Here is a 57671-nt window from a genome sequence, read left to right on the forward strand (position 1 = left end):
TGGTGAAACTGTTGGAGCCGCTGCCGGACGCGGCCGAGGTGCTGGCTCAAGGACTGACCCATGAGCACGTGGATGTGCAGCGGGCGGTGGTTGCGTCCCTGAAGCGCCTGGGGCGTGAGGACCTGGCCGATGCCGGCGGGCTGTCCCCGGTCGTCGCTGCAGAGATCGGCGTGGAAATGAACCCGACCGAAACCCGGCAGGCCACTGCGGTGGTGGACCGTCCGGCCCGGCCCGTGGTGCCCTTCACCGATGAGGACGCCCTGGAGCGGGTAGCCGCCCTGGTGGAGGACGGAGGCGACCCCGTCGAACTGGAGCTGGCGCTGGCATGGTTCGCCGGGACCGAGAGTCCCGGGGAGAGGCTCGCCCCGCTCAGGAAGCGAGTCAAGGGCGCGCTGACGCCGCTCCTGCAGGCGGCCTTCAACCTGCCGCCTGAGGTGGGCGCTGAACCGTGGCCCTTCGGGGAGGTCCCGGCCGTGCCGTCCTCGGTGGCACAGGCACTGTGGCACCAGCGAATTGCGGAGGTCGCGGCGGTCGTCGCCGGGAAGGAACCCCGACGGCCGTTGCTGGCGACTCCTTCGGATTCCCACGGCTTCGTCGAGGGCAGCGCCTTCCTCGACCGACTGTCGCAGGCTCGGGCCAGCCTCGGTGACGGTGTGGACCTGCGGCTCCGATGCCCGGGCGATCTGGTGCAGGCGGGGTTCAGGCTGACCGAGCCGGATCGCCTCCGGGCAGAACAGGTCCTCGGATTCTCGTTGCCCGGCCCCTCGTCACGGCTCAACGTGGTGTGGGTCGGGAAGGAGAGTGACGAGAGGAAGCCGAACGGGGAACCCGAGGTCACCTGGTGGCGGGCACGAATGAGCTGCGAGCCGGAGCCGACCGAACCCCATCCCGTCGAAGGGTGGAATCACCTCAACGGGGACGTGCTGCCCTTCGCCCTCGTCGATCCGAGCAGCACCGCCTATCTCGTCGCCGCGACGATCGAGACCGCCATGTTCGGTGTGACGGACTTCCCGTCGCAGGTTCCCCGAGCGTTGAGGTTCCTCCGGGAGCAGAACGGTCGCTGGGCACCCGAGACCGCACAACTGCTCGCCCTTGCCATGTCCGCCCAGCGGGCGGAGACCCGCACGCTGGCCGCGGAACTGCTCGCAGAGAGCATCCCCGGGCGCCTCGGTGCGGCTGAGACCGCCGAGGGGATGGCAGCGACGGTGATGTTGTGCAAGGTCAACCGTTGGGCCTCATCCCTGTCGGATGCGGCCAGCATCAACGCGGGATCGGTGATCGACCTGCTGACCGCCCTGCTGCCCAGGTTGGATCCGGGACTGCGTGGCATCGGCGGGCTCATGCAGCTGTTGCTGGACGAGCAGCTGCGTGTGGGGCGTCTCACCGAGGATGAGACCCTGCGGGAGTGGCTGGCGGGGTTCACGGGTTCCTCGGCTGCCGCACGCTGTGCCAAGGCCCTGCTGGCCGCCGTCCCCTGACCCGGGTCAGTAGGGCTCGGTGAACAGTCGATCAGCTCCCCGCTGGTGGAGCAGCCTCGTGGCGTCCTCGATCATGCCCGGCGACCCGCACAGGTACACGTCCGTCGTCTCCCAGTCGAGGTCCAGCTTCGTCAACTCCGTGGTCACCCTGCCGTGCCTGGCCCCGGGCACGGCCTCGCGGCTGATGCAGCGGATGGTGGAGGGAAGGGGATCGACGAGCATCGTCGTGAGATCCTCCTGGGCCGTCCGGCACCCGAACAGCAGCAGGTCCTCGTCCCTCATGCCATCGGCGAACATCGGCAGGAACGGGGCCAGCCCCGTCCCCGTCGCCACGAACAGTCGGCGTCTCCGTGACCGCGCCGCGACGAACCGGCCCAGCGGTAGCTCCACCCGCGTCGTCGTCCCCGGCGTCGCGGCACGGACGAAACGCGACCCGGCGCCGCCCGAGGCGGTGCTGATGAGCAGCCTCAGCCTTCCCTCCCGGAGTGAGACGATCGAGTAGTCGCGCCACTCGTGGTCCCCGACCAGCAGTCGCGCGAACTGCCCGGCCTGCCATGGCCCCACCTCGCCCTCCAGCGCCAGGGTGAGTTCCCTCACGGTCGGGGTCAGGTCCAGGACCTCGACGACGGTGGCGACGTACCTGTCCTCGGGCAGGGGGGTGTCCCTCAGGTTCGCGACGCGTCCCTCCCGCACCGCCTTCATGATCGTGGGGTAGCCGCGGGGCCCCAGCACCTGGCCCGCCGCGGCGGCGCCGCCCATGAGGGCGCCGACCACGCCGAGGCTCATCGTGTCCTGGCCCGACAGGAACAGACCGCGGATCGGGGTGGCCGGCCCCAGACGCCGGGCCCGCAGCCGAGCGGGCGTTGCGGGAATCCCGAAGAAGGCGCCCCGCGGGTGGGCCGTGTAGTGCTCCGCCGTCAGAGGAGTGGACACCTCCACGTGATCCACCAGGTCCCGGAAACCCGGCAGGACCCGTTCCGCGAGATCCAGCAGCCCATCGGCGATGCGCTGCTTCAGGGCGTCGTAGTCCGCGCCGCGGTTGCCCTTCGCGGCGTCCTGCCACTGCCTGAAGGCGGAGAACGGAGCGCTCGTGACGATCTCCGCGGTGTGGACCGCCTGGCCGGCCTTCACCGACGGGAAGGAGATGAACCCCTCCGTGGCCCTGCCCTCGAGGAGATTGCGGGTGTGGGTGGCCTCGTCGTCGTGGTGGTAGTCGCCGAACACCCGGATGCTCGACCCGTCCACCCCGATCGACGCCGGGTCCTCCCGGAACCGGACATAGGCGACCACGGCCGAGTCGCCCACTCCCAGCTGTTCGATCTGGGTACGTGTCGGTTTCAGCAGGTTGCCGATCGCCCCCTTCGTCGGGAGCAGCTGGGTGAACGTCGTCCTGGCCCCGATGCCGGAGACCACCACAGGGGCCCGGTACACCACCTCCGGTTCCCCGGGTTGCCGCAGGTCCCGGGCCCGCACCCCGACGGCACGTCCCTCGTCCAGGAGGATCTCCAGGACCTCCTGCCCGACGCGCACCTGGCCGCCCGCAGCCTCGATCCCCGCCTCGAAGGTTCGGGCGATCCGGGCGCTGCCCCCGGCCGGGAACCACGCGCCCTTGAGGTAGTGCTCGAAGATCAGGGCGTGGATGGCGAACGCGCTCTTGGCCGGGGGGACCCCGTAGTCGCCCCACTGGCTCGCGAGCAACGCCCTCAGGCGGATGTCACGGACGTTGCGGTCCAGCCATTGCTGCGTCGTCATCGTCCCGAGCCGCTGGGTCAATCGCTGCACCGACCGCATTGCTGCGGCCACCGGGGCGGGCATCATCCCCTGCATGAAGCCCAACTGGATCCAGCGACGCGCCTTCGTGATGTCGGCGAACCAGCGGGAGATCGCGACCTTCTCGTCGGGAAAGAGTTCGACGAGTCGTGACCAGTACTCGTGCTCATCAGCGATCGGGCGCAGCTCGAAGTCGGGGTAGACGTACCGGTCGAACTCCTCCGGCATCCGGTTCCAGACCAGCTGCCCCCCTGACAGGTAGTCGGACAGGAGGCGTGGATCCTCACCCGGGGACATCGCCCCGACGTAGTGGACCCCGACATCCCAGGAGGCGCCACCTCGTCGGAAGGTGTGCGTCTGGCCCCCCGGTTCGGTGTGGCGTTCCAGGACCAGCACCCGCATTCCCGCGACCCCTGCCAGGAGCCCGGCGGTGGTGAGACCGCCGATCCCGGAGCCGATCACGATCACGTCGTAGGACACGGAACCTCCTTGTTCGGTCACCTGGACCGGGACGGCGTTTGGGGGCGGCGGGTATCGTTGCATCATCTGCTGAGGGCAACCTAGGAGGAATCGGCACGGGAATCAAGACCCGGGCCGGTGCCACGTGGGTCAGCAGAGTCGACATGGCCATGGAGCGGACCCGTTCCTGCGTCGGTCGGAGGCGCCCTGGCCGTCCGGGGAACCCGCACGGTAAGACATCCTTAAGGAGAAGACGTATGGGCATCGAGAACAACATCCAGGAAGGCGTCGGCAAGGCCAAGGAGGCCGTCGGCGAGGCCATCGGCAACGAGGAGCTCCGCAGGGACGGTGCTGCTGACCGTACCGAGGGTGGCCTCGGACAGATCGTCGACAAGGCCAAGGAGGGCCTGGGTGACCTCGCCTCCGGCGTTGCCGACAAGGTCGAGGAGATCAAGGACAAGTTCACCAACAAGTGAGTGAACCGACGGGGCGGTGGCCGATCCATGGCTGCCGCCCCGCTTTTCCTCCTGGCGACGAGATGGGGGCGCCATGATCCAGTTCGACAACGTCACCAAGACCTACCCTGACGGCAGCGTCGCTGTCGGGGGCATCAGCCTCCACGTACCCGAGGGCTCCACGACGGTCCTCCTCGGATCCTCCGGATCCGGCAAGACCACCCTCCTGCGCATGGTCAACGCGATGGTGCAACCCACGTCCGGACGGGTTCTCGTTGCGGGCGAGGACGTCGCGGGGCGTGATCCCGTGGCCCTGCGTAGATCCATCGGCTACGTCCTCCAGGACGGGGGACTGTTCCCGCACCGTCGCGTCATCGACAACATCGCGACCGTCCCCCTGCTCGAGGGAACCCCCAGAACCCAGGCCCATGCCCGGGCCATGGAGCTGTTGGAACTCGTCGGTCTCGACGCGGGGCTGGCCAGGCGGTTCCCCAATCAGCTGTCCGGCGGGCAGCGGCAGCGTGTCGGAGTGGCGCGTGCCCTGGCGAACCATCCTCGCCTCCTCCTCATGGATGAGCCCTTCGGTGCCCTCGACCCGCTGGTTCGGGCGGATCTGCAGCAGGAACTCATCGACCTCCAACACCGACTCGGGACCACGATCCTCTTCGTCACCCACGACGTGGAGGAGGCCTTCCTGCTCGGGGACCAGGTTGCGGTGCTGCGCCCTGGGGGGATCCTCGCCGCCATGGGGACCCCTGCTGATCTCATGCTCTCTGAGGACGACTTCGTGGCCAGGTTCGTCGGGACCGGTCAACGACGGCGACGCCTCACCACGGTGGAGCGCCACGGGCGGGTCGTGGTGATCGACGGTGACGGCCGTCCCGTCGGCACCCTCGCGCAGGAAAGCGGGTCGTGCCCTTGAGGTGGCTCTCCCAGAACTGGGGACTGACCCTCGAGCTGCTCGTCGATCACGTCCTCCTGGCGGGGGCGGCCATCCTGGCCGCCACCCTCATCGCCATCCCCTTGGGAAGGCTGGCCGCCACACGACCCCGCTCGGGGGGTGCGTTGCTTGTCGCCCTCTCCCTCATCTATGCGATTCCCTCTCTGCCGTTGCTCGTCATCGTGCCCGTCATCGTCGGGATCCCCGTCCGTTCCGGACTGAACATGGTGATCGTGCTGACCCTCTACGGGGTCGCGGTGCTCGTGGCCCAGGTGGCGGAGGCTTTCCGTGGCCTCCCCAGGGAGGTCATGCTGGCAGCCGATGCCGTCGGGGTGGGGCGGTGGCGTCGCTTCTGGGGCGTGGAGCTGCCGCTTGCGGTGCCGGTCCTGGTGGCGGGGCTCCGGGTGGTGTCAGCGTCGACGGTCTCGCTGGTCACGGTCGGTGCCCTCGTCGGGGTCCGGTCGTTGGGCTTCCTGTTCACTGACGGGTTCCAGAGACGCATCGTCGAGGAGCAGGTCGTGGGGGTCGTGGCGACGCTGCTGCTGGCACTCGTGCTCGACCTGCTGCTGGTCGGGCTGGGTCGGCTCCTCACCCCCTGGGCGAGGAGGGCGGCGGCATGAACCTCTTCATCGAGGCGTTGGCATGGCTGTTCGACCCCGCTCATCTCGGGACCATCGGCCGCCGTGTGACGGAGCATCTCCTGTTCACCCTCGCGGTGGTGGCTGCCTCCGCGATCATCGCCCTGCCGTTGGGGATCCTCATCGGTCACACGAGACGCGGTGCCGTTGCGGTGCCGTTGCTGACATCGGCGGCACGTGCGCTGCCGACGCTCGGCCTGTTGACCCTCGTCGGACTCTGGCTCGGTATCGGGGTCCAGGGTCCCTTCCTGGCACTTCTCGTCCTGGCCCTGCCGCCGATGCTCGCGGGAGCCTATGCGGGGGTCGGAGGCGCCGACCCGGTGACGGTGGACGCGGCGCGGGCCCTCGGGCTGAGTGAACGCCAGGTGCTGACCCAGGTCGAACTCCCGGCGGCGGCTCCGCTCATCGTGGAGGGGATCCGTTCGACGACATTGCAGGTCGTCGCGACGGCGACCCTCGCCGCATACAACGCGGACGTGGGGCTGGGGCGCTTCCTGTTCGCCGGACTCAAGACTCGCGACTATGCACAGATGCTCGGTGGGGCAGTGCTCGTGGTCGTGCTGGCGCTTGTGCTGGACCTGTTGCTGGTCCTGCTCAAGCGTGCAGCGATCCGCTTGGCTGATCCCAGCCGGGCGACCCGGATGAAAGGGGAAACCCGATGAGACGCAGGACCTGTCTGTTCCTCGCAGCGGCAGCCGTCACCCTCGCGGGCTGCGGCACCGCGGCCCAGCTCGAAGGGGGAGAGCAGGGCACGTCGACACTCGTCGTCGGTTCGCAGGACTACTACTCGAACGAGATCATCGCAGAGGTCTATGCCCTTGCCCTGGAGGACGGCGGCTACGAGGTGAAGCGGCAGCTCCGGATCGGACAACGGGAGGTCTATGTGCCCGATCTGCAGGCGGGCCGCATCGACGTCTTCCCCGAGTACAGCGGCAATCTGCTGCAGCACTTCGATCCCGACACCGAGGCGAGGCTCGCCGAGGACGTGACGACGGGGCTGGCGGAGGCCCTGCCGCAGGGGCTGCGGGCCCTCACGTTCGCCCCCGCCACCGATCAGGACTCCTACGTGGTGACCAAGGAGTTCGCCGAGACCCACTCCCTGACGCAGATCGGGGACCTGGCCGGGGTGCCGGGCATCATCCTCGGGGGCAACTCGGAGTTGGAGTCCAGGCCCTACGGCCCGAAGGGGCTCAAGGCCACCTATGGTGTCGAGGCCTCCTTCACCCCCATCGAGGACTCCGGGGGTGCGCTCACGGTGCGGGCGTTGCGTGACGGCCAGGTGAGCCTCGTCGACATCTACTCGGCCGACCCGGTGCTGACCGAACCCGATCTCGTGGTGCTCGAGGACCCCAAGGGGTTGTTCCTGACCTCGAATGTCGTCCCCATTGTCTCCGACAAGGTCGACGACAAGGCGGCGGCCATCCTGGACCGGGTCTCGGCGGCCCTGTCCCCGGAGGACCTGCGGGAGATGAACCAGCGATCCATCGCGGAACAGACCCCGGCGGCCACCATCGCCGCCGAGTGGTTGCGTGCCGAAGGGCTGATCGAGTCATAAGAGGGTGCGTGGTCAGGGGGACACCGGGGCGACCGCAGCGGATGCGCCTCTCCGCGCCCCTCTAAGCCCTTGTGACGCCAATATCGGAGTGTCGGGAATGAACTCAGCCCCAAAGTGGTTTACCATTCAAACAGTTTTTCAGAGGAGAACACCATGCAGTTCGGTATCTTCAGTGTTGGTGACGTGACCACCGACCCCACGACGGGGCGCACCCCCACGGAGCACGAGCGGATCAAGGCCACCGTCGAGGTCGCCAAGCTCGCCGAGGAGGTGGGTCTTGATGTGGTGGCCCTGGGGCAGCACCACAACCCGCCCTTCGTGGCGAGCTCGCCCACCACCACCCTGGCCTACATCGGCGCCCAGACGAAGAAGATCCTGCTCTCGACCGCCACCACGCTCATCACCACCACCGATCCGGTGCGCATCGCCGAGGACTACGGCACTCTTCAGCACCTCGTCGATGGCCGGATGGACCTCATGCTCGGGCGCGGCAACACCGGTCCCGTCTACCCGTGGTTCGGCAAGGACATCCGCGACGGCATCCAGCTGGCCGTGGAGAACTACGCCCTGCTGCGTCGCCTCTGGGACGAGGAGGTCGTGACCTGGGAGGGACGGTTCCGCACCCCGCTCCACGGCTTCACCACCACGCCTCAGCCCCTTGACGGCGTCTCCCCGTTCGTGTGGCACGGCTCCATCCGTAGCCCTGAGATCGCCGAGCAGGCCGCTTACTACGGCGACGGCTTCTTCTCCAATCACATCTTCTGGGGGCCCAGCCACACCCAGCGGATGGTCGAGCTCTACCGGCGCCGCTTCGCCCACTACGGACACGGCACCGAGAAGGAGGCCATCGTGGGTCTGGGCGGTCAGGTGTTCATGCGCAAGAACTCCCAGGACGCCGTCCGTGAGTTCCGGCCCTACTTCGACAACGCGCCGGTCTACGGTGGTGGCCCCTCGCTCGAGGAGTTCACCGCTCAGACCCCGCTGACCGTCGGCACCCCCGAGCAGGTCATCGAGAAGACGCTGCACTTCCGCGACTACGTCGGGGACTACCAGCGCCAGCTGTTCCTCATGGACCACGCCGGACTTCCCCTCAAGACGGTGCTGGAGCAGGTGGAACTTCTCGGCACCGAGGTCGTGCCCGTCCTCCGGCGTGAGTTCGAGGCGCTGCGCGCGCCCGGCGTCCCCGATGCCCCCACCCACGCCTCCCGCGTGGCGGCCCTGGGCGGCAAGGAGCCCGAGGAGGGACGCGCAGCCGTGGACCACTGGACGGGCACCAGGGCCGAAGAGGACAACGCGTCGGCTGCGGGGCGACTGTGACCCGCTTCGTCGTCATCCATGCCGGGCTGCGAGTGCCGTCGACCACCAAGTTGCTGGCTGACGGCTTCGCCGCCGCCCTTGCCGAGCAGGAGTCGGATGAGGTGCGAGTGATCTCGCTGCGGGATCACGCACACGCCATCGTCGACGCCATGCTCACTGGCCTCCAGACGGAGGCGCTGACGGAGGTCATCGAGGAGGTGGCGGCGGCCGAGGCCCTGGTCGTGGTCACCCCCACCTTCTCGGCCTCCTACTCCGGGCTGTTCAAGAGCTTCGTGGACATCCTCGAACCGGGCATCCTCAAGGGGCGCCCAGTCGTCCTGGCGGCCACCGGGGGAACGGCGCGACATTCGCTCATGCTGGATTTCGCGTTGCGTCCGCTGCTGTCCTATCTGGGGGCCCTGCCGGCCCGCACCGGGGTGTTCGCTGCCACCGAGGACTTCGGTGGTGCCGCAGCGCCCCAGGTGCAGCGTCGGATCCAGGAGGCCGTCTCGGAGCTGCGCTCCATGATGTCCTGCGCACCGCAACGTCAGGTCCGCGACGAGTACGACGATGTCGCCCCCTTCGAGGACCTGCTTCGTGGCCTGGGGAGGGCCTGAGGTACTGGCGACCCCGGTTGGATTCGAACCAACGACACCCGCTTTAGGAGAGCGGTGCTCTATCCCCTGAGCTACGGGGCCAACTGGGACAGCCTATCCCATTGTGGCCCCGGTGGTCGCGCCACCACGGGCGGGATCGTGTTCCGGCCGGATCCGATGTCGTAGGCTGCCCGCATGAACGAACTGCCGATCAGCGAGAAGTCGTCCTGCGGTTGCGGACACGATGCCGAGTTGCCGGAACTCGACGTACGCGCCATTCCCCATGCCATCCGGCACGCCGCCATCCACGGTGTGGTCGACTCGCTCCGGCCGGGGGCGGCCTTCATCCTCGTGGCTCCCCACAACCCGCTGCCGCTGCTGGCGGAGATCCAGCAGCGGCACGGTGAGACCATCCGGGTGACCTACCTCGAGGAGGGGCCGGAGGCCTGGCGGCTCAGGCTCGGTCACGGCCGATGATCCCGGCGGGACGCGAATGAACCCGGGCAGGGGCAGGCGTTCCGCACGGGACCACACCGTCGTCGTGTGGCTGGTCGGCGCCCTCATCGTCGCCATCGCCCATCGAGTGGTGCCGGGGTCCACATGGCTGATGGTGCACCTCGTCCTCCTCGGCGCCGTCACCCATTCGGTGTTCGTGTGGAGCCAGCACTTCACCGCGGCGTTGCTGCGGAACCGCCCCGACGAGACCCGCGCCCGGCAACAGAACCGCAGACTCACCCTCCTCGCGCTCGGGACGCTGGCGGTCCTCGTCGGGGTGCCCGCCACCTGGTGGTGGCTCGTCGTCTCCGGGGCGGTTCTGGTCTCCGTGGCCGTCCTGTGGCACGGCTGGTCGCTGTGGGGGCAGCTTCGGGTGGCACTGCCCGGCCGCTTCAGGATCGCGGTCTGGTACTACGTGTCCGCGGCGGTCCTCCTGCCCGTCGGGGCCGGGTTCGGAGCGGTGCTGGCCCTTGGCCTTGACGCCACCTGGCACTGGAGGCTGCTCGTCGCCCACACCATGACCAATCTGCTGGGGTGGATCGGCCTCACGGTGGTCGGCACCCTCATCACCTTCTGGCCGACCGTGCTCCGCACCCGCATGGACGACCGGGCCGAACCACTCGCCAAGGCCGTGCTGCCGTGGCTGATCGGGGCCGTCCTCGTGGTCGTCATCGGGGCCATGACCGGGGTCCGGGCGGTCGCCGTGGCCGGACTCGTCGGCTACCTGGCTGGACTCTGTGTCTGGGGGCGGAGCCTCGTCGCGCCGCTGCGCACCCGTCCGCCACGCGAGTTCGCCTCGGCCTCCATCCTGGCCGCGATGCTGTGGGGAGTGGCCGCCCTCGTCATCACCGGATGGGTCGTGCTCCTCACGCCCCCGGCCGGGTGGAGCGCGTCAGCGACGCTGCTGGCGACGGTGTGGGCGGGCGGATTCGCCGTGCAGCTCCTCACCGGAGCGCTGAGCTACCTGCTGCCCTCCGTGCTCGGCGGCGGTCCGCGAGTGGTCCGGGCGGGGGCGAGGTGGTTCGACAGGTGGGCCGCCTTCCGGCTCGTCGCCATCAACGGGGGACTGTTGCTGGTCCTGGCGCCCACTCCCGACGGGGTGCGGCTCCTCGCCGCTGGCTGTTGCGTCCTCGGCGCCGGGCTGTTCATCCCCCTGATGTTCGGGGGCATCCGGGCAGGCGTCGCCGAGCGTCGAGCACTGGCGGACGAGCAGGGCGCCGGGAGCCGACCGGCAACGGGAGAGACACCCCCGCGCCCCTCCGCCTTCACCATGAACGGTCTGATGGCCGGGGCCATGGCGTTGACCATCGCGGTGTCGGTGGGCATGGGACTCGGTCGCGTCACCCATGAGGACCCCGGCGGTCAGGCGGTGACCCCGACCGGGAACACCGTTCGGGTCCAGGTCAAGGCCGAGGGGATGCGCTTCGTCCCCGACTCCGTGGCCGTGACGGCCGGCGACCGGGTCATCATCGAACTGGTCAACGCCGACCCCGCCATGGTCCACGACCTGAAGCTGGCCGGGCGGACCACCCCTCGCCTCGCGGCGGGGGAGCGGGCCGAGCTGGATCTCGGGGTGGTCAGCGAGTCGACACAGGGATGGTGCACCGTCGTCGGGCATCGGCAGGCCGGGATGGTCCTCGACCTCCAGGTGGCGGGCGCGGCCCCGTCGCCCGAGGAGGAATCGCACCGTGGCGGGCACCATCACGGTCCGGCCCGGGCGGATTCGGCCCCGTTGCAGGAGGTCGTGGACCCGGTCGCCCCGCCCCTTCCCGAAGGCACCGTCCATCGCGTCGAGATGCGGGTCACGGAGGTGCCCCTGGAGGTGGCGCCCGGGGTGTGGCAGCGCCGCTGGACCTTCAATGGCAAGGCCGTCGGGCCGACGCTGCGGGGCCGGGTCGGTGACGTCTTCGAGATCACGCTCATCAACGACGGCACCATGGGGCACTCCATCGACTTCCACGCGAGCAACCTCGCGCCCGACGAACCCATGCGGACCATCGCGCCCGGCGAGAGCCTGGTCTACCGGTTCACCGCGCAACGGGCCGGGATCTGGCTCTACCACTGCGGGACACCGCCCGTCTCCTCCCACATCGCGGCGGGGATGCACGGTGCCGTCATCATCGAACCCGAGGCAGGATTCCCGGAGGTGGACCGGGAGTACGTCGTCGTGGCCTCCGAGATCCATCTCGTCGACGGTACCGGCGACAGCCCCGGAACCGCGGCTGACGTGGACGCCGCCCAGGCGCAGACCGACACCCCCGACTACTCCGTCTTCAACGGCATCGCCCACCAGTACATCCAGCGTCCGTTCGAGGCCAGGGTGGGGGAGAAGGTCCGGTTCTGGGTCCTTGCGGCGGGCCCGAACCTCAGCACCAGCTTCCACATCGTCGGGGCACAGTTCGACACGGTGTACCTCGAGGGCGCCTACCTGTTGAAGGATCGCGTCGACCCGTTCGGCAATGTCGGCGGCGGCTCGCAGGCCCTCGGCCTCGAGGCCGCCCAGGGAGGTTTCGTCGAGACGGTGTTCCCCGAGGCCGGGCACTACACCGTCGTCGACCATGCCTTCCTGGATGCCGAACGCGGAGCCATCGGCACCGTCGAGGTCACACCCTCCTAGTTGTCGTAGCAGGTGATGTGGACGTGGTCCTTGTGGTTGGCGGTGTCGCTGCCACGGCTGGACATGTTCCGCCAGCCCTCCCTGTCGCGGGTGATGTTCCAGATCTGCTGGTTCCAGATGATGTAGTGCACCCGGAACTCCTTGTGGTTGGCCTTGAAGAAGTTCGCGATCTCCTGACCCAGGGCATGGTTCCTGCGGTAGTTCGGGATCATGATGTCGACGGCGCGCCCGGCGGGATGGTCCGGGGTGACGTCACGACGCCAGCCGTACATCGTCTTGATGGCCGGAATGTTCGCCCAGACGTGACGGACGATCTTCTTGATGTTGGCGTTGGTCTGGTCCAGGCCGCTCGACCAGCCGCGGTTCAGGGTGCCGCCATCGCCCCCGGAGGAGGCGGCCGCGGGCGGGGTCGCGCTGACGTACCGGGCCGTCACCCAGCGCATGGTCCCGTTGTGCAGGATCTGGGCGCGAGCGTGCTCGACGACGCCCGTGACCTGGAGCTCGCTGCCCTTGGCGATCGTGCCCGTGTAGTCCTTGCCGGTCGAGGAGTGCCACACGTTGAGTTCGGCGGTGGCGTACTTCGTCGTGGTCGTCGGCTGCGGGGTGGGGGCCGGGGCCGGGGCTGAAACCGCTCCCACCTCGACGAGGAACTTGGCGTTGAACCAGCGGAGATTCCCCTGGTACAGGGCCTCGGCCATGCCGTTGCGGACCACGCCCGTGCAGTCGAGGATGGTGCCCTTCGGGACATCGCCCAGCGACTTGTAGTGGCGGTCCGGGGTGGTGCGGATCATCAGCGCGGTGGTGGCCCGCATCCGCTTGGTCGTCTGCGGGGCCGGTGTCGGAGCGGGGGCAGGCGCCGGGGCCGACGCGTTCTGCGTCGACAGGTACCGGGTCGCGCCCCACAGCGTCTCGCCCTGCCAGACCACCTGGGTGAAGCTGCCGCTGGTGCTTCCCGTGAGGCCGAGCCTCGTCCCCTTGCGCGCGACGGTGCGCACGGAGGAACCCAGGCTGGGACCGGTGCGGAGGTTCAGGTTGACCGTCGTGACGGCCTCGCCGGCCTGGCCCGTCCCCGTCGGCGGGGCCGGTGCGGCGTTGCCGCCGTCGCTGACCGGGGTGAGGTACTTGGCGAACACATAGGCGGTGGCTCCCCGGTACTCGACCCTGGACCAGCCGTTCTCGGTGCTGTGGACGACGATGCGCTCCCCCTTGCGCAGTCGCCCCACGCGGGCGTGTCGGGTGCTGGGGCCCTTGCGCACGTTGACGGATGTGGTGGCCTGCATGGTGGCGTTGGCCGCATCCGCTCCCGCCACGAAGGGCAGGGAGCCCACTGTCTGCATGATTCCTGCAGCCATTCCGGCCGACAGGACCACCCGTCTCGTCTGCACGATCCGATTCACGATTCCTCCGAGTAGTTGTCTCGTCCCGACGCGCCGTCTCCCCCTAGGTCTCGGAGCCCTCGGCGACGTCGACTGCTCCGGAGATTAGGAAGTTCAAATCCACTCCCACAAGCCCGTGAGGGGGCTTTTCCGGTGCCAAGGGATGGGAATCCGCGGATAATCACATTCGTGTGATTCCCGGCTGCCAAGCACGTCCAAACGGCCATGACAAGGGGTGATGTGTGTCGTCTTTATGGTTGACTCGTGTGACGATCGATCCTGAGTGGTAGCTGAGAAAGCCGAGGGCAAAACACCTCAAGTGTCACTTCAGGTTCAGGGTGTGATGGCAAAGTGAATCTCCTTCGACACAACCGCCGAATGGCCGTGGACCGCCCCTGAGTAGACTGCCCGCATGGCGAGCAGAGGCTGGTTCGGGATCCCGTTCTTCGACCGTCAGCCGGAGACCACCACCACTGCCTGCGTGCTGTCCGGTGGTGGATCACGCGCCAGTTTCCAGATCGGCGCGCTGTCCTACCTCTACGCGATGGACCCCGAGTTCACGCCGACCATCTTCGTCGGCACCTCGGCCGGCGCGATTCTCGCCTCCGGACTGGCGCAGTACGCCGACGTCGAGGGGCAGCGGGGGTTCCTCCGACGCATCGACGAGCTGTGGTCGGGCATGCGGGAATCCGAGGACATGTTCACCCCACGCCCCTGGCTTGCCCGGATCCTGGCCGAGGCGCCCGCGTGGCTGGAACTCGTCGGCCAGGCCGGGCGCCCACAGGAGACGCAACGATCATGGCTGCCCCGGCGGCGTCGTCGACCGGACCCCGTCGAGGTGGAGGAACCGTCGGACCCTGTCGCGGAGGCGCTCAGCCCCGACGTGGAACTGCGCGTCGACTTCTCCTTCAGCCTCGTGGCGCAGCTCGCAGGCAACCTCGGCCGACTACCCAAGCTCGGGGGCGACCTCGTCGCCGCGAGGGCCGGGCTCGAGCAGTCGCGCTCGATGTACCGCCCCGGCCCCGTCCTCGCCCAACTCCTCGACCCCGACACCTTTGACCCGCAGCGGGTGAGACACTCCGGGGTCGAGCTGCGGATCGCGATGGTGGCGCTCGAGACGGGGCACCTCCACTTCATGCGGCAGGACGGTGCCCTGGTCAACCGGGAGGACCAGGTCATCGACCCGGGGCCGCACAACCTCACCCGCGGTGTCCTCGCCTCCTGCTCGCTCCCCGGGGTGTTCCGGCCCGTCCCCATCGGGGCGGAGACCTACATCGACGGCGGTGCTCGGGAGAACCTGCCCGCGGAGATGGCCATGGGGCATCTCGGGGCAGGGCGGACCTACGTGGTGTCCTCCCAGTTCGACGGGGTGCCCAGGCGCGCCTCCATGGCCGACGCCGACATCTTCCAGGTCGTCATGCGGGCCACCGAGATCCTCATGGACGAGTCCGGGCGCGATGAACAGGCCTACGCCCACTCGGCGGGGGCCGTGGTCATCTCCCCCGAGGTGGACGTCCACGACCCCATGACGGTCAAACCCGGTCTGGTGGGGATCTTCCGGGACCACGGCTGGTCCCGCGCAGCGGCGGTGATCCAGGGGGCCACCCCCGACGAGTCCCAGGCGCTCAACAGGGTCACGGAGCTGCGAATGCGCGCCCACGACCTCGAGGAGGACTGGCTGGAGGATCCGGCTGACCGTCGTCGCCTGATCGAGCTCGGCAGCGCGAAACTTGAGCTGCGTGATGCGATCGCCCGCTGCCCGGAGGATCTCCTCAATCCGGGGACGATCCTCAGCTGGCGGGACTTCGAGGCCCATCCCGAGCCCCCTTTGATCGACCCGCCCTGGCTGGGACGGTAGTGCCCGCTCGCGTCATCCGTCTTGTCAGCACAGCGCCCCCGCCGGGCCCATGGGCCGGCCACCCCCTAGGGTTGAGGGCGTGGACGACATCGACGATGTGCTCGAGCTGCGTTGGGACCGCTACGGGGAGGAACTCGTCGCGGCGTTGCACCGTGTGTATCCGGAACCCGATCGCCTCGCCGCGCGGGTCCGGGGGCTCGTCCGGGACGCGCTGGAATCCCGGCCCGCAGCCCTGAGGCGCCTCGACGAGACCCGGCTGTTGCGCCCCGACTGGCTTCAGCGGCCCGGAATGGCGGGCTACGTCTGCTACACGGATCGGTTCGCCGGGACCCTCAAGGGTGTCACGGAACGTCTGGATCACCTGCAGGACCTCGGCATCACCTATCTCCACCTCATGCCGTTGCTGCAACCCCGGCAGGGTCCCAACGACGGTGGGTACGCCGTCGCCGACTACCGCGCCGTGCGCAGCGACCTCGGGACCATGGCGGACCTGGCGGGACTGGCAGCGGAACTGCGACATCGGGGCATGTCGCTGGTCGTTGACCTCGTGCTCAACCATGTCGCGAAGGAACACGAATGGGCCGAGCGGGCTCGAGCGGGGGAACAGCGCTACCGTGACTACTTCCTCATCCATCCGGACCGCACCCTTCCCGACGAGTACGAGCGCACGCTGCCCGAGGTCTTCCCGGACTTCGCGCCCGGCAACTTCACGTGGGACGACGAGGTGCAGGGATGGGTCTGGACCACCTTCAACGACTACCAGTGGGACCTCAACTGGGCCAACCCCGACGTGTTCTGCGAGTTCGTCGGGATCATCCTCAACCTCGCCAACCACGGGGTCGAGGTGCTGCGTCTCGACGCCATCGCGTTCATCTGGAAGGTGATGGGGACCGACTGCCAGAACGAACCCCAGGTCCATGACATCACCGCCGCCCTGCGTGCCGTGCTGCGGATCGCTGCCCCCGCCTGCGCCTTCAAGGCCGAGGCCATCGTCGGGCCGCGTGATCTCATCGCCTACTTCGGCGAGGGGCGGAACCACGGGAGGCTGTCCGATCTCGCCTACCACAACTCCCTCATGGCGCAGCTGTGGTCGGCCCTCGCCAGCCGTGACGTGACGTTGCTACGGCAGGCCCTCGACGGTTTCCCGCCGAAGCCCGCCAATGCCACTTGGGGCACCTATGCGCGTTGCCACGACGACATCGGCTGGGCGGTGGACGACCGCGACGCCGCCGCGGTCGGGCTCGACGGGGCGGCACACCGTCGTTTCCTCTCCGACTTCTACTCAGGTGTCTTCCCGAATTCCTTCGCGCGCGGGTTGGTGTTCCAGGCGAACCCGGCGACGGGGGATCGACGCATCTCCGGGAGCCTTGCCTCCCTCGCCGGCCTGGAACGTGCCCTGGCTGAGGGGCAGGAGCCGGAGATCGAGCTCGCCGTGCGTCGGATCAACCTGCTGCACACCGTGATCTGCGGCTTCGGTGGCATCCCGCTCATCTACATGGGGGACGAGATCGGGATGCTGAACGATCACGGCTATGCCGAAACCCCGGAGCACGCGGAGGACAACCGGTGGGTCCATCGCCCCGTCATGGACTGGGCGACGGTGGCCGAACTCGATCGGCAGCCGCACAGCCCCGCGGCGCGGATCCACGCCTGGCTGCGTCACGTGCTGGGGGTCAGGCGTCACACCCCGCACCTCCACGCCAGCGTCGAGTCCATCACCCTGGACGTCGGGGACCGACGAGTCCTGGCGCTCGGCCGCAGCCACCCCGTCGGGCCTATGATCCAGCTGTACAACCTCTCGGAGGAGCGCGTGACCCTGCCGATGCAGGTGCTGCGTGACCGGTTCGGTCGCAGCGCGCGGGAGCTGCTCGACGACGTGGACTGGGACCTCGGCCCTGAGAACCTCGAACTCCCGCCCTACGCGGTGAAGTGGTTCATCCAAGGTCGGGACCTCTGAGCGTCCGGGTCCGGAGGCGTGGCTGAGGCGCAGCAGTGCCCCCAGCGGGGCTCGAACCCGCGACCCGAGGATTAAAAGTCCACTGCTCTGCCAGCTGAGCTATAGGGGCGTTGGAATTGTAGTACGGGTCGGGGCAATCTTGAAGGGTGGGTGACTGGATCGGACTCGTGGTGGCGCTGGCAGTGGGGGTGCCGCTTCTCCTCGCGGCGGTGTGGGGTGACGTGCGGCGACGCCGTCGCAGCGAGGGCCCCGTGGAGGACGCCGGGGTCGGCTACCTCACGGCCTCCGAGATTGCCGCCATGCCCGCCCCGCCCGCCGCGGCACGACACGACGTCGAGGCGGGGACCCTCCTGCCGTTGGGACACGCTGACCCCGGGTTCGCCGACGCCGACGGGAGGGTCGAGTTCTCCGACGCCCGGATCCTCATGATCCGGGGCGCCGGCCTGACGATGCGGGAACTCATGGTGCCCCTGTCGCGCCACCAGCCGCTGGTGATCGTCGCCGAGGAACTCGACCCCGAACTCGTCGACACCCTCGTCGCGAATCGCCGGGCCCTGCACCTGCTCGTCGTGGCCGTGGTCACCCCCGGCGACGCAGGCATCGCGGAACTCACGGGGGCCGAGCCCCTCGACGTGTCGGACCTCAAGGCCGGCTACGTGCCTGAGGAGGCCCTCGGCCGCGCCGCCACCTGGGTCAGCGACGCGGAGACGACGAGGATCGTCCCCGCTGAATGAGGGATCGCGCCGCCCCCGGGCGTGTTCGGGGAGCCCGTGTAGGACGACACGAAGAGTTCTCCAGAAGAGCCTCATCCGTCACAGCCCCGGCATGCCGGGGCTGTTGTGCCTTCGTGGGTGCATCGCCATGGTCACGAATCGCCGTGCTGCTTCCATGGCACCGTTGACATCGCGATCTCACCGAAGCAAAGCGGCGATTCGTGACCACCTCGTCCTTCAGTCACCCCGTCCAGCGGGCCTCCCGCTCCCCCCGTCGGCCTCCTCACCGTGCTGATTCGCCTGCCTTGGGTCGGAAACGCCTGCCTTCTTTCACTTCGCCTGCCGAACAAGACGGGCGAGCCGCCGACAAGGCAGGCGAACCACACCCAAGGCAGGCGAGTTGCCACCTGGGGCGTCAGGCGCAACGATGGCTCGGTGACCCAGGAGAAGCACCAGGACCTGAGCCGATACGGGTGGATCGCCGTCGGCGCCGCCCTCGCCACCATCCTGCTCAAGGCAGGGGCCTGGCTCGTCACCGGGTCCGTCGGCCTCCTCGCGGATGCCGCCGAGTCCGTGGTCAACCTCGTCGCCGCCATCGTGGCTCTCATCGCCCTGAAGATCGCCGCCAAACCCGCCGACCACAACCACCACTTCGGGCACACCAAGGCCGAGTACTTCTCCGCGGGGGCGGAGGGGCTCATGATCTTCATCGCCGCCGCCTCCATCATCGTCTTCGCGGTGCAGCGGTTGCTGTCCCCCCAGCCCCTGGAACAGGTCGGTGTCGGTCTCGCGATCTCCGTCGTCGCCTCCGTCATCAACGGGGCGGTCGCGCTGCTGCTGCTCCGTGCCGGGGAACGGCACAACTCCATCACCCTGCGGGCCGACGGCAAGCACCTCATGACCGACGTCCACACCTCCGCGGGCGTCCTCGTCGGCATCGGCCTGGTGTGGCTGACCAAGTGGGACTGGCTCGACCCCGTCGTGGCGATCGCCGTCGGCATCAACATCCTGTTCACCGGCTACAACCTGGTCAAGGAGTCCACGGCCGGGCTCATGGACATCGCGCTGCCCGAGGCCGACAACGAGCGGCTCCGGGCCATCCTGCGTTCCCACACCCGGGAGGGCATCGACTTCCACCACCTGCGGACCAGGGAATCAGGGGCGCGTCAGTTCATGGAGTTTCACCTGCTCGTTCCGGGGGAGTGGAGTGTCAAACGCGGCCACGACTTCCTCGAGGACCTCGTCGACGAGATCGTCCTGGAGTTCCCGCGCATGAGCGTCACGGGACACCTGGAGCCCGTCGAGGACCCCCGCAGCTACGAGGACGGGGTGGAGCCGTTCACGGGGTGATCCGCAGCTGCCCCGCCGGACGGCGGAGCTGTGCCCCGGCCTTCCGGGCGCGCTCATCGACGATGTCGATGATCCGGGCAGCCGCCTCCTCCAGCGCCAGACCGGTCGTGTCGATGATCGGTGCGGACAGCCGACGCTGGATCTTGCCCACCTCGTCCAGCTCGTCGTAGATCTTCACCAGATCGGCGTAGCCGTCCCGCGTCCCGAACCCGCCGAGACCCTGGACCCGCCGGGAGCGGATCTGCAGCAACCGCTCCGCGTCGATGGTGAGACCGACGATCCGCCACCGGTCGATGCCGAACAACTCCTGGGGCGGTGTGATTCCCGGAACCAGCGGCACGTTGACCGTCTTGTAGCCGAGGTACCCCAGATAGATCGACAACGGGGTCTTCCCCGACCGTGACGCGCCGATGAGGCAGATGTCGCACTCCCTGAGCGCGGCGGGCATGGCGCCGTCGTCGTTGCGGATCGCGAACTCCATCGCGGAGATCCGGACGAAGTAGTCCGCCTCGACCCCCACCGGACGCATCGGCACCTCATCCGCGGTGTGACCGGAGATCCGCTCCAGCGCGCCCAGCGCATCCCCCATGAGATCGGTGTAGGGCAGCCCGAGATCCTCGCAGGCGTTGATGACGAGACTGCGCAGCTCCGCGTTGACCAGGGTGAAGAAGACGGCGATCGGCCGGTCGGAACGTTCCTTCAGCGTGGTGAGGGCCTTCACCATCGCCTCCATCCGACCCAACCGCGGATGGCGGATGATCTCGAAGTGGGCATCCGGGAACTGGGCCCGTGCGGCCCGGGCCAGCCGCACCGCCGTCTCGCCCGTCGAATCAGCCAGGACGTGGATCTCCAGATCGCCTTTGGTCATGGCCCAACGCTACAGGGAAGCAGCCACCGGGGAGGGGCGGGGACCTCATCCCTGCGTGATGACCACCTCGTTGATCGTGGAACGGAACCGTCCCTCCTGGACCTGCGGCAGCTTCGTCAGGTACACCAGCAGGTACCGTGCCTTGACCGGCTGCTCCGGGGTGAGGGTGGCCTCGGTGGGGGCGTCGGCGAGCTTCGCGACGACCTCCCACTGGTCCTGCCGATCCATGGGGGCCTTGGCGGCGCCCGCCTGCTTCGGCACCCTGAGCTCAACGTCCTGGCCCGCGTCGGCGAACAGCAGCTGCACGGAGGCCACGGGTGCCTCCACCCCGAGATCCAGCACCAGCCCGACGCCGGGCTTCTCGCCGCCCATGTCGGGGCGGTTCCGGTACCTGGCCGTCGACCAGCCCGTGCCGGGATCCCCGTCGAGAACCAGCGGGGCGTCCTCGGGATTCTCGTCCCCGGAGCCGTTGTCGGCCGTGGGATCGAACGACGTGGCGCTGATCCGCAGCTCGACCGGTGCGGGTGGAGCCTCCGTCGCATCGCTCGTGGCGTCGCCGGTGGTCGTCGACGCCGCCGGCGGGACGGCCGCCTCCTTGGGTTTCTGGTTGAGCGCCGCGATCACCAGGCAGATGATGAGGGTGCACAGGGAGAGCACCAGCACCGTCAGGACCAGCGGACGGCCGGTCCGGGAGTTCGGCGACTCCCCGTGCTCCTGGTCGGTGTGGCGTGACCGTGGTGTCTGGGGGGCGGCCGGCGGTGGCGGCGGTACCTTCACCGCCTGCTGCACCGAGGTGGGGCGCTCCGCCTCCGGGTCGGCGACGGGATCCGGGATCGGCTCCAGGGCCGGCCTCGGGCGGGGGTGCCCCTCCGGGTTCTGCCGGGCCAGACGGACCCGGGCCTCCAGATTCGAGGAGGCGTCCGCGCCACCCAGCACCTCGTCGAGGCGGGCCGCCAGCTGGGACGTCGTGGTGATCCGTGGGTCCGAGACCGCCCCCCTCAACGTCAACGTGGCCGAACAGATGCGGTCCAGGGCGGGGGAGACCCCCGACGTCACGGTGTGCGCAGGAGCGGTCTCGCCCGCGATGATCGGGGCCGCCGGCAGTCCCCAGGCCGAGGCCCCGGGCCAGTGCCGCACGAGCATCGCGTACAGCAGGCTCGCGAGCCCGCGCACGTCGTTGGCCTCGCGGTCCCCCCAACTCGTCGTCCGGCCGGCGTTGATGCCTGCCTCCACCCCGAAGCCCACCAGCTTCACGGCGCCCAGCGTGGTGATGACCACGTTGTCGGGGTTCAACTGCTCATGGAACAGGCCCTGTGCGTGCAGCGAGGTGAGCGCGTCCGCGAGTTCCCGCACGACCCAAGCCGCCTCGACCGTGCTGAACGAACCGAAACGCAGCAGGTCGGTCAGCGAGGCCCCCTTCGCGTACTCGCACACCACGTAGCCGCCGAGACCCCGGATGTCGTCGTCGACGCTCACCGCGTCGAGGACCCTGAGGAACCGTGAATCCGTGGCGGTCGCACCCTTCCGGGCGGACTGCAGCAGCCCCTCGATGTGAGGGCTGTCGGCCGGGATGACATGGGCGACGACGTCCCGGGAGAGGACCATGTCGTGGGCACGCCACGTCTCCACGCCACTGCGCACCGCGAGGATCTCCTCGATCCGGAAACGGGTGGAGAGCAGATCGCCCGGCTGGAGCAACGAGTCGACCCCCTGGGAGGCCTCCGGGCGCGCCTGCCAGACGACGCTGGGCTCCGTTGGCTCGTCGACGACGGCAGGCAGCACCGTCGTGTCCGTCGAATCCTCCATCTCGATCCGCTGTGAGATCGGGGGCAGGACCGGCTCCTCCGCCTGCCTCCGGTGATGGTTCGGCATCCGGGCCATGTCCCACCCGTTGTAGCCGCCGTCGGCGATGATCGTGTGGATGCTCGTCGGCATCATGTCGTCGACGAGGGCTGCCGCCGTGGCGGGTTCCAGGGCGATGGTGGGGCGCAGCGACTCCGAGTCCTCCTCCGCGACCCCCGGATCCGCCGCGGGTCGGCGTCCGCCCAGCCGGTTCCGCACGAGATCCGTCATGCTGCGCAGCTCGCGCACCTTGAGGAGCTTTCCGACGGTGGCGTAGATGGCGCCGAGGAAACCGCCCCCCACGAGCATCGCGAGCAGGGGACCGAGGACGCTGCCGGACAGCGCCCCCATGATCCAGTCGGCGAGGAACCACGCCACCACCGAGCCGAGGGCGGCCCCGAGCGACAGCCGAGCGATGTGCAGCAGCAGATCCCGCCCGTTGAGGCCCGGCACGTGCTGCCGCAGCTTCCGCCAGCTCAGCTGCACCCCCACGAAATAGGACACCGAGTACGCCAGGGCCAGCGCCGCGGCCGTCCACAGCGGGTTTCCCACGAGATGGACCAGAGCCAGGGCAGCCACGGCATTGACGGCCGCGATGATGCACTGCAACAGGAACGGGGTGCGGGTGTCCTCCAGGGCGTAGAAGGTGCGCAGGCACACGAACTGGACGGTGAACGGGATGAGACCCACCGCGAATGCCATGAGCGTCCAGGCGATGAGCACCGCGTCACGGGACCCCTGCCCGTGGCCGAACAGCAGCACCGACATCGGGCCGGACAAGGCGATGAAGGCGAACGAGGCGGGGACCAGGGCGATCAGGGCCAGCCGCAGGGTCTTCCGGGCCTCCTGGGCGACCCCGTCGAGATCCCCGGCCGCCGCCAGCCGTGACGCGTTCGGCAGCATGGCGGTCGCGAGGGAGACGGTGATGAGGGAGTGGGGGAGGATCCACATCAGGTGGGCGTTGGCGTAGACGCTCGAGCCGCCGCCCGCCCCCGTCGCCGTCGCCGAGGTCGCCAGCCGGTTCACGAGGATGAGCACCAGCTGGTTGACCGCGACGAAACCGAGGGTCCACTTCGCCAGGTGGAACGTGTGGCCGAGGCCGACCCCCCGGAGGTCGAAGCGGGGACGGAAACGGAAACCGACCTTCTTGATGAAGGGGACGAGAACCAGTGTCTGGATCACGATGCCGACCGTCGAGCCGAGCCCGAGCAGCAGGATCTGGGGCTGCGTGAACGGGCCCCCGTGATCCCCGGCGTTGCCCCACACCACGAGGTAGATCCCCAGCACCATGAGCGAGACGACGTTGTTCGCGATCGGCGCCCACATCATCGGCCCGAACTGGTCCCGTGCGTTGAGGACCTGGCCGAACAGGAAGAACACCCCGTAGAAGAAGATCTGCGGCAGGGTGCAGTAGGCGAGCGCCACCATCGAGGCGTACTGGTCGGTCAGCTCGGGGGCCCGCCAGGCCGAATCGGAGTAGAACGACGTCACGACGGGGGCCGCCAGGGTCATGAGGGCGGCCACCGCGCCGATGACCAGCATGAAGGCCGTGATGACCCGGTTCGTGTACGCCTCGCCCCCGTCCTCGTCATGACGGATGGCGCGCACCATCTGCGGCACGAGCACCGTGTTGAGGGCGCCACCGGCGAACAGGATGTACAGGGCGTTGGGGATGGTGGTGGCGATCGAGAGGATGTCCGCCTGGCGGGTGCCGTTGCCGAGGATGAAGGCGATGAGCATCACGCGGATGATGCCGAGGGCGCGCGAGACGAGGGTGCCGGCCGCCATGAGGACGCTCGCGGACAGAAGCTTCCGCGTGCTGCTGACCCCGCCCTTGTTGCTACTGCTCACGACTCTCCCTGGCCTGTTCCTTCTGCACCGTTCTGATCCGCAGCAGGGTGCCTCCCAGCACCACTGCACCGGAGACAATGATGATGATCCAGCCGACGCGCCCGAAACCCGTTGCCGTGACCTCCACAGGGATGACAGGTCCGAACCTGGTGCCGCTGGGGGTGGACAGCTGGGCGGACACGGTGACCACCCCGTTCGCCTTCGCCACGGGGGCGATGCTCACCGTCTGCTGCTCGCCCGGGGCGATCGTGACGACCTCCGTCGCGGGGATGTAGATCCTCGTCGGGGAGTTGCTGGTGAACTCGACCCGCAACCGCACCGGTTCCTGCAGCGGGTTGCTGACCGTCATCGGGAAGACGTTGCGATCGGAACCCATGACGAACTGGCTGGCGGAGGTGAGCCGGATCTGCGCCGCGTCGACATCCCCGCTGGGATGGGCCGAGATGAACTCCAGTGCCTCCTTCTCCGAGTCGAAGTCCGCGCTGTTGGCCAGGGCGGCCCGGGTGGCGTTGAGACCGGTCCGGTCCGTCCCCGTCAGTTCCTCCAGCAGCTGGGACTCGCTGAACAGCTCCTGGGAACGGGTCAGCAGGGAACGCCACGGCGTTGCCGAGGCGGGATCCACCTCGAAGTGGGCGGCCTCCCTCGGAACCGGCAGCGCCACCGGGGTCTCGGCGTCGGGGATGAGTGGGAGCCGGGTCAGTTCCGACGCGCTGCGTGCCAGGTGGACACGGGTGTTGCCGCGCAGGATCTCGTCGGCGAGGCGACGCTGGGTCACCTGGACGGGGGATGTGGTGGAGCCGGGGCCGATGCCCGGGCGGCCGAGTGGATCCACCAGCAGCCCCGATGTTGAGGAGCCACCGATCGTGCCGCTGGAGACGAGGTTGTCACCGAGGACCCAGCGGTAGCCGGAGCGGGCCAGGATGAGGGCGAGATCCTCGTTCGCGTGGTTCCCCAGATCCGCGGCGAGCGGCAGGGAGGCGAGCTGCGCCATCTCGGAGGCCTGCAGCGCCGTCTCCGACCAACCGAGGGCCGTCTCGAACTCACTGAGCGAGCCCGTTGCGTGAAGGCGAGGCAGGTCGGGGTTGCCGAACGGCAGCCGTATCACCCGGCCCTGGGAGACGAGGCTCCGGACCCGTTCGAGGAAACGCCCGGCCAGTGGGTTCCCCGGCTCCTCCGCGCCCGCCACCTCGTGATCCGAGGCCAGGACGGTCAGTTCGGCGAGGAGGGCCGGATCCACCAGTAGCAAGCGGTGGGGCTCCTCCGCGGCGGACAGGAGGGCGTCGAGATCCCCCTCGATCCTTTGCGCCAGGGAGTGGTCCACGAAGTTCCTCTCCCCGAACAGGGTGGGGCGATGGGTCAGCTTCACCACGCTCGCCACGGGGAGCTTCGCAGTGGTGGCGGGGGCGAGGATCCGGCCCCGGCCGACGGTGGTGCGCCCCCGGTTCTCGCGCGTCGCCCGGACGTGGACTCCCAGCAGGTACACCGCGTCATCCTGGTCCAGGGTGAGATCCCCGATGGTCGCGCTGACCTGGAAGGTCGTCGACTCGCCGGGGGCGAGGGCCTCGACGAACATGACGTTCGCCTCGTTCAGCAGCCGCCTGCCCAGGGGATTCTCCGGCGAGGATGCCAGGGCGGTGTCGAGGTCGTCGAGCGAGACGAGGGGCTCGGTGTCCCGCCAGAAGTGGATGGTGAGGTCCGTCAGGGTGTCGGAGGTCGTGTTCCGAACCGTGCCGGTCAGGGTGACCACCTGATCGGGCTGGTCGAGCCGGAGCAGGCTGGGCGCGAAGGAATCGAAGTTCACCTCCACACTCCCGTCAGCCCGCGCCGGGGAAAGGCCGAGGGACAGCGCCGCCATCACCAGCAGCACGCAGAACACCAGCCTTCTCATCACCCGACCATCGTAGAACCTCCCGTCACATGGACGGACGGTTGACGTCTCCCACAACCCGCCGGATAGAGTTCCACCATCGACAGGGGAGCGCAGCAGCGCTGAGAGTGCGGGCCACCGCAGACCCTCGAACCTGACCCGGTTAGGACCGGCGTAGGGAGTCGGGAATCTCATGTCGGCGCGCCGTGCGCCGACGTCCCTGAGGCATCCGGGAGACCGGCCGACCACAGGAGTCATCATGACCACCACCACCAGCCACCCCCACGTGGCCACCGGAAGTCCTTGGAACTGGCGCTCCATCGACATCGTGACCCTCGCCATCCTCGGTGTCGCCCTCGGCGTCGCCTTCTGGGGCTGGGACACCTTCCTCTACCTGCCGATCGAGGCTGCGCTGAGCGCCTACCCGCCCGCGGCCAGTCTCACGCTCGGTGTGTGGCTGCTGCCCGCCATCATCGGCGGACTCGTGGTTCGGCGGCCAGGGGCGGCCCTGTTCTGCGAGCTCGTCGCCGCCGTCGTCGAGGCGCTCCTCGGCAACGAGTGGGGACTCAACGTGCTCGTCTCCGGTTTCCTGCAGGGGCTGGGGGTCGAGATCGCCATGGCGATCCTGCTGTGGCGCAACTGGCGGCTCGTCATGGCTGTCCTGGGAGGCCTGCTGGCCGCCGTCCTCGAACTCGTGCTGTGGGAGTGGTGGGTCTACCAGAAGGAGTTCAGCTGGTCCCAGCGTTTCGTCGCGCTCGGCTGCGCCCTCCTCTCCGGCGCCCTGGTTGCCGGGATCGGCGGCTGGGCGTTGGTGAAGGCCTTGGCACGAACCGGGGCCCTGGATGCGTTCCCACCCGGACGGGAACGGCTCGCCGAGTCCGCATGACGCCCACCCTCGATCCGGTCCCGCTGCGGGCCGACAACCTCACGTGGCAGCCCCTCGGGGCACGCCACCCGGTGCTCGAGGGGCTGAACCTCGCGATCGGGGCGGGAGAGCGGGTGCTGCTCGCCGGGGTCAGCGGGGCGGGGAAGTCGACCCTGCTGCGGGCCTTCGCCGGGGTCCTTGCGGAGCACACCCCCGGCGACCTGGGCGGGGACGTCCTCGTCGATGGCACCCCGGCCCGCAGCGGACGTCCCGACGTGGGGCTGGTGCAGCAGCAGCCGCACGACTCGGTGGTGGCGGAGACCGTGGGACGCGACGTCGCCTTCGGCCCGGAGAACCTGGGACTCGAACCGGACTCGATCCGGCAACGGGTCAGCGAATCCCTCGCGCTCGTGGGTTTCCCCCACGGGGAGCGGCACAGCACCGCCGCACTGTCCGGTGGACAGGCCCAGCGGTTGGCGCTCGCCGGCGTGTTGGCCCTGCGCCCCGGGGTCCTCCTCCTCGATGAGCCGGCGGCCATGCTCGACGCCGACGCGGGGCGGCAGATCCGCGAGGCGGTCCGGCAGGTCGTGGGGCTGACCGGTGCCACCCTCGTCGTCGCTGACCACGACATCGCCGGCTGGGTCGGGATCGTGGAGCGGATCGTGGTCCTCGACGAAGGGCGGGTCAGGTTCGACGGCTCCCTGACGGAGGTCGTCGGCAACCATGCGGCGGAGCTGCTGGAGCTGGGGCTGTGGGTGCCCGGGGCGCCGGACCCGGAACCCCACCTCGTTGCCCTGCCCGATTCCACCCCGTTGCGGCTCGCCGCCCACGATCTGCGGGTGGCCAGACGTCCCGCCCTCAGCTTCCGGACCACTGAGCGGCCCGGCCACCTGGTCCTGGACGGTCAGGGAATCACCCTCAATGCCGGCGAGTTCGTGGCGCTGCGCGGCGACAGCGGTTCCGGCAAGACCACCCTCATCCAGACGTTGCTCGGCCTGCTCACCCCGGAATCGGGGCGGGTGAGCGTCGAGGGCCTCCCCGAGGGCCCCGCCGAGTGGAGTTCCATGGAGCTGGCCTCCCGAATGGCCTGGGTGCCGCAGTTCCCGGAGGCCCTCGCGGTGGGGGAGACGGTGCTGGGCTCCTTGGTGGCGACAGCCGGTGTCCTCGGACGCGACACCGAGGAGACGGAGGCCCTGGGCAAGGGACTCCTCGAGGCCCTCGGGCTGGGCGACAAGGCCCGACGTCATCCGCTCAGCCTGTCCGGCGGGGAACAGCGACGGCTCGCCGTGGCCAGCGCGGTGCTCCACGCCCCCTCCCTCATCCTCGTCGACGAACCCACAGTCGGGCTGGATCGTCATGCCTGGTCGGCCGTGACGGGGCTGCTCCTCTCGGCCGTCGCCTCCGGTGCGGGGGTCCTCGCGGCCACCCACGACGAGGCGTTGACCCGCCGGGCCGACCGTGAGGTCCGGCTGACCGCGCAGCCGCAATCCCCACCGACCGCGCCGCCCAAGCCGAGGCCGGGTGCGGCCCGCCGTGCCGGGCCGTTGTCGCTGCTCGCGAGCGTGGTCCTCATCACGGTGCTCGGCCTGACCGGCTCAGGGATCGCCCCGCTCGCGGCGGGCTGGGCGGCCATGTTCCTCATCGGCGGGGCCCTCGTGGGGTTCCGGTTCCACCTGCTGCGCCTGCTGCCCGCCGTCATCGCGGTGCTGTCCGTGGCGTGGTCGAACTGGATCCTCGCGTCACCACCGAGCATCCTCCCCGCCGTCGAGGCGGCTCTCCGCATCGGCCTCGTCGTCATCCCCGGCGTGGTGGCGGCGAGTCTCATCGACCCGACGGCCCTGGGCGATCACCTCGGACGGCGGCTACGACTTCCCGCCCGCCCCGTGCTCGCCCTCACCGCTGCCCTGAGACGTCTCGACGAGTTCGCCGCCGTCTGGCAGGAACTGGAACAGGCCCGCCGGGTCCGCGGCCTCGGACCCCGTCGGGGGCTCGTCAGCCGGGGCAGGCACTGGGCCCGCCTGTGCTTCGCCCTGCTGGTGGAGTCGCTGCGGCGGGCCGGGCGACTCGCCATCGCCATGGACGCGCGAGGCTACTCGGCACCCGGGCCCCGCACCTGGCTGGGTGAGGCCCCGTGGACACGGACCGACACCCTCATCGTGCTGTGCGGCCTGGTGATCGGGGCCGTCCCGCACCTGGTCAACGCCCTCATCTGAGGGCGACCCCTCGGCGATTCAGCGGGAGGCCGTCAGGCACTGGCTCAGGGCCCGTTGGATGATCCTGACGGTGACATCCGTGAGATCCCTCCCCTCGGCCCGGGCCGCCCTTGTCAGGGCGAGGACCTCCTGGTCCACGGCGGCCCGATCCCCCTGGCTGGCCCGCAGCAGGATCCTCCGCGCCGCCAGCGCCTCACTCGTCGGGGAGGCCAGTGCCCCCTGCCCCAGCGCCCACTCCGCCCCATCGAGGTCACCCCGGGCGAGGCAGCGTTCCGACAGCACCACCGCGGCGTCGACGATCGTGGCCACCATGTCGCACCGCAGGGGCTCCGCCCACAGCCACTGGAACTCGAAACCGCCCAACGGGGCCCCACGCACCAGGGCCAGGGCCTCGGTGAGGGAGGCCTCCGTGGCCCGGTTCACCCCACCGGCGACGAGGGCCTGGAACTGCTCCCAGTCACTGGAGACGCTCGACGCGAGCTGCACCCTTCCTGAGTAGGCGTCGGGCAGGTGCTCCCCGGCCGCGGAACGACCGAGCCAGCCGCGGAGCCGGGACACGACGGAACGTCTGGTGCCCTCCGCGATCATGAGCCCCTCCCGCATCTGGGTCGGCGTCGATCCAGGATGGGTGAGCAGCCAGGCACAGGCCTCGAGGCACCGACCGACACTGCGCTGGGGGGTTTCGCCGTCGCAGGCGACCAGTTGGGCCTCCCCCAGAAGGAGCAGGGTTGGGGAAGACGGTGTCGGGGGCATCCTCAGCTCCTCCGAGACAGGGCTGCTGCGCAGCTGGGTGATGGGTTCCTCCCGCCACCACGGGGCAGGCTCGGATCCTGCATCCCCGGTGGTCGAGAACAGGGCGACGAGGGCACGACGTGCGGGCGCCCGCAACAGCTGGGGACTCAGCTCGACGCCGTCGTCGAGGCGGGCCCGTTCCGCGGAGAGCAGGGTCAGGAGGCGCCCCGTGACGGCATCCGTCCCAACCGGTGCGACCACGGAGACCCCCGCGCAGCCGCGGGCCAGCAGTGAGGAGACCCTGGCGTGCTCCGCCGGGGTCAACGACCTGCAGAACAGGTAGACGGTCGGGGCGAAACCCGGGGCACGATCCGGATCCCTGCGGGCCTGCGTGACAGGCTCGCCCGCGAGGGCAGTCAACCGACGTTGCACCAGGTCCTCGAGATGCACCAGCGCGACGTCGATGTCGGGAAGTGCCGTCAGCCGCGGGTCATCGACCGCAGGTGCCCAGGACTCCCTGGCCGCCACCAGGACGATCTCCGTCTCCCGGGACCAGCCCGCGCACAGCAGACTGGTGAGGAGGGCCGCCGTCATCCCTGACACCTCCTCCTCACCCCCCGCCAACCACAGGGCACCGGGCTCGAGTTCCAACCAGACCTCCGCCAGGTCCCCCCGCCACCCCAAGAGCACGTGGGTGGGGCTGAGCGCCTGCTCCGGGGGTGAGGCGCCCTGCCCCAGCAGACCGAGCGCTGCCCAGTGGCGTGACAGTTCCTCGGGCGGGGTGGGGATGCGCCGCCCGACCGTGCGCTGCGTCAGCCCGAGGCGGCGACGCCCGATGAGGGCCGTGGCGACCCCGGCGGCCAGGAGTGCGCCCACCGGGCCGAGGACCTCCACCGCGGCCGAGGGTGCGGCCTCGGGGGTCTCCGCAGGGGCGGACCGGATGGCATCCGGGGCCTCAGGCTCCCGGTGTGCGGGAGGTGCCTGTGGGGGTGACGGTGAAGGGGGCGGGACCTCGGGGGGTTCGGGGGCCGCCCCCTCGGGCGGGGTGGGGGCAGGCTGGTCGGGGGCCTGCGGCGCGCCCTCGCCGGGCAGCGTGAGGCGCCAACCGATGTCGATCTCGTCCGGGTTGTCGACGAGGTCCCGATTCGCCTCGTGGAGCTCCGGCCAGCGGGCCGGGTCACCGAGATGCTCCTCGGCGAGGTCCCACAGGGTGTCGCCCTCCTCGACGGTGATGCTGGCCGGCAGCAGGAGGATCTCTCCCGCCACGAGTTCGGCGTGCGGATCGAGCCCAGGGTTCGCAGCCACGATCTCGCGCCAGCGTTCGCCGCCGCCCAGTTCCCTGGCCGCGATGTCCCACAGCTCGTCCCCGGGCCGCACCTCGTACTGGTTCCACCGCGCGGCCAGGGCGGAGCGGTCGTCCGGGACCGATGGCTCCGGGAGCCGGTGGGGGGTCGTTCCCTCCGGCACGGGACCGGGAACCGCGGACACGATCGGGACGACGGGCGGTGCCGCGTGGGCGGTCATCACCGGGGCCAGCGCGGCGGCCACCAGGAAGGACACCATCGGCGTGAGCCACGAGGTGCCGGGCAGCCGCAGGCGGATCCGGTCGCGGGAGAGCTGCGCGGCGAGCTCCGCGACGACACTCCACGCGAGCACCGACCACGCCCCCCAGGCGACGAGGGTCAGCAGCGCCAGGGTGAGTGTCCCGTCGTCCGGCCGGAACCAGCCCCCGGAGAGCACGGACCACGACAGCCCTGCTGTGCTCCCCCAGTGGAGCAGGAGCCAGGGGACCCCCACGAGGATCACGGCCAGCAGCGTCGCCGCGGCGAGCGCCACCGTCAGGCGTTTCAACGCAGTTCCCTCCCCCCGTGAGGTCACTTGGGCAGGTTCGCCTGCACGAAGGCGGTGATGGCGGTGACCACAAGGGTGGCGATGACAACCGCCCCGGCCAACAGGATCGCGTTCTCGGTGGACTGCGACAGCCCACGCTCGTCACGTCGAGGACGCGGGAACCACGCGTACACCTGCCGGAGGATCAGGTCGATGGGGATCATGGTGCTTCCTTTCACTGTCATCATGGGCAACCGGTTGCCACGTCGTTCTCTTTCCACAGCTCTCTTTGCACAGGTCCTGTCCTCACCGCCCCACGAGGGCGAGCAGGGGAGGGGCGATGAAGGCCAGACCCAGCGCCAGGGCGGGCAGGGTCATCCAGATCGTCAACGCCTCCGTGTCCCGCTGCGCCTCGGTCTGCAACCGCGCGTTGTGGCCCTCCCGGAGTTCCGAAACCCGCGCCAACAACGTCTCGGCGAGGGCCGCCCCCTGCTCCTCCAACCTCATGATGTCGGCGAAGTCCCCCAGCTCTGGAAGGTCCCACTCCTCCGCGATGCCCTCCAGCTCCCGCCACGGCGACGACTGCTCCAGACGCGCCCGCTCCAGCCCTCGGGCGATGCGGCGGAACAGTGGGGCGGAGGCCAGATCCGCCGCGTTGGCCGCGGCCTGGGAAGCGGAGGCGTTGGCCAGCCGCTCGAGGACGACCAGGTCGAAGAAGGTGTACAGGGACTCCGCCGTGGCACGGTCCGTCTCCCGAGCCCCGCGGCCCAGCCGGAGATCAGCCGTGAAGTAGCCCGCCACCGCCAGCACCGGGGCGAGCACCATGGGTGCCGGGTGGGGCGACATCCCGAGAGCCGCCTGGACCGCCACCCAGACCACGGGCAGCACCAGACCGGTCACGGCGAGGACGAGCTTCTCCGTGAAGAAGTCCTCCACACTCCTGCCGCAGCGCAGCAACAGCCGTTCCTGGGCCGAGGTCAGGGGCAGTCGCAGCACCCGCCGGAACCAGCCGCCGGCCGCCTCCAGGCCACGAGGTGGTGGGGAGGCATCGGCGGGGGAGCGGGCCGAGGACTCGGAGAGCCCCGCCAACGCCCGGTGGAGCGCGACGGGGCGCCGCATGGCCCCCAGCGCTGCGAGGAACACACCACCGGCGATCATCATCCCGATCAGGATCGCCCAGGCCAGCGTCGTCACGTCGCACCTCCGAGGAAACGCATCCCCCGGCGGGGCCGCATCCGATGCCGCAGGATCAGGAGCGAACCCACGTAGAGGACGGTGATCCCGAGGGCGAGCGCCTGACCGAGCGGGGTACTGAACGGGGCGAAGTAGCCGGGGGACAGGATCACCATCGCGCCCAGGATCACCAGCGTGATCGCCACGACCTGGCGCACGACGGCCAACGGCTTGGCCCGTTCCGTCGCGAGCAGCCGGGCGTCGCGGAGCCGCTGCCTCGTGTTGTCGGTCAGCGCGTCCAACAGGGCCCGGGAACCGGTGCCGCCGCGATCCGAGGCCATGGCCAGGGCCGTGAGCGGGCCGTCGGCCTCGGCGGAGTCGATGTCGTCGGCCATCGCGAGCAGGGCATCCCGGGTGGTCCAGCCGAGATCGATGCGCTGCACCAGCCGATCCAGTGGCACCAGGAGCCGCTCCGGCGCCTGACGCGCTGTGCTGAGGATGGCGTCACGCACCGACTTGCCGGTTCCGATGGAGGGACCGAGGAGCCGTAGCCAGCGGTCGAGAGCCGTCAGGTCGTCCACCTCGTCGTTGGGTGGGGCCGTCAGGGCGAACGGTATCCCGACTGCGACGGCCGGAATGGCCAGGGCCAGGATGGGCCACCCCGTGAGGATCGCCGCCGCCACCCCCGCGACGAGGACGGCGAGGATCCAGACCCGCCAGGCGCGGCCCAGCCGCGACCACAGTCTCGCCATCCCCCCTCGGGATCGTCGGGGGTGCCGGGGAGCGTCGTGGCCGCGCCACCCCATCACCACGAGCCACACCCCGCCCGTCACCAGGATCCCGCAGCCGGCGGCCGTCAACGTTCCCACGACGGCCTCGCGAAACGGGAGAGCTCCTGGGCGAACCGGGCCTCCGGGGTGAAGGAGGCGGGAGGGCCACTCGTGTAGACGAGATGGGTGCTGGGGCGACCCGCCTCGACGGCCCCCGTCAGGTGACGGATCTCGCTGACGAACCGTCTGCGCAGCCCGCCGCGCCAGGTCTCGTCCTCCAACCGGACGTGGACGATGAGGTCGATGTGGTGGGCGATCTGGTGGAGGGCCTCCTCGATGCCGAGCACACCGCCCTGCGCCACCCGTGCCGCCAATCGGTCGATGGTCGAGGCGGCCGAGTGTGAGTGCGTCGTCGAGAGGGTGCCCGCACCCGAGACCATGGCCTCCATCATCGCCCCGGCCTCGGCGCCGCGGACCTCCCCGACGACCAACCGGGACAGGTTCTGACGCAGTGCCTCCGGGATGAGGTCGGCGACGCTCCAGTCCCCGACACGCCTGCCACCGACCTGCTCGCCCATTCCGGATCGTGCCTGCAGGGCCAGCATGTTCCGCCGGTTGGGCTGGAGATGGGTCAGCAACTCGAAATCCGTCTCGAGGGTCCCGAAGCGTTCATGCTCGGGGATCTCGGCGATGAGGGCCCGCAGCAGGGTCGTCTTCCCGGCTCCCTGATCCCCTGAGATGACGATGGAGCGGCGGGCAAGGACGGCGCGCGACAGCAGGTGCGCCACCTCCAGCGGCATCATGCCGCGCTGGGCGAGGTCGTGGAGGGTCACGGAGGTGAGGGTGTGTTGACGGATGATGACGCTCGGGCGATGACTCAGCCCGAAACCGATGGCATGGAGTCGGAACTGACTGCCCAGGGCCAGGGTCATCGTGGGGTGCGCGTCGTCGAAGGGGCGTGGTGGGGTGGCGGTCTCCCCGAGGAAGCGCACGATCTCGATGAGTTCCTCGTCGGAGTCGGCGACGGGAGGATGGGCCACTCGGCGACCGTCGGGGTACTGGACCACGACACTGTCCCACCCGGAGATCTCGATGTTCTCCGCCTCGGGGATGGACAGCACCGGGGTGAGGCGGCCGTAACCGAAGATCGCGTCGGCGATGGCCTCGGCGTACCGGTCCTCCAGTTCGAGCGGCCACAGCGCAGCCCCCTGGCGGCCGAGCTGCTCCACGTGCGCGCGGACCACGGCCCGCACGATGGAGCGTCCCTGGACGCGTCGGTCCTCCTCGGGCATGGGGGTGCCGTGCTGTTGCAGCCAGTCCTCCCGGGCCTCGGTGATCTGTTCGACGGCCTGGCGTCGGAGTGCCACCACGAGTTTCCACTCCACCTCGTGGACGGTGGAGGCGGGCAGGTCCCGGCGTGGGGCCTGCTGCCAGGGCTGCGGGCCGGGGTCCCCGAGACCCGCGAGGGCCCCGGAGAGGGTGGGGAGGTCTGCGATGGGTCCTGGCACGGGGCTCACCGCCTGCCCCATTCGGGGATCACGTTGCAGGCCCGACGCAACGTCTGACGGAGGTCGGCGAGCCCCCGCATGAGGCGGGAGGTCTGGAAGTTCCGGGGCGCGGGTTCGCCGTCGCTCAGCACCGCCGCCTCGCGAGGACTCCACGGCACCGGCGCCACGGGGACCCGGAACTCCGCCTCCACCTCGCTCGCCAGGTAGGGTCGGCCCGGGCCGACGAGGCCGAGCAACATCCGTCTGCGTCCGGGGGTGCGCTCCACGGCCTCCCCGACGCGGGGCAGGTACAGCCGCGACGCCGCCAGGGAACGCAGCGAGCTCCGGGCGACGAACAGCACGAGGTCGGCTGCGGCCATGAGATCGGGTGGCAGACCGTCAGGCCCCACCCGTCCCGCATCGACGACGACGGCGGTCCCGGTCTCCCCGAGCCAGCGGAAGCCGTCCGCCAGGGCCGACCAGACGGGCTCGAAGGAGTGCACGGCCTCCGGACGGTTGAACCCGGGCAGGAACCGGGCCTGGGGAGCCAGGGTCGGGGCCAACGGAAGGGAGAGGGAGGCCAGTTGGGGGCCGAGCTGCGGGACCTGCCGGTGCGCGAGCGCCACCGCCGCCAGGCCCGTGTTGCCCAACGAGCCGCCCTGGAGGTACCCAGCGGGGATGGCCTGCGCCGGATCGCGGTCACAGTCGACCAGCAGCACGGGAGTGCCCCAGGTCAGGGCGAGGCCGAGCGCCGTCGTCGTGGTGCCGGGGGCGCCGGGAGCGCCCGTGACGAGGATGATGGACATCACCGGATCCCGACCACGTAGAGGACCAGTTGTTCCTGGGCGGACAGGGAGGCGACGGCGGATGCCTTCTCCACGGGGAGGGCGACGTCGATGAGGCGGGTCGTGTGGTCGTCGAGCAGCCGCGGCGCGGTCACGACGATGGCGTCGACCGCGGTTCCGTCGACGAGGCTCACCAGTTGCACCGCCTGGCCGGGGACGATCTCCCGGGCCGGGATCCGTCCCGGCCCCAGGGACAGTCCGACGATGGCGGACCCCTCCGGCAGGGGGTCCATGCCGAGGAGTCGCTGGGACGGGAACGCGTCCGTGGGGAGATCGAAGCCCGCGGTCCTGCCGACGAGGGAGTCCAGTTCCGTCGAGGGGATGTGGTTCGGCATCCCGGGTGGGGCCTCGGCGATCTTGAGGTCCTCGGCCCGGATCACCTGCCCCCGCGTGACGTCCCTGGCCATCGCCACCGCGGGGCGCGTCTGATGGGTGGAGTTGTGGAGGGCGGCCGCCCCGAGGCCACCGAGGGTGACGCACAGCAGACCCGCAGCGATGAGGCGGGGGTGCCTCCTGCGCCCCGCTCGGGTGGTCACTTTCGCCACTGGCTCCGACAATGCTGTCTCCTCCCTGGGTGGCAGCACCGTAGGGGCCCGGGAAACGGGGCACGCGGGTCCGCCCCATAATTGGCCAAACGACTGACACGGCCCCAACCGTGAATCGCGATTTGCTTGACTTTGGATGGGTATTCGTATGCTTGCGATCGCACTAATCTGGTGGGAATCGCCAAGCACTGTTGCTTCGCTCGGAAAGGAAAGCCGCCGTGAGTGCAGTTCCAGCCAGCAGGCCGGTCCTCGTGGCCCCGATGACCGGTGTCATGGTGCGTCTCGAGGATGTCCCCGACCCGGTCTTCGCCCAACGGATGGTGGGGGACGGATTCTCCATCGATCCCCTTGAGGGGAGGCTCGTCTCCCCGGTGGCGGGGGAGGTCGCGAGCGTCCAACCCTCCCGCCACGCCCTGACCGTCCGCAGTGACGACGGGCTGGAGGTGCTCATGCACATCGGTCTCGACACCGTCCAGCTCGGCGGGGACGGCTTCACGACGCGGGTGAGTGCGGGGGAACGCGTGGAGGTGGGGCAACTCCTCATCGAGTTCGATCTGGACGAGGTCGGACGACGTGCCAAGTCCCTCCTGACCCAGGTGGTGGTGAGCAACGTCGAGGCGATCTCCTCGATCACCCCGGTGACGGGGATCGTCACCGCGGGTGAGTCCACCGCCGCTGAGGTCGACCTGGCGGAACCCGCTGCCGACGGTGCGCAGCCGGTCACCGGCGCGCAGGCCTCGTCGGATGCCGTCCTCGTGCCGAACCCGACGGGGCTGCATGCCCGCCCCACGGCCACCCTCGTCGCGTTGGCCAAGAAGTACCGCTCCGACATCCGGCTGCGCCGGGGCGACGACTCGGCCAACGCCAAGTCGATCGTCGCCATCATGGGGCTCGCCGTGGCCTGTGGCCAGAAGGTCGTCGTCACCGCGCATGGGCCCGACGCGGCCGAGGCCGTGGAGGAGCTGGCGCAGGCCATCCAGGAAGGACTGGGTGAGGACTGCCCGACGCTGCCGAGCGGTGGGATCATCGGCAGCGACGACACCACCGCGATGCCTGCCATCACCGAACCCGTCGTCGACGTGGGTCCGCGGTCCGGGGACTGGAACCTCCTGCTCGGGGCCTCGGCGTCCCCCGGGCTCGGGATCGGCCAGGTCGTCCAGTGGCGTCACGAGGACATCCGGGTCGAGGAGCAGGCCGAGGACCGACACAAGGAACGGCGTCGGCTCAACACCGCCATCGACCGGGCACTGCTTGACCTGTCCGCACTGGAACGGCGACTCGCCGACGAGGCCTCGACCGAGCGGGCCGAGATCTTCGCGGCCCATCAGGAGATCCTCCAGGACCCGGAACTTCTTGATCTCGCCGCATCCGGCATCGACAAGGGCAAATCCGCCGCTTTCGCATGGCGGGCCGCGTTCACGACCCTTGCGGATCAGCTGGCCGGGTTGAGCAATGAGGTGCTCGCGGGGCGGGCGAACGACGTGCGCGACGTCGGCAGCCGGGTCCTCGAGGAACTGACGGGTCAACGGTCCCAGCGGCCGGAACTCCCTGAGAACACGATCCTCATCGCTGAGGACCTCACCCCCTCCGACACGGCGCAGCTCGACCGGAGCCGTGTCGTCGGATTCGCGACGACGGGAGGCGGGGCCTCGAGCCACGTCGCCATCATCGCGAGATCGTTGGACATCCCGGCCGTGGCGGGCATCGAGGGACGTGCCCTGGAGATCGCCGACGGCGTGCCGGTCGTCCTCGATGGTTCGAAGGGTACGTTGCGCACGGGGGTCAGCGACGACGAGATGGCCCGGTTGCGAGAGCGGCAGGCCCGCATGGCTGAGCGCAGGGCCGTCGAGGAGGCCGCGAAGGATGACCCCGCCATCACCACGGACGGCCACCGGGTGGCGGTCGTCGCGAACATCGGTGGGGTCGATGATGCCGTCGCCGCGATGGGCAAGGGGGCCGAGGGAGTGGGCCTGCTGCGCTCCGAGTTCGTCTTCATGGGGCGCGGCACGGCGCCGAGCGAGGAGGAACAGGCCCAGGTGTACGGCGAGTGCGGCCGAGCCCTGCGCCCCGGGCAACCACTGGTCATCCGTACCCTCGACGTCGGTGGGGACAAGCCGCTGGCCTACCTGCCGCTCCCGGCGGAGGAGAACCCGTTCCTCGGTGTGCGGGGGGTGCGCGTCGGCCTCGAGCAGCCTGCACTGCTGCGTGCCCAGATCAGGGCGATCCTCGCTGCGGCCGGCAGCGGTCCGAAGCTGCACGTCATGTTCCCCATGATCGCAACCCTGGAGGATTGGCGCAGGGCCAAGGGGATCTTCGACGAGGAGCGCGCCGACATGTCCCTGTCCGGGGAGGTCAGCCTCGGCATCATGATGGAGGTTCCCTCCGTCGCGGTCATGGCGGAGCAGTTCGCGGCCGAGGAGGGTTGTGACTTCTTCAGTGTCGGGACCAACGACCTCACCAGTTACACCTTGGCGATGGACCGGGGTCACCCGAAGCTGGCCCCTCAGGTGGATCCGTGCAACCCCGCCGTCCTGACCCTCATCGGGCGTGCGGCCGAGGCTCTCCATGCCCGTGGCAAGTGGCTCGGTGTGTGTGGTGGTGTCGCCTCGGACCCCCAGGCCGTACCGATCCTCGTCGGACTCGGGGTGGATGAGCTGAGCTGTTCAATCCCGGCGATTCCTGCCGTGAAGGCCGCTGTCCGGTCCTGGGATCTCGCGACGTGCCGCGACCTGGCCCGCAGGGCCATCGCCTGCGGCACGGCCGCCGAGGTCCGCGCACTGGTTCCCGTCGACGAGTACTGAGGAAGTTGACATGAGCACTGCATCTGAGATCGTCGCCGCCGTCGGCGGCCCCGCCAACATCAGGTCGTTGACCCACTGCGCCACGCGGCTGCGGTTCGAGCTCAACGACGCCAGCACGGTGGACCAGGCCCAGGTCGAGTCCATCAAGGGCGTGATGGGTGCCGTTCCCCAGGCCGGGGATCGGTTCCAGGTCATCATCGGCGGCGCCGTGAGCACCGTCTTCCAGGAGATCAACTCCCTACCCGAGATGGCCGATCGCCAACCCATGAGCGACGCCGATGTCAAGGCGGCGGCCCGGTCCAAGGCCCGTGGCAAGGTGGCCTGGCTGGACGCCTTCTTCGAGTACCTGTCCGACAGCTTCCGACCGCTGTTGGGCGTCCTGCTGGGCGCCTCCCTCATCCTGGCCGCGGCAGCCGTCCTCGACGCCTTCGGGGTCTTCGACTTCCAGTCCGACTCCAAGGCTGCGCCCTGGGTCTTCCTCGACGCCATGTGGCGGGGCGTGTTCTACTTCCTGCCCATCGCGGTGGCCTACAACGCCGCGAAGAAGCTCGATGTGGATCCCTGGCTGGGTGCCGTCATCATGGGCTCCCTCATGACACCGGAGTTCGTGCGGCTCGGGTCCAAGATCTACACCGAGACCACCAAGGGCTCCGGGATGTTCACTGAGGCGTTGCGGTACCTGGAGACGACCTGCACGAAGAACGTCACCCTCGACAAGGAGTTCTGCACCGTCGACATCTTCGGGTTGCCGCTGCAGCTCAATGACTACGGCGGCCAGGTGTTCGTCCCCCTGCTCATGGTCGCGCTGCTGGCCGTGGTGTACCGGGTGCTGAAGCGGATCTTCCCCGAGAACGTGCAGATGGTCTTCGTGCCATTCTTCGCGATGATCATCATGATCCCCATCACCGCGTTCCTCCTCGGTCCTGTGGGCGTGTGGGCGGGCAACGCCATCGGTGGTGGCCTGGCCTGGCTCAACCACCATGCCCCGATCATCTTCGCGATCATCATCCCGCTGGTGTACCCCTTCCTGGTGCCGCTCGGGCTCCACTGGCCGCTCAACGCGCTGATGCTGCTCAACCTGGACAACCTCGGGTACGACTTCATCCAGGGCCCCATGGGTACGTGGAACTTCGCCTGCTTCGGCGCGACGGCCGGGGTGCTCTTCCTGTCCATCCGGGACCGCGACGCGGCGATGAAGCAGACGGCCACGGGTGCGCTGGCGGCGGGTCTCTTCGGCGGCATCTCCGAGCCGAGCCTCTACGGCATCCACCTGCGTTACAAGCGGATCTATCCGCGCATGCTCGTCGGCTGTCTGGTCGGCGGCGTCACCATCGGTACCCTCAGCATGCTCTTCCCGTCGCCCGACGGGATCAGTGGCGTGACGACGGGTGCGTTCGCCTTCACGTCGCTGTTCACCATTCCGGTGTTCAAGCCGATGTGGGTGTACGCCGTGTCCATCGCGGCGGCCTTCATCGTCGCCATGGTTCTGGTCATCATCTCGGACTACCGCACCCCCGAGCAGAAGGCCGCCGCCCGCAGGGCCGCCGAGCCGGCCGGGGCGGAACCGCGGGTCATCGTGGTGAGCGACGTCGAGACCAACCAGGCCCGCCAGTGGGTGGCCGCCCTGGGTGGCGAGGGCAATGTCACGTCGGTCGAGCCCATCGCCGAGACCCGGATCCGGGTGGAGGTCGTCGATGATTCCCTCGTGGATCGCGAGGCCCTGTCCCGTGCCGGGCTGGTCGGTCTGGTCCAGGTCGGTGACCGCACCTGGCACCTGGTCGCCGGGCTCGAGGCCGCCCAGTTCGCCGAGGGCATGAGACGGCGACTCGCGTCGGTGTGATCGCGGTGCCCGGCTCCCGGGGATGGCCTCGGGAGCCGGGCATCTCCGCGTCCATATCTGGATCCGGCTCACGAAGGGGGGCCGGACGTTGTAGTGTGCAGGCGGAGTGTTCGGTTCTGCAGGGGCATGGGTCCGTGGGGGATCGAATGACTGAACACAACACGCTCGGAGCAGAAGGGCAAGAAGTGCAACGCAGCAGATTACTGGCCACGGTGGGGGCCTTGTCGCTCGTCATCCCGACGACGATCGTCCACGCCGATGAAACAGCCGAACCCAGCACCCTGTTGGACCTCGTGCAGGCCGCACCGTCCCACGCAGTGCCGGAGGAGGCCTCCGACCAGGTGTCCGTGAACCGGGGAAGGGTCACGGTCATCGTGGAGGTGGAGGGCGATCCCGTCGCTGTCGTCGAGGCGGAGCAGGGTGACCTCAATGAATCCGCAGAGGAAAAGCACCGCGAGACACTCAAGAAGCGGCAGGAGCAGATCATCCCAGCCATCGAGGCACTGGGCGGGACGGTCGAGAACACCATGCAGTCGGCCTACAACGGCATGCGGGTGAGCATCGATGCCGACCAGCTCGACGCCCTTCGGGGACTGAGCGGGGTCACGGGAGTTCACGCTGTGCCCACTTACGAGCGCAGCAACGTGGCCGCCGATGTGATGACGGGTGTCGCTGCCGCGTGGCAGGGAACCGGCGTCGGCGACGGGGTCACCGGCAAGGGCATCAAGGTCGCGATCCTCGACACCGGTATCGACTACACCCACGCCACCTTCGGCGGAGCGGGAACTCGTGAGGCCTTCGATGCGGCGACCAAGGACCAGACACTCACTGACTTCGGTCCTCGGGTCAAGGGTGGCATCGATCTCGTCGGGGATGAGTACACCGGCAAGAACACGCCCAAGGCCGACCCGAACCCGATCGACTGCATCCAGGCGGGCCACGGGACGCATGTGGCCGCGACGGCGGGTGGTTCCGGCGTCACGGTGGACGGCAAGACCTACACGGGTGGTTACGGTCAGGAGACCCTCGGGACTGATTTCCTTGTCGGGCCCGGATCTGCCCCGGAGGCCGACCTCTACGCCGTGCGTGTCTTCGGATGTGACGGCACCACCGATGTCGTCGTCGAGGCGATCGACTGGGCCGTGAAGAACGACATGGATGTCATCAACATGTCCCTCGGATCCCCGTTCGGGCGTCCGGAGGAGCCCGACTCCGTGGCCGCGGCCAACGCCGTCGCTGCCGGTGTCGTCGTGGTTGCTTCCGCCGGTAATTCCGGCCCTTCCCCGTATCTCACGGGGTCTCCGGCAGCCGCTCCCGGTGTCATCTCGGTTGCGGCCAACGATGCTCGCAAGGTCTTCCCCGGCCTCGAGCTGACCATGGAGGGCGACACCGTCCAGGCCGTCGCGGCGAACGGCATCCAGTTGACGCAGGCGGCCCCGCTGCACGTTCTCAAGGATGCCCAGGGGCAGCTGGGCCTCGGGTGCACCGCGGAGGAATACCAGAACATCCCCGCCGGATCCATCGTCGTGACCCGACGTGGCACCTGTGCCCGTGTGGCGCGGGCCGTGCTCGGCCAGAAGGCCGGGGCCTCGGCGGTCATCATGGTGAACAGCACTGATGAGCTTCCTCCCTTCGAGGGGCCGATCACCCAGAACCCGGACACCGGTGAGGCCTATCAGGTGACGATCCCGTTCATCGGTGTCGCCGCCAAGGATGCCGAGATCCTCGTCAAGCACGACGGGCATCAGGCGACCGGAACTCCCAAGGAGATCCCCAATCCCGGCTACTCCAACTACGCCAACTTCACCTCCAGCGGACCACGCAGCGGTGACTCGGCACTGCGGCCCAGCCTGACGGCACCGGGTGTCTCGATCGTCTCCGCAGGGGTGGGCGCGGGTACCGGCCCGCTCGTGATGTCCGGGACCTCGATGGCGGCGCCCCATGCCGCCGGTATCGCGGCCCTCGCGGTTCAGGGGCACCCGGGGTGGAGCGCCGAGGAGGTCTCCGCAGCCCTGGTGTCCACCGCTGACTCCTCGAAGGTCGCCAACTACCGCACCGTCCGGGGCGGGGGTCTCGTGGATGCCCCCGAGGCCGTCTCCACCTCCGTGTTCGCCTACGGTGACTCCACCGAGGTCAATGGCCGGACCATCCGGGACGCCGTGCTGAGCTTCGGCTACGCCGAGGTCTCCGGCACCCACACGGACACCCGCAAGGTGACCCTGGTCAACAAGGGGGACAAGGAGCAGACCTTCGCCGTCACCGTCGATCCGTCCCAGGACTCCCTGAGTGGCGGCAAGGTCACGGTGTCCCCGACCTCGGTGACGGTTCCAGCGGGCGGCACCGCCGAGGTGTCCGTCGAGGTGTCCATCTCCGCGGCGGATGTCCCGCCGGGTACCCCCGGCAAGGGCAGGTCCCCCTGGTTCAACAACGTCTCGGGCAACATCCGCTTCGCCCAGGACAACGGTACGAACCTCGCGGTTCCGTACCTGCTGGTGCCTCGGAGCCTGTCGGAGGTGACCGCCGGGCTGGTCACGACGGGGGTCGACGCCGGGCAGATCCAGCTGACCAACGCCAATGCCGCGCGTGAGGGTGACGCGAAACTGTTCACGTGGTCGTTGTCGGATGCCAAGGACCAGGATCCGGCCAAGGATCCCGGGATCGATCTGGCCAGCCTCGGGGTACAGACCATCGAGGACGGCGGCAAGCGTTACCTGGCCTTTGCCGTGAACATGCACTCGCGGTTCTCCAACCCGGCGAGCATCCGGGTGGAGATCCCCATCGACGTCGATGCGGACGGCAAGGCGGACCACATCCTGTTCTCCGCTGATCAGGGGAAGACCCTGGTCGGGACGTCCAACGGCGTGGCTGAGACCTTCCGGTACGACGCCTCGACCAAGAAGACCGCACAGACGGGTTTCCTCACCGTGGCGCCGACGGATTCCAGCACCATGATCATGCTCGTGGATCTGGCCGATCTGGGCTCCCCGAGCCGCGTCGGTTTCACCGCATCGACCTATTCCGGCGATCTCGAGGACAAGGTTGACGGGGTGGCCAGCTACGAGCCCGGCAACCGTCCGTTCGGCGATGGGCTGGAGGTCACGGTGCCGGCCTCGGGCTCTGCGAAGTTCGACGTGGCGGTCAACCGGGTTGCGGCCGAGGACCAGAAGCCGCTCGGATGGCTCGCTGTCGTCTTCGACAACGCGCAGGGTGTCTCGGAGGCACTGACCGGTGAGCTGCCGGCCGGGGTGACCCCGCCCTCTCCGACGCCGACGGCCCCGGCTCCGTCCCCGACGGTGGCGCCCACGGATCCGGCCCCGTCCCCGACGGTGGCGCCGACTGATCCGGCTCCGTCCCCGACGGTGGCGCCGACGGTCATGCCCTCGGCTCCCGTGAAGCCGACCCCGCCGCCGGTGCGGCCCGGTCTGCCTCGCACAGGCAGCTGATCACGATGAGGCCCCGGGGATCCCTCCCCGGGGCCTCTCCCGTTCCCGCGCTGGGGTTGGATGTGGTCAGATGTCGCCCGAGCTGACCTGCGGTACGGTGGGCAGCTCACACAGATGTGGTGTGGTGTCCCGGCCGAAACGGTAGTCGTAGCTCGTGCCGTCGACCTCCACGATGATCTGCCATCCTGGGATCAGGGCCTGGGTGTACGTGGCGCCGGGTTCGCCGCAACCCAGGGAACCGTCCTGCCAGGTCACGGATCTGGCCTGGGTCACGGAGGCCTTGGCCCCGTCGACACCACGTGAGTCGAGATCCGTGCGGATGGCGGCCAGATGGGTCTCTGGCGCCGTGTCGCCTTCCTCGGCGGGGCTGACGGAGGGTGACGGGGCACGTTCGGCCGTGCTGGCGATGGAGGAGGAGGTGGCTTCGGAACTTGGTGACGGGGTGGCGGCGGGCTCGGCGTTGTTGCCGCCACCACAGGCGGCCAAGGAGGCAGCCACGGCGATCAGGGTGACACGTGTTGCGGCTCTCATGCATCGAGAGTACCCGCCAACCCCCGACCGGTTCCGCCTCGGCCCACTGCACCCAGTAAGGTGGTCGGCGGACGAGGTAGTCCCAACCCAGTTTCAAAGGAGAAGGGTGCGACATGAGCGATAAGCGCTACATCTACGACCTCTCGGAGGGTGACGCCACGATGCGGAACCTCCTCGGCGGCAAGGGCGCCGGGGTTGCCGAGATGTCCCGGATCGGGGTTCCGGTTCCTGACGCCTTCACCGTGACGACGACGGCGTGCGTCGAGACCATGAACCTCGGCGGTCAGTGGCCCGAGGGATTGGCCGAGGAGATCAACGCCGGTCTGAAGCGGCTGGAGGAACGGACCGGACGCACACTCGGCGGCACCGAACGTCCGCTGCTCGTGTCGGTGCGTTCCGGCGCCGTCTACTCGATGCCCGGCATGATGGACACGATCCTCAACCTCGGCATCTCCGACGAGTCCGTGGCTGCGGTGGCCGCCGAATCCGGCAACGAGCGTTTCGCGTGGGACTGCTACCGCCGCTTCATCCAGATGTACGGCGAGGTCGTCGAGGGGGTGCCGCCCCACGCCTACGAGGACGCCCTGACCGAGCTCAAGCGCAACCGCGGGGTCGAACTCGACACCGACCTCAGCGCCGAGGACCTCAAGGAACTCGTCGACACGTTCAAGGCCATCAGCAACGAGCACCTCGGCGGGGAGTGGACCACGGATCCCGTCGAGCAGCTTCACCGTGCGGTCAACGCGGTGTTCAAGTCGTGGCTGAATCCGCGCGCCGAGGTCTACCGGCGCGCCAACAACATCCCCGCCGATCTGGGTACCGCCGTGAACATCATGCAGATGGTCTTCGGCAACCGCGGCGACACCTCCGCCACGGGCGTGTGCTTCACCCGCAACCCGTCGACGGGTGACAAGGAGCTCTACGGCGAGTTCCTCGTCAATGCGCAGGGTGAGGACGTGGTGGCGGGCATCCGCACCCCACGCCCCCTGGCCGAGATGCGTGAGGTGCTCCCTGAGGCCTACGACCAGCTCATCGCCACGATGAAGCGGATGGAGGAGCACTACCGGGACATGCAGGACATGGAGTTCACCATCGAGAACGGACAGCTGTTCCTGCTCCAGACCCGCAACGGCAAGCGGACGGCGGCAGCGGCTCTGAAGGTGGCCTCCGACCTCGTCGACGAGGGTCTCATCACGAAGGAGGAGGCGCTGCTGCGCATCGAGCCCGCCCAGCTCGACCAACTGCTGCACCCGGCCATCGACCCCAAGCACGGCCGGAAGCCGATCGCCAAGGGGCTGCCCGCGTCGCCCGGCGCGGCCGTCGGTGAGGTCGTCTTCGACGCCGACACCGCAGCCGAGCGGGGCGGCCGGGGTGAGCCCGTGGTGCTGGTGCGCTACGAGACGACCCCGGACGACATCCATGGCGTCATCGTCGCCCAGGGTGTCCTCACCGCCCATGGCGGCATGACCTCCCACGCGGCGGTCGTGGCCCGCGGCATGGGCAAGCCCTGCGTCGCCGGCGCCTCCGGCATCCACATCGACGTCAAGGCCCGGACCCTCACGGTCGGTGACCGCGTCATCGCGGAGGGGGAGGTCATCACCCTCGACGGCTCCACGGGGGACGTCTACGGCGAGGCCCTCGAACTCATCCCGCCGCGCATCAACGAGGACTTCCAGCGTCTGGTGACCTGGGCCGACGAGGTGCGTCAGCTCGGTGTCCGGGCGAACGCGGACAACTTCGAGGATGCCTCCAAGGCTCGAGAGCTGGGTGCCCAGGGCATCGGGCTGTGCCGCACGGAGCACATGTTCATGGCCCAGGATCGGCTGCCCGCGGTGCGTCGCATGATCCTGGCCGAGACCCATGCCTCACGTACCGAGGCGCTGGCGGAGATCCTGCCGATGCAGCAGCAGGACTTCGAGGGCATCTTCACCGCGATGAAGGGGCTGCCCGTGACGGTGCGGCTGCTGGATCCGCCGTTGCACGAGTTCCTGCCGAACCTCGTCGAGCAGTCCCTGCTGGTGCAGAAGCTGGAACTCACCGACGGCGACCCGGCGGAACTCGAGGCGGCCCGTGGCACGTTGGCCCAGGTCAAGCGGCTCCACGAGCTCAACCCGATGCTCGGCACCCGCGGCTGCCGTCTGGCGATGCTCTACCCGGAGATTCCGGACATGCAGGCCCGCGCCATCATCCGGGCGGCACTGGCCGTCCTGGAGCGCGAGGGCGAGACGGTCGGCGTGGAGATCATGATCCCGCTGGTGGCCCTGTCGAAGGAGCTGGAGGTCCAGCGCGGCATCGTCGAGCGCGCGGTCAAGGAGGAGCTGGAGGCCGCGGGCAAGGACCTGCCCGTCACCATCGGCACGATGATCGAGCTGCCCCGGGCGGCGCTGGTGGCGGACCAGATCGCCGAGTACGCGGACTTCTTCAGCTTCGGTACGAACGACCTGACCCAGACCGGTGTCGGCATCAGCCGTGACGACGCGGAGAACGGCTTCCTGACCCAGTACGTCATGGACCGGGTGCTGGAGCGCAACCCGTTCGAGTCCATCGACGTGGACGGCGTGGGTCAGCTCGTCGAGATCGGCGTCACGAAGGGCCGGGCCGTGAAGCAGAATCTCAAGACGGGGGTCTGCGGCGAGCACGGTGGCGATCCGGACTCCATCGAGTTCTTCCAGTCGGTGGGCCTGGACTACGTCTCCTGCTCCCCGTACCGGGTCCCGATCGCCCGGTTCGCGGCGGCGAAGGCCGTGCTGAAGCAGCGCGAGGACTGAGGCCGGACGGGTGGTCGCGACATGCCCCCGGGTGTGTCGCGACCACCGTCATCCCTGACCTGTGGTGGCTGCCGTGGTCGGGAGTTCATGCCGCCGTCCCACGGCCGAGCTGGGTGGGTTCCCACAGCGGGGCCTGCGCGGTCATGTTGCTCCAACGCGAAAGGTCCGAGACTTGCTCAACTTTGTCGTGAGGTGTCTGTTGGTCGCGTCGTGGATCGTGGCCCTGGTTCTCTCCGCTCTCACCGTCGAGGGCCGCAGCAGTGGAACACCTCTCACCAGCGATGCGGTCGTCGAGGTGACGGAGTGGCATGGGGAACAGCGGATCACCGAGCTACGGCGCGACCTGACAGCCCTCGCGGCGGCGGAGGGCGTCGTGATCGGACAGGTCGAACCTGATGTCCGTGACAACCGCGGCTCCCGCATCATGTACCTCACAGGGCCGGGGGCCGAGGGGATCATCGCCGAACCACCCCGGGTGGATTTCGGCTCGGCCATGCGGACCAGTTTCGCCCCCATGGCCGAGATCGAGTTCCAGGACCCGGTGGGGGACTGGGTGGTTCTGGGCCGTCAGGACGCGGTGCCGGTGCTGGCCGAGGCGTTGCGGTCGAGGGGCGCCACGGTCGAGACGCGGCAGAACGAGCGGTGGCCGAGGCTCGAGGTGCCCGGAAATCTCGAGATCGCGGTCGGTCTCATGATTGCCTCCTCGGCAGCGGCCCTGGTGCTCTCCCGCACCCGACGGGCAGCCATCTGTCGGCTCCATGGCGGCTCGGCGACCGGTTTCGCCGTGAAGGAGTTCGGCCCCCTCGGTGCGCTCTGGGTGGGCTCCGGGGTGCTCCTGCTGGCCGTGGGTGGCCTCTGGTTGTTGGCCACCCAGGGCGGCATCGGGCTGCTGGAGTGGGCGGCGCACAGTGCCAGCACGGGGATCTGGTTCCTGTGGTTCGCCGTTGTGGGGGCCATGGCCACGCTGGGAGCCGTGTGGCGCACCGATCTGGTCCGGGCGCTCAAGGGTGAGCTCCCCGCTCGGGGGATGATCGCCGCTTCGTGGGCGATGCGGCTGGGGGCCATCGTCCTGGCCCTTGCGGCGATCGGTCACTGCCTCTCCTTGGCGACAGCGGCAGCCAGCCGACAGCGGTCGCTGGAGGCGATGAGGTCGGTTCCCGGGGCGCATCTGATGTTCATCGGCGGCGCGCTCTACTCCAACGAGGCCCAGAACGCGATGGGAGCCGTCATGGGGCCCTGGCTGCAGGGGCAGGCGGAGTCCGGCCGGTTGCTCTTGGCCGCGCCCCGGGAAAGTCCCGTGGGTCAGTTGGTGTACGTCAACCGCCGATACCTGGCGAGCCATCCGCTCCAGCTGAGCGATGGCCGTGACGTGCGGGACGTGGTCGGGGATGATGAGGTGGCGCTCCTCGTCCCGGAGGATCGGTGGGCCGAACGCGAGCTCATCGCCGCTGATGCTCGTGAGTCCATGGAGTTCGAGGTGGGGATGGGGGCCGATGTTCCCACGGTGGTGCTCATGACCCCGGCCCGGCAGCGCCTCCCTCTCTTCGGTATTCCGGATGAGACCGCTGGTTGGTCGAGTCATTCCGCCGGCCTGGAGAGCACGTGGGTGGAGGAGCCGATCGTCCTCGTTGTTCCCAATGGCGGGTTCAATGCCTACGTCTCTGCCGCCGGCGAGGGCAGGGTGTTGTTCTTCGACGCCGAGGCGCTCATCCAGGAGATCGAGGCAGACCCCGTGCTGGCCGGTTACGTGACCAGCCTCACTCCCGTGGAGGTCCGGGCGTCGCGCCATGCGGCGGAGGCTCTCATCGCGTTCAGGATGGCCGCCCTGGAGGCGGGTATCGCCGGAGTGATCGCGCTCATGGCCGGGGCGTCCCTGGCGGTGTCCTACAGCGGGCTTCGCGGGCCATCGATCCTCGTGCGGCACCTGCATGGTCGCCATGCGCTCGGCTCCTATCGATGGCTGCTGCTCGCCGAGGTGGCCCTGGCCCTCGGAGCGCTGAGCTGGCTCCCGTGGCAGGTCATGCAACGGCGTGCCCATTTCGAGGCCTTGGTGGCGGCGACGGAGGGTGGCATCGGGCTCGGTCCGCCACCTGAACTGCGGGTGGCGGACCTCCTACCGGGAGCACTGGTGGTCCTGGTCGTCTCCGGGGGACTGGTCATGATGTTGTTCTGGGTGCATCGACGAATCATCAGGAAGGGAGTCAGTGAGGCGTGATGTTGGCGATCCAGGGACTGAAGAAGTCCTTCGGTGAGCGGGTGTTGTGGCGTGACCTCGCACTGGAGGTGGAGCGGGGCACCATGACCGCCCTGACCGGGGTCAGTGGTGCGGGCAAGAGCACGCTGCTCAACTGCATCGGGTTGCTGGAGACACCGGATGAGGGGTCCATTCGTTTCGACGGGAAGGACATCCTCGGCCTGTCCGGGGCAGCGGTGCGCCGGTTCCGCAGGGACACCCTGGGGTACCTGTTCCAGAACTACGCCCTGGTGGAGGACGCCACGGTGCTGGAGAACCTGGAGGTGGCCCTGGGGCGTCGCCGCGCCAAGGAGAACCTCGCCGACCTCATGGCCCAGGTGGGATTGACCGGTCACGAGCACAGCAGGGTCGCCACCCTGTCCGGAGGTGAACAGCAACGGGTGGCTCTCGCCAGGGTGATCGGGAAGCAGGCCGACCTCATCCTGGCTGACGAGCCCACCGGGGCCCTGGACGAGGAGAACTCCGAGGCCGTGGTCGGGCACCTGAGGCGTCTTGCCGACGGCGGGGCGACGGTGGTCATCGCCACCCACGACCCGGGTGTCCGGGACTCCTGCGACCAGGTGGTGCACTTGGACATGAACATCCCCTGAGAGGGTGCGCGGATAGGGGGATCGTGACGAGGACCGGCACGGTGGCTTCCGGGCAAGGCGGACGACGAGGAGCGCACTGGATCGTGGCAGTCGAGGAGGTCCGCTGCCAGGGGGTCACCGGGGCGACTGCAGTGGATGCGCCTGTCCGCGCGCCCTCTTGCTCAGAGAAGGTTGGTCTGGCTGACGGCGTGGATTTTCGCGGTTTCTGTGGTGACCTCGCTCCACAGGATGAGCCAGCTCTGGCCTTGGTCGGTGACGCGGATTGCCCAGACAAAGCCATGGGTCAGAATCGGTGCATCGAGACGGTGCCGTCGGGCTCGGACGTCCCCATCAGCGATCCAGCCCACGGCTTCATCGATCTTCTCCAGCAGGTTCTCACGACCCTGCTCCCAGAGCTGGTCAAGAATGGCAGCGGCTGACTCGTCCTCGATGACCTCAAACATGTCAAGAACGTTTCCTGTACTTCCGACCTTCGGTCGGGCGAGCCATCGAGGCGTTGACCTGGTCAATCAGGCCGGGAGTCTGCAGTGCTGCGATCTCGATCTCGGTGAGCACCCGTGCTGGTTCCAGCAGCAGGGCGCCACCGTCCAGCTCGGTGACCTTGAAGGTCTGTTCCTTCGGGCCCAGTGTTGCTCTCCCCCTGGCGTCGGTGACCAGTACAGCACTCATGCCCTCAAGGGTATCACCCACAGCCCTGTGAGCTCCCGGGGCTTCTCAGACCGTCCAGGCCTCCAGTTGGTGGCTGCGCTCCCAGAACAGCTCCTCGTAGCGGGTCGCGTCGACGAAGGCGGTCATCATCTGCTCGCGGGTCAGCTCGTCGGCGGCCTCCGCCGCCTCGTCGAGGAGTTCGATGGCCGTGGCCGTGGTGGCCTGGAAGGCCGGATCCGCATAGGCCGCCACCCAGGTCCCGTACGGGTGGTCCTTCACCGAGGCGGCCTTCTCGGCCAGGTCCAGTCCCACCTGCGCGTAGACCCAGTAGCAGGGCAGCACCGCCGCCACCCCGACCGGGTAGGGCTCATAGGCGACGTTGGTCTGGATGAAGTTGACGTAGCCCCTCGTGGTGGGGGAGGCGGCCTCGGCGTGCGGGGCGTCCTTGAGCAGCGGGTCGTTGAGGAGCGCGTCGTGCATCATCACCTCACCCGCGACGGCCTCCCCGGCGCTCTGTGCCCAGAAGGCCCGGGCCCGGGCGTGTGGGGCGCGGGCCGCCAACTGCGCCAGGGCCCGGGAGTAGCCGCGCAGGTAGAAGTCGTCCTGGACGATGTACTCGACGAAGCGGTGCCCCGCCAGGCTGCCGTCGGCCAGCTCCACCAGCAGCGGCAGCCGATCGATCCGCTCCCTGATGGGGGCGATGCGCTCCCAGGCCGCGGCCGAGAACTCACGGGTCGTCCAGTTCATGATGCTCCTTCGACGAGATGGTTGACCGGCCCGTGGCCGGAGTCCGGGGTGCGGGACAACCGCCAGGTGGCTCCGGCGACGATGGCCCGGTGCAGGTAGTCCCGGGCCCGCTCCACCGTCGCCACGTCCAGGACCCCGGAGCGGGCGACGCAGGCCGCCACCGCTGAACTCAGCGTGCAACCCGTGCCATGCGTGTTCCGGGTGTGGATGCGGGGACTCGTCAGCCGGATCGTGTCCTCGGGGGTGACGAGGAGGTCGGTGAGCTCGTCACCGTCGAGATGCCCGCCCTTCGCGAGCACCGCCCGCGCTCCGGCTTGAACCAGCCGCTGCGCCTGGTCGGCCAGCTCATCGGAGGAGGTCGCGGGGGCCTCGTCGAGCAGGACCGCGGTTTCCGGGACGTTCGGGGTGATGACATCGGCCAGGGGCATCAGCCGGGTACGCATCACCTCGACGGCGTCCTCGGCCAGCAGGGCGTCGCCGGAGGTCGCCACCATGACCGGGTCGAGCACGATGGTGCCGAAGTCCTTCCGGCGGGACGCGAGGAGGTCGGCCACGGCGCCCGCGACCCCCGCGTTGGTGAGCATCCCGAGCTTCGTGGCGTCGACGGCGATGTCATCGACGACCGCCGTCACCTGGTCGACCACGAAACCCGGGTCGAGCGCCTGGGCGGCCCGCACCCCCTGGGTGTTCTGCACCGTCAGACCGGCGATCGCCGCGCAGCCGTAGACCCCGAGGGCGGAGAAGGTCTTCAGATCCGCCTGGATCCCGGCGCCTCCGCTGGGGTCCGAGCCGGCGATGGACAGGGCGACCGGGGGTTTCATGGTTTCCTCCAGAGGGTGATGAGCTCGTCGGCGGCCAGGCGTGGATCGGGGGCGGCGGCGATGGCGGAGACCACGCAGATCCCGTCCACCCCCGCCTTGATGAGTGCGGCTGCATTTCCGGCGTTGATGCCGCCGATGGCGACGACGCGCAGCCCCTCCGGGCGGAGCCTCAGGAGTTCCTCCACACCGGTCAGGCCGAGGGGCGGGGCGGTGTCCGTCTTCGTCGCGGTCTCCCACACCGGGCTGAGGCCCACCACGTCGGCGAGTCCCTCCCGGGCGACGGCCAGCATCTCCTCCCGCGAACTGACGGAGATTCCGAGCAGCCGCTCAGGGCCGATGGCCGCCCGGGCCGCGCGGGCCGTGGCGTCACCCTGACCGATGTGCAGGTGGGTGCCCAGCTCGGCGGCGACCTCGACCCGGTCGTTGACGAACAACTCGGCCCCGGAGGCCCCGGCGGCGACGGCCCTCTCGATGGCCCGCTGACATGCGAGCACTCCGGCGCGGAACTCCTCGTGTGTGGCGTGCTTGTCCCGGAACTGCACCACACCGGCACCGCCCAGAACCGCCTGCTCCACCGTGGCGGCCACGTTGTCCCTTCCCCCGGCGAGTTCCGGGTCGGTCACGTAGTACAGCCGCCAGTCGGTCACGCCCGGTCCTCCACCTCGACGAGGCGAACCACTTCGTCCGGGGTCAGCGTGTACAGGGCGTCCCGCCAGGCGACCTCGAAGCTCGCGGGCCCCTTCGCGTCGCGCCCGGCGACGAGGCCAGCGGCGGCGAACAGGGCGTGGGCCGCGACGACGGCGTCGTGGGGTCGGTCGGGACTGGCCCCCAGAGCGGCAGCCACCGTCGCCCCGAGGGAGCAGCCGGTGCCGATCACCAGCGGCATGAGGGCGTGGCCGCCGCGGATCCGAGTGACCCGCCCCTGCGAGACGACGAGGTCCACCTCCCCGGAGATGGCGACCACCGTCCCGTGCTCGGTGGCGAGGGAGGAGGCGGCGTCGAGGGCGGCCTCGACGGGGTCAGTGGCGTCGACGCCCCGTCCCCCCGCGCTGGCCCCGGCGAGTCCGAGGATCTCGGAGGAGTTGCCGCGGATGCAGGCGGGGGAGTGGGTCAGCAGGCCGCGGGCCAGTGCGGTGCGCACGGGCAGGGCGCCGACCGCGACGGGGTCGAGGACCCACGGCCTCCCGGCCGCGCTCGCGGCCGCGGCGGCGCGTCGTTGGGCCCGGTGCTGTTCGGTGGAGCCGTTGCCCACGTTGATGAGGACCGCGGAGGCGATGCCGGCGAAGATCTCGGCCTCCTCGGGAAGGTCGATCATGGCGGGTGCCGCCCCGATCGCGAGCAGGACGTTGGCCGTGATCTGTGGCACCACCGTGTTGGTGAGGCAGTGGACCAGGGGCGCGGTGGCGCGCAGATTCTCGAGGATGGTGGCGACCATGTGACTCCCTTGCTTCTCCAGGTTCAACGGGTGTGTTCTCAGCCCCCTCGGGGCACCCCGGCGAGTCGCAGTCACACCCTAGCACCGGGGAGCCCGCCACTGCCGTGGCGGCCTGTCCCACCCCCTCGCTGAAAGCTCCAACTGTCTTTTCAGAGGTCAAATCGAGGTGGCTTTTTTAGGTTTGGGCAACCTAATATGCGAGCGCGCCTTGTGTGCAACAAACCCCAACGCACCGTCAAGGAAGGTGAATCGAGTGCGAAGAAAGAGAATCCTGGCCGGGCTGTCCGCCCTGGCCCTCCTCGTCGCCGGGCCGACGGCCCACGCCGACGAGCGGGACCCCAATTCCATCGAGGACCTGGTCGCGCCCTCCAACCAAGGAGCCGTTCCCGACGACGCGGGCGAGGCACTGCCCGAGCTCACCGGCGAGGTGGACCTCATTGTCCAGCTCGAGGCCGACCCCGTCGCGGTCGTCGCGGCCAAGGAGGGGGTGGAGATCACCGGCGCCAAGGCGGAGGAGGTCGCCGACAGCATCCTCGACGCCCAGGAGGGCGTGGCACGGCAGGTGTCCTCCCTCGGGGGAGAGGTGATCCACCGGATGCACTCCGCCTACAACGGGATGCGCATCAGGATCGACGCGGCCCGGATCACCGAGCTCCGCGGCATCCCCGGGGTGAAGGAGGTCCATGCGGCCCCCATCCACGAACGGGCGAACCATGACTCGGTTCCCGCCACCGGTGTCCCCGCCGTGTGGCAGGGAGGTGCCGTTCCCGGGTTGACGGGCAAGGGCATCAAGGTCGCGGTCATCGACTCCGGCATCGACTACACCCATGCCACCTTCGGCGGCGAGGGCACCTTGGACGCCTACGAGGCCGCGGTCAACGCCACCACCCCGCAGTACACCGGCCGGGTCAAGGGCGGTTACGACTTCGCCGGCGACGGCTACGACGGTCGCAACGCCCCGCAGGCCGACGAGAACCCCCTCGACTGCGAACGCAACGGCCACGGCACCCATGTGGCCGGAACCCTCGCCGGGTCAGGCGTGCTCGCCGACGGCAGCACCTACACCGGCACCTACGACGAGAACACCCACAAGCAGGAGTTCCGCGTGGGCCCGGGCGTGGCCCCCGAGGCGGACATCTACGCCCTGAAGGTCTTCGGCTGCTCCGGCGGCACCTCGCTCGCCACCGAGGCCATCGACTGGGCGGTCAAGAACGACATGGACATCATCAACCTGTCGCTCGGCTCGTCGTTCGGTCGGGCCACGGACCCGGATTCCGTGGCCGCTGCCAACGCGGTCGCCGCCGGCGTGGTCGTCGTCGCGGCCGCCGGGAACTCCGGCCCCGCGCCCTATCTCGCCAGTTCCCCCGCCGTCGCCACCGGTGTGATCTCCGTGGCGGCCAGTGACCCGCGCAAGTCCTTCCCCGGCGCGACACTGACCGTCGACGGTGCCACGGTGACGGCGATCAATGCCAACGCGTACCGGCTCATCGAATCCGGCCCCATCCATGTCATGCGCAACGATGACGGCTCCGTCGCCGACGGGTGTGACCGCGACATGTGGACCCGGGTGCCCCACAGCCATGTCGTCGTGACCCAGCGGGGCGGCTGCGCGCGGGTCCTCAAGGCCATCAACGGCCAGCGTTTCGGCGCTCTCGCGGTCGTCATGGTCAGCGACACCGACGAGCTGCCGCCTTACGAGGGGCTCATCACGCGCAACCCCGAGACCGGCGAGGCCTGGCGGGTGCGCATCCCGTTCCTCGGGGTGAAGAAGTCCGACGGGGACACCCTCGTCGCGGCCGACGGCAAGACCGTCACCTTCGCGGAGACCACCGTGGACAACCCCAACCACGGGAAGTTCGGTGATTTCAGCTCCGCGGGCCCGCGCTCCGGTGACTCCGCGATCCGCCCGAGCGTCACCGCCCCTGGCGTGACGATCCTGTCCGCCGCCGTCGGGACCGGGACCCGGGGCGAGGTCAACGAGGGAACCTCCATGGCCTCCCCGTACGCCGCGGGTGTCGCGGCGCTCGCCAAGCAGGCCCACCCCGACTGGAGCGCGCAGGAGATCGCCGCGGTCATGGTGACCACGGCTGACACCGAACGGGTCGCGGACCACACCTTCCCCCGCGGCGGCGGCATGGTGGACCCCGTTGGTGTCGTCCACTCGAAGCTCCTGGCCCTCGGCGACAGCCGGGAGGTCAAGGACACCACCGTGCGTGAATCCGTCCTCGCCTTCGGCTTCGCCGAGTTCACCGGCACCCACGAGGACACCCGCACCGTCACCCTTGTCAACAAGGGCGACGAGCCCCGCACACTCGCGGTGAGCGCCGTTCCGAGCAAGGAGTCGCTGCCTGCCCGGGTCACTCCCGGCGTCACCGAGGTGACCGTGCCCGCCAACGGCTCCGTCGACGTCCCCGTCTCCCTCTCGGTCAAGGCCGCCGACGTGCCGAGCAGCCTCGCCCGGTTCAACGACCCCAACTTCCGTGAGGTCTCCGGCAACATCCACTTCGAGGACGCCAACGGCGAGGCCATCAACATCGCCTACCTGCTGGTCCCCCGATCCCTGTCCGATGTGAAGGTCGCCACCACTGCGGTCGACGACGACACCGTCGAGCTGAGCTTCACCAACGAGGGCGGTATCAAGGCCTTCACGGCCCTGTACAACTGGGGTCTGGCGGACGCCGATGACATCCCCGAGGGCAAGGACGTGGGTCAGGACATCGCCGCGGTGGGTGTCTCCGCGGCGGGCGATGCGACGCTGATGAACCTCAGCTTCGCGGTCAACACGAGCGGCCGCTGGTCGAACGCCGCGCCCGTGCTGTTCAACGTGCTCATCGACAACGACAACGACGGTGTGGACGACTTCAGCGTGTTCAGCATCGATTCCGGCCTGATCCGGGAGCGGGCGATCAACGGTCGCCCCGAGGTGTTCGTCACCGACCTCAAGACGCAGAGGACCGTCCCCGGCAACGCGGAGACGCTGGCCCCGACGGACTCCAGCACCGTCGTGATGCAGGTCCCGGCATCCTTGGTCGGGGTGACCGGCAAGTTCACCTACACGGTCACCTCCACCAGCCTGCGCGACACCACCGCGGCCGACACGGTTGACGGCAAGGCCGTCTACGACCCCCTGAACAAGCCGTTCGCCGACGGCCGGTTCTTCGGTGTCGCGGTCGGGGAGACGAAGAGCTTCCAGGTCGACCGGAACGCCAGCTACGGCGAACAGAAGCCCCTCGGCTACATGGCCGTGGTCTTCGACAACGCCAGTGGCCGCTCCGAGGCGCTGACGGGCACCCTCGAGGTCACGCCGGCCCCGGTGCCCCCGCCGGTGTCGCCGTCGCCCGCCCCGTCCACG

General features: G+C 69.3%; 42 protein-coding genes, 2 tRNA genes and 1 riboswitch (1 of these 45 running past the window's edge). Of the genes, 23 read left to right on the plus strand and 21 right to left on the minus strand.

Annotation, left to right across the window (positions count from 1 at the left end):
• Nucleotides 1–1478: hypothetical protein (locus EII35_RS15890; protein WP_185744231.1), on the plus strand; the 1478-nt coding region annotated here is incomplete at its 5' end.
• 6 nt (nt 1479–1484) lie between these two features.
• Here EII35_RS15890 and EII35_RS07800 read toward each other — a convergent pair.
• Nucleotides 1485–3728: an FAD-dependent oxidoreductase gene (locus EII35_RS07800; RefSeq protein WP_125227905.1), complete on the minus strand. Its 2244-nt coding sequence runs from the start codon at nt 3726–3728 to the stop codon at nt 1485–1487.
• 236 nt (nt 3729–3964) lie between these two features.
• Between EII35_RS07800 and EII35_RS07805 the strand changes: the two genes are divergently transcribed.
• The 7 genes from EII35_RS07805 (at nt 3965) to EII35_RS07835 (ending at nt 9208) form a co-directional block, all read left to right on the plus strand.
• Nucleotides 3965–4183: a CsbD family protein gene (locus EII35_RS07805; protein WP_125227906.1), complete on the plus strand. Its 219-nt coding sequence runs from the start codon at nt 3965–3967 to the stop codon at nt 4181–4183.
• Nucleotides 4184–4256: 73 nt separating this feature from the next.
• Nucleotides 4257–5084, plus strand: a complete 828-nt coding sequence (locus EII35_RS07810; protein ID WP_125227907.1) for an ABC transporter ATP-binding protein — start codon at nt 4257–4259, stop codon at nt 5082–5084.
• Entirely contained in the window at nt 5075–5722 is a 648-nt protein-coding gene (locus EII35_RS07815) for an ABC transporter permease (protein WP_260465063.1), read from the plus strand. The genes EII35_RS07810 and EII35_RS07815 overlap by 10 nt, the downstream gene beginning before the upstream one ends.
• A complete protein-coding gene (locus tag EII35_RS07820; RefSeq protein ID WP_125227908.1) occupies nt 5719–6402 on the plus strand; it encodes an ABC transporter permease subunit in 684 nt (227 codons plus the stop codon). The genes EII35_RS07815 and EII35_RS07820 overlap by 4 nt, the downstream gene beginning before the upstream one ends.
• Nucleotides 6399–7295, plus strand: a complete 897-nt coding sequence (locus EII35_RS07825; protein ID WP_125227909.1) for an ABC transporter substrate-binding protein — start codon at nt 6399–6401, stop codon at nt 7293–7295. The genes EII35_RS07820 and EII35_RS07825 overlap by 4 nt, the downstream gene beginning before the upstream one ends.
• 153 nt (nt 7296–7448) lie before the next feature.
• Nucleotides 7449–8612: an LLM class flavin-dependent oxidoreductase gene (locus tag EII35_RS07830; RefSeq protein WP_125227910.1), complete on the plus strand. Its 1164-nt coding sequence runs from the start codon at nt 7449–7451 to the stop codon at nt 8610–8612.
• Nucleotides 8609–9208, plus strand: coding sequence for a CE1759 family FMN reductase (locus EII35_RS07835; RefSeq protein ID WP_125227911.1), 600 nt, complete (start codon nt 8609–8611; stop codon nt 9206–9208). Before EII35_RS07830 ends, EII35_RS07835 begins: the two co-directional genes overlap by 4 nt.
• Nucleotides 9209–9213: 5 nt before the next feature.
• On the opposite strand, the gene EII35_RS07840 is transcribed toward EII35_RS07835, so the two are convergent.
• Nucleotides 9214–9289 (minus strand) — tRNA-Arg (locus EII35_RS07840).
• Nucleotides 9290–9382: 93 nt separating this feature from the next.
• On the opposite strand from EII35_RS07840, the gene EII35_RS07845 reads away from it, so the two are divergent.
• Nucleotides 9383–9664, plus strand: coding sequence for a DUF2249 domain-containing protein (locus EII35_RS07845; protein ID WP_125227912.1), 282 nt, complete (start codon nt 9383–9385; stop codon nt 9662–9664).
• Nucleotides 9665–9680: 16 nt separating this feature from the next.
• Entirely contained in the window at nt 9681–12299 is a 2619-nt protein-coding gene (locus EII35_RS07850; protein WP_125227913.1) for a multicopper oxidase domain-containing protein, read from the plus strand.
• On the opposite strand, the gene EII35_RS07855 is transcribed toward EII35_RS07850, so the two are convergent.
• Nucleotides 12296–13696, minus strand: a complete 1401-nt coding sequence (locus EII35_RS07855) for an SH3 domain-containing protein (RefSeq protein ID WP_125227914.1) — start codon at nt 13694–13696, stop codon at nt 12296–12298. The two genes, EII35_RS07850 and EII35_RS07855, sit on opposite strands and share 4 nt — an antisense overlap.
• A gap of 391 nt (nt 13697–14087) precedes the next feature.
• Here EII35_RS07855 and EII35_RS07860 point away from each other — a divergent pair, with 391 nt between their 5' ends.
• Entirely contained in the window at nt 14088–15533 is a 1446-nt protein-coding gene (locus tag EII35_RS07860; RefSeq protein WP_125227915.1) for a patatin-like phospholipase family protein, read from the plus strand.
• A 289-nt stretch (nt 15534–15822) separates the two neighbouring features.
• Nucleotides 15823–17490, plus strand: coding sequence for an amylosucrase (locus tag EII35_RS07865; protein ID WP_260465068.1), 1668 nt, complete (start codon nt 15823–15825; stop codon nt 17488–17490).
• A gap of 36 nt (nt 17491–17526) precedes the next feature.
• Here EII35_RS07865 and EII35_RS07870 read toward each other — a convergent pair.
• A tRNA-Lys gene (locus EII35_RS07870) sits at nt 17527–17599 on the minus strand.
• A 37-nt stretch (nt 17600–17636) separates the two neighbouring features.
• Between EII35_RS07870 and EII35_RS07875 the strand changes: the two genes are divergently transcribed.
• Nucleotides 17637–18224 (plus strand): hypothetical protein, encoded by a 588-nt coding sequence (locus EII35_RS07875; RefSeq protein WP_125227917.1) that lies wholly within the window; start codon nt 17637–17639, stop codon nt 18222–18224.
• Nucleotides 18225–18638: 414 nt separating this feature from the next.
• On the plus strand, nt 18639–19553 hold the full coding sequence (locus EII35_RS07880; protein WP_260465064.1) for a cation diffusion facilitator family transporter: 915 nt from the start codon (nt 18639–18641) through the stop codon (nt 19551–19553).
• Here EII35_RS07880 and EII35_RS07885 read toward each other — a convergent pair.
• The 3 genes from EII35_RS07885 to EII35_RS07895 are packed head-to-tail and all read right to left on the minus strand — an operon-like array spanning nt 19543 to nt 26002.
• The gene (locus EII35_RS07885) at nt 19543–20421 is read right to left on the minus strand and encodes a pyruvate, water dikinase regulatory protein (protein ID WP_125227918.1); all 879 of its coding nucleotides are present in this window, start codon (nt 20419–20421) and stop codon (nt 19543–19545) included. The genes EII35_RS07880 and EII35_RS07885 overlap by 11 nt on opposite strands.
• Nucleotides 20422–20466: 45 nt before the next feature.
• Complete coding sequence (murJ, locus tag EII35_RS07890) at nt 20467–24114, minus strand: murein biosynthesis integral membrane protein MurJ (protein WP_125227919.1); 3648 nt, start codon at nt 24112–24114, stop codon at nt 20467–20469.
• Entirely contained in the window at nt 24104–26002 is a 1899-nt protein-coding gene (locus EII35_RS07895) for a DUF6049 family protein (protein WP_260465069.1), read from the minus strand. The genes murJ and EII35_RS07895 overlap by 11 nt, the downstream gene beginning before the upstream one ends.
• Nucleotides 26003–26076: 74 nt before the next feature.
• Nucleotides 26077–26179: riboswitch (TPP riboswitch) on the plus strand.
• Between the two features lie 61 nt (nt 26180–26240).
• Here EII35_RS07895 and EII35_RS07900 point away from each other — a divergent pair.
• Nucleotides 26241–26867 carry an ECF transporter S component gene (locus EII35_RS07900; RefSeq protein ID WP_125227921.1) on the plus strand — a complete coding sequence of 209 codons (627 nt, stop codon included), beginning with the start codon at nt 26241–26243 and terminating at the stop codon, nt 26865–26867.
• Nucleotides 26864–29059, plus strand: a complete 2196-nt coding sequence (locus EII35_RS07905; RefSeq protein WP_125227922.1) for an ATP-binding cassette domain-containing protein — start codon at nt 26864–26866, stop codon at nt 29057–29059. The genes EII35_RS07900 and EII35_RS07905 overlap by 4 nt, the downstream gene beginning before the upstream one ends.
• Nucleotides 29060–29077: 18 nt before the next feature.
• On the opposite strand, the gene EII35_RS07910 is transcribed toward EII35_RS07905, so the two are convergent.
• From EII35_RS07910 to EII35_RS07940, 7 genes are all read right to left on the minus strand, one after another.
• Nucleotides 29078–31642 (minus strand): LysM peptidoglycan-binding domain-containing protein, encoded by a 2565-nt coding sequence (locus EII35_RS07910; protein WP_125227923.1) that lies wholly within the window; start codon nt 31640–31642, stop codon nt 29078–29080.
• Between the two features lie 23 nt (nt 31643–31665).
• Nucleotides 31666–31845, minus strand: coding sequence for a hypothetical protein (locus EII35_RS07915; protein WP_125227924.1), 180 nt, complete (start codon nt 31843–31845; stop codon nt 31666–31668).
• 82 nt (nt 31846–31927) lie between these two features.
• Nucleotides 31928–32815, minus strand: coding sequence for a hypothetical protein (locus tag EII35_RS07920; protein ID WP_125227925.1), 888 nt, complete (start codon nt 32813–32815; stop codon nt 31928–31930).
• Nucleotides 32812–33663 carry a type II secretion system F family protein gene (locus EII35_RS07925; protein WP_125227926.1) on the minus strand — a complete coding sequence of 284 codons (852 nt, stop codon included), beginning with the start codon at nt 33661–33663 and terminating at the stop codon, nt 32812–32814. Before EII35_RS07925 ends, EII35_RS07920 begins: the two co-directional genes overlap by 4 nt.
• Nucleotides 33651–35093 carry a CpaF family protein gene (locus EII35_RS07930; protein WP_125227927.1) on the minus strand — a complete coding sequence of 481 codons (1443 nt, stop codon included), beginning with the start codon at nt 35091–35093 and terminating at the stop codon, nt 33651–33653. Before EII35_RS07930 ends, EII35_RS07925 begins: the two co-directional genes overlap by 13 nt.
• Nucleotides 35078–35857 carry a P-loop NTPase family protein gene (locus EII35_RS07935; protein WP_125227928.1) on the minus strand — a complete coding sequence of 260 codons (780 nt, stop codon included), beginning with the start codon at nt 35855–35857 and terminating at the stop codon, nt 35078–35080. Before EII35_RS07935 ends, EII35_RS07930 begins: the two co-directional genes overlap by 16 nt.
• The gene (locus tag EII35_RS07940; RefSeq protein ID WP_125227929.1) at nt 35857–36453 is read right to left on the minus strand and encodes an SAF domain-containing protein; all 597 of its coding nucleotides are present in this window, start codon (nt 36451–36453) and stop codon (nt 35857–35859) included. Before EII35_RS07940 ends, EII35_RS07935 begins: the two co-directional genes overlap by 1 nt.
• A gap of 206 nt (nt 36454–36659) precedes the next feature.
• Between EII35_RS07940 and ptsP the strand changes: the two genes are divergently transcribed.
• The 3 genes from ptsP to EII35_RS07955 all read left to right on the plus strand — a co-directional run bounded on the left by ptsP (nt 36660) and on the right by EII35_RS07955 (nt 44525).
• Nucleotides 36660–39242: a phosphoenolpyruvate--protein phosphotransferase gene (gene ptsP, locus EII35_RS07945; RefSeq protein ID WP_221739706.1), complete on the plus strand. Its 2583-nt coding sequence runs from the start codon at nt 36660–36662 to the stop codon at nt 39240–39242.
• A 10-nt stretch (nt 39243–39252) separates the two neighbouring features.
• Nucleotides 39253–41082 carry a PTS transporter subunit EIIC gene (locus tag EII35_RS07950; RefSeq protein ID WP_125227930.1) on the plus strand — a complete coding sequence of 610 codons (1830 nt, stop codon included), beginning with the start codon at nt 39253–39255 and terminating at the stop codon, nt 41080–41082.
• Nucleotides 41083–41228: 146 nt separating this feature from the next.
• Entirely contained in the window at nt 41229–44525 is a 3297-nt protein-coding gene (locus EII35_RS07955) for a S8 family serine peptidase (RefSeq protein ID WP_221739707.1), read from the plus strand.
• 66 nt (nt 44526–44591) lie between these two features.
• Here the strand turns inward: EII35_RS07955 and EII35_RS07960 are convergent, their stop codons facing one another.
• Nucleotides 44592–45056: a hypothetical protein gene (locus EII35_RS07960; RefSeq protein ID WP_125227931.1), complete on the minus strand. Its 465-nt coding sequence runs from the start codon at nt 45054–45056 to the stop codon at nt 44592–44594.
• 113 nt (nt 45057–45169) lie between these two features.
• Between EII35_RS07960 and ppdK the strand changes: the two genes are divergently transcribed.
• The 3 genes from ppdK to EII35_RS07975 all read left to right on the plus strand — a co-directional run bounded on the left by ppdK (nt 45170) and on the right by EII35_RS07975 (nt 50668).
• Nucleotides 45170–47824 carry a pyruvate, phosphate dikinase gene (gene ppdK, locus EII35_RS07965; RefSeq protein WP_125227932.1) on the plus strand — a complete coding sequence of 885 codons (2655 nt, stop codon included), beginning with the start codon at nt 45170–45172 and terminating at the stop codon, nt 47822–47824.
• A 187-nt stretch (nt 47825–48011) separates the two neighbouring features.
• Nucleotides 48012–50039, plus strand: coding sequence for a hypothetical protein (locus EII35_RS07970; protein WP_125227933.1), 2028 nt, complete (start codon nt 48012–48014; stop codon nt 50037–50039).
• Complete coding sequence (locus tag EII35_RS07975; RefSeq protein WP_125227971.1) at nt 50039–50668, plus strand: ABC transporter ATP-binding protein; 630 nt, start codon at nt 50039–50041, stop codon at nt 50666–50668. The genes EII35_RS07970 and EII35_RS07975 overlap by 1 nt, the downstream gene beginning before the upstream one ends.
• Before the next feature lie 161 nt (nt 50669–50829).
• Here EII35_RS07975 and EII35_RS07980 read toward each other — a convergent pair whose 3' ends face one another.
• From EII35_RS07980 to thiM, 6 genes are read right to left on the minus strand one after another with little or no spacing between them, the layout of a single operon-like run.
• On the minus strand, nt 50830–51111 hold the full coding sequence (locus tag EII35_RS07980; RefSeq protein ID WP_125227934.1) for a hypothetical protein: 282 nt from the start codon (nt 51109–51111) through the stop codon (nt 50830–50832).
• A 1-nt stretch (nt 51112) separates the two neighbouring features.
• Entirely contained in the window at nt 51113–51337 is a 225-nt protein-coding gene (locus EII35_RS07985; protein WP_125227935.1) for a hypothetical protein, read from the minus strand.
• A gap of 45 nt (nt 51338–51382) precedes the next feature.
• The gene (locus tag EII35_RS07990; RefSeq protein WP_125227936.1) at nt 51383–52063 is read right to left on the minus strand and encodes a TenA family protein; all 681 of its coding nucleotides are present in this window, start codon (nt 52061–52063) and stop codon (nt 51383–51385) included.
• A complete protein-coding gene (gene thiD, locus EII35_RS07995) occupies nt 52060–52884 on the minus strand; it encodes a bifunctional hydroxymethylpyrimidine kinase/phosphomethylpyrimidine kinase (protein ID WP_125227937.1) in 825 nt (274 codons plus the stop codon). The genes EII35_RS07990 and thiD overlap by 4 nt, the downstream gene beginning before the upstream one ends.
• Nucleotides 52881–53531 (minus strand): thiamine phosphate synthase, encoded by a 651-nt coding sequence (gene thiE / locus EII35_RS08000; RefSeq protein ID WP_221739709.1) that lies wholly within the window; start codon nt 53529–53531, stop codon nt 52881–52883. Before thiE ends, thiD begins: the two co-directional genes overlap by 4 nt.
• Nucleotides 53528–54319 carry a hydroxyethylthiazole kinase gene (gene thiM / locus EII35_RS08005; protein WP_125227939.1) on the minus strand — a complete coding sequence of 264 codons (792 nt, stop codon included), beginning with the start codon at nt 54317–54319 and terminating at the stop codon, nt 53528–53530. Before thiM ends, thiE begins: the two co-directional genes overlap by 4 nt.
• 253 nt (nt 54320–54572) lie before the next feature.
• Between thiM and EII35_RS08010 the strand changes: the two genes are divergently transcribed.
• Nucleotides 54573–57671 carry the 5' portion of a S8 family serine peptidase gene (locus EII35_RS08010; protein ID WP_312019299.1) on the plus strand. It continues 177 nt past the right edge of the window, so only the first 3099 of its 3276 coding nucleotides appear in the window; the start codon lies at nt 54573–54575; its stop codon lies off the right edge, out of view.

Source organism: Arachnia propionica (genome assembly GCF_003932785.1).
Classification (GTDB): domain Bacteria; phylum Actinomycetota; class Actinomycetes; order Propionibacteriales; family Propionibacteriaceae; genus Arachnia; species Arachnia propionica_B.

Coding starts and splice junctions, on each gene's coding strand:
- EII35_RS07805 (WP_125227906.1), top strand. CDS start 3,965: ATGGGCATCGAGAACAACATCCAGGAAGGCGTCGGCAAGGCCAAGGAG.
- EII35_RS07810 (WP_125227907.1), top strand. CDS start 4,257: ATGATCCAGTTCGACAACGTCACCAAGACCTACCCTGACGGCAGCGTC.
- EII35_RS07820 (WP_125227908.1), top strand. CDS start 5,719: ATGAACCTCTTCATCGAGGCGTTGGCATGGCTGTTCGACCCCGCTCAT.
- EII35_RS07825 (WP_125227909.1), top strand. CDS start 6,399: ATGAGACGCAGGACCTGTCTGTTCCTCGCAGCGGCAGCCGTCACCCTC.
- EII35_RS07830 (WP_125227910.1), top strand. CDS start 7,449: ATGCAGTTCGGTATCTTCAGTGTTGGTGACGTGACCACCGACCCCACG.
- EII35_RS07845 (WP_125227912.1), top strand. CDS start 9,383: ATGAACGAACTGCCGATCAGCGAGAAGTCGTCCTGCGGTTGCGGACAC.
- EII35_RS07850 (WP_125227913.1), top strand. CDS start 9,681: ATGAACCCGGGCAGGGGCAGGCGTTCCGCACGGGACCACACCGTCGTC.
- EII35_RS07860 (WP_125227915.1), top strand. CDS start 14,088: ATGGCGAGCAGAGGCTGGTTCGGGATCCCGTTCTTCGACCGTCAGCCG.
- EII35_RS07865 (WP_260465068.1), top strand. CDS start 15,823: ATGGCGGGCTACGTCTGCTACACGGATCGGTTCGCCGGGACCCTCAAG.
- EII35_RS07885 (WP_125227918.1), bottom strand. CDS start 20,421: ATGACCAAAGGCGATCTGGAGATCCACGTCCTGGCTGATTCGACGGGC.
- EII35_RS07895 (WP_260465069.1), bottom strand. CDS start 26,002: ATGAGAAGGCTGGTGTTCTGCGTGCTGCTGGTGATGGCGGCGCTGTCC.
- EII35_RS07900 (WP_125227921.1), top strand. CDS start 26,241: ATGACCACCACCACCAGCCACCCCCACGTGGCCACCGGAAGTCCTTGG.
- EII35_RS07905 (WP_125227922.1), top strand. CDS start 26,864: ATGACGCCCACCCTCGATCCGGTCCCGCTGCGGGCCGACAACCTCACG.
- EII35_RS07915 (WP_125227924.1), bottom strand. CDS start 31,845: ATGATCCCCATCGACCTGATCCTCCGGCAGGTGTACGCGTGGTTCCCG.
- EII35_RS07930 (WP_125227927.1), bottom strand. CDS start 35,093: ATGGGGCAGGCGGTGAGCCCCGTGCCAGGACCCATCGCAGACCTCCCC.
- EII35_RS07935 (WP_125227928.1), bottom strand. CDS start 35,857: ATGTCCATCATCCTCGTCACGGGCGCTCCCGGCGCCCCCGGCACCACG.
- EII35_RS07950 (WP_125227930.1), top strand. CDS start 39,253: ATGAGCACTGCATCTGAGATCGTCGCCGCCGTCGGCGGCCCCGCCAAC.
- EII35_RS07955 (WP_221739707.1), top strand. CDS start 41,229: ATGACTGAACACAACACGCTCGGAGCAGAAGGGCAAGAAGTGCAACGC.
- EII35_RS07960 (WP_125227931.1), bottom strand. CDS start 45,056: ATGAGAGCCGCAACACGTGTCACCCTGATCGCCGTGGCTGCCTCCTTG.
- ppdK (WP_125227932.1), top strand. CDS start 45,170: ATGAGCGATAAGCGCTACATCTACGACCTCTCGGAGGGTGACGCCACG.
- EII35_RS07975 (WP_125227971.1), top strand. CDS start 50,039: ATGTTGGCGATCCAGGGACTGAAGAAGTCCTTCGGTGAGCGGGTGTTG.
- EII35_RS07980 (WP_125227934.1), bottom strand. CDS start 51,111: ATGTTTGAGGTCATCGAGGACGAGTCAGCCGCTGCCATTCTTGACCAG.
- EII35_RS07985 (WP_125227935.1), bottom strand. CDS start 51,337: ATGAGTGCTGTACTGGTCACCGACGCCAGGGGGAGAGCAACACTGGGC.
- EII35_RS07990 (WP_125227936.1), bottom strand. CDS start 52,063: ATGAACTGGACGACCCGTGAGTTCTCGGCCGCGGCCTGGGAGCGCATC.
- thiD (WP_125227937.1), bottom strand. CDS start 52,884: ATGAAACCCCCGGTCGCCCTGTCCATCGCCGGCTCGGACCCCAGCGGA.
- thiM (WP_125227939.1), bottom strand. CDS start 54,319: ATGGTCGCCACCATCCTCGAGAATCTGCGCGCCACCGCGCCCCTGGTC.